The following is a 56,841-nucleotide window of genomic DNA, read 5'->3' on the forward strand; positions in this document are numbered from 1 at the left end:
GTGCCGAAGAACATCGACACCGTAGAGTGCCCAAAAATCCGCCGCGCCTCGTGGAAAAACATCACCCAGCGGGCTGCGTACAACACGCTGAACAACACGAACAGGCCGACCGTGAACAACCACAGCGCTTCGGCGATGGCGTGCAAACCTGGCAGGTTGACCGGCAACTGCGCCAACGCCAGCGCCAGCACGCCGGTGCCCATGGTGGCGGCAAACCAGTTAGGGGTGAACTGGCGAATCACTTCCCGCGGACGGGTCAGGTGACTGAAAGGTTTGTAACTGATGGTATTCGAGCAGGTCATGATGGCAATCCTCTTCCTCGCATGAGGTTAAGACCATGGTAGAACCTGATCGAATATCTATATAACGGGTAATATCTCTAACTGTTATCTACTTTGCAGATATAGTCTAAACGCTGCCTTCGCATTCGATCACCAGAATGCGCGCCGGGCCTTGGGGATGGGCGACATGCTCGGTGCCGACACTGGCATAGAAGATATCCCCTACGCCCAACTCCGCCACCTGTTCGAAGCCGTTGTCGCGGTAGTGCATCTGCACCCGGCCATCCAGCACCACGAACACTTCCTCGCCATCATTGATGTGCCAGCGATACGGCTGGTCAGTCCAGTGCAGGCGCGTGGTGATGCCGTTCATATTGGCGATATCCAACGCCTCCCAGGCGCGGCTGCCGGTGAAGTCCTTGCTGCGGATGATCTTCATGCTTGAATCTCGGTCGGGCGATACGAGAGGCGATTATTACCTATCAGCCGCCTGTCGTCGCCTTGGCGCGCGCCGAATCCTGCAACAGCAGGCCGACCAGTGCGCCGAGGGACAGCAGGATGAGTACCGCACCGTAGCCGTCGGTGGTGGCGATCAAACCAAAGCTGCGAATCAGGTTGCCCGCCAGCAAAGACGGCAGACAGAACGCCAGGTAACTCAGCACATAAAACGCCGACATCAAGCCCGCGCGCTCATGGGGCAAAGCCAGCGGCACCACACTGCGCAGGGCACCGAGGAAGCCCGCGCCAAAACCACTGCCGGCGATCAGCGTGGCGATAAAAAACAACGGCAGGCTGGCGCTGTGCACGGCCGTGAGGATCAGCGCCACACCGACTGCCAGCAAGCCGGCCCCCAGGCGCAGCACTTTGTCGGCCTGGCGATTGCGCAGTGTGAAGATCATCAATGCGCCGCTCAAGGTCAACACCGCCACCAGGCCGCCGCCGATCAGGTTGGAGGTCGAACCGGTGGCGGCCCGTACCAGTGACGGCGCCAGGGACAGGTAGAATCCGCCCATCGCCCACACCGCCACATCCACCGGCAGCGACAACCACAAGGCCCGGCGCGCTTGCGGCGGTACATGCAAAGTCGGACGCAGCGAAGCCAGTGCACCGGGAATACGGCTGACAGTTTCCGGCAGGCGCCATACGTACACGGCCTGCAACAGCATCAGCACCAACAGCGTGCAGTAGATCAACTGGGTCGGCAGCGGCGCGAATTCCACCAGCAGACTGCTGCCCATCGCACCGCACGCCATGCCCAGCAGCGGCGCCACGCTGTTGACCAGTGGCCCTTGCTGGCGATCCGTGTCGAGCAGTGCCGCGCCCAGCACGGCAGTGGCCATGCCCGTAGCAAAGCCCTGCAGCGTACGTGCGGCGATCAACCAGGCCACGCTGCCTTCATTGATAAACAGCAGCATCGCCAGCATGTTCAGGATCAATGCAGCGAAGATCACCGGCTTGCGTCCCAGGTGATCCGACAGTGAGCCGACAGTCAGCAGCGCCGCCAGGAGACTCAGCGCATAGACACCGAAGATCAGCGTGAGCATGCCTGCGGAAAAATGCAGGCCCTCCTGATACAGGTGATACAACGGCGTCGGCGCACTGGAGGCGGCAAGAAACGTCAGCAAGGTGACCGCAAGGAACACCAGGCTGGAACGCTGAGAAATAGGGCTAGACATGCGCACACTCCGCTAAAGCTAATATTTTGCTTTTATGGAGTGTGCTACCAGACTGGGCTTAAAGCAAATTCTTTGTGTTAAGGTTTTACACATGGCGATAAAAGAAGGCCTCCGCCCGGGGGGCCGTAGTGCCCGGGTACAAGAATCAGTGCATAGCGCTGTGCGCGAATTGCTGGAAGCCCACGAGCGCTCCAGCGTCACCGTGCCGATGATCGCTGCGCGTGCGGGGGTGACGCCGTCGACCATCTACCGGCGTTGGGGCGATCTTTCTGTGTTGCTGGCGGATGTGGCGTTGGCGCGGATGCGCCCGGACAGCGAGCCGGCGAATACCGGCAGCCTGCGCGGCGATTTGCAGGCCTGGGCCGAGCAGTATCTGGATGAGATGAGTTCGGAGCCTGGGCGGAACATGATGCGTGATGTGCAGTGCAGCCAGACGCCGGGCTATTGCGTGACCCTGATTGGCGGGCAGTTGCAGACGATTGTGGATCGCTACCCCGACAACACGCCACCCTGCGTAGACCGGCTGATCAACCTTCTGGCGGCGCCGACGGTGTTCAGGATTCTGTTTGCCAGCGCACCGTTGCAGGTTGAAGAGCTGCATGAGCTGATCGAATTGGCATTGCAATAATCAAAGCCCTACACGCCGATCAAAAATGTGGGAGCTGGCTTGCCAGCTCCCACATTAATCCTGTGTTACGTGCGCATCCCGCGCCCACTCACCAGCAGCTTCGCGCAACCGATATACAGCACCACGGTCGCCACCAACATGAACGTAATCGCCACGCTGATCTTGATATCCGACACACCTAAAATACCGTAGCGGAAGGCGTTGACCATGTGCAGCACCGGGTTGGCCAGCGACACGGTCTGCCAGAACGGCGGCAGCAAGGTGATCGAGTAGAACACGCCACCGAGGTAGGTCAGCGGCGTCAGCACGAAGGTCGGAATGATCGAAATATCATCGAAGTTGCGTGCAAACACGGCGTTGATGAAACCCAGCAGCGAGAAGATCGTCGCCGTCAGTACCACCACCAGAATGGTGACCCCGAGGTGATGCACTTGCAGGTGGGTGAAGAACAGCGACAACAAGGTCACGATCACGCCGACCATCAGGCCGCGCAGCACACCACCGGCGGTGTAGCCGATCAGGATGGTGTGTGGCGACACCGGCGACACCATCAATTCTTCAATCGAGCGCTGGAACTTGCTGCCGAAGAAACTGGAGACCACGTTGCCGTAGGAGTTGGTGATCACCGACATCATGATCAAACCCGGCACGATGTATTCCATGTAGGTGAAACCACCCATGTCACCGATCTGCCGGCCGATCAGATTACCGAAGATCACGAAGTACAGAACCATGGTGATCGCCGGCGGCAGCAGGGTCTGCGGCCAGATCCGGGTAAAGCGCTTCACTTCGCGATAGACGATGGTTTGCAGCGCGACGAGGTTGGGTTGCAGTTCGGAACTCATACCGCCACCTTCGCCAGATTTTTCTCCACCAGGGACACGAACAACTCCTCAAGGCGATTGGTTTTATTGCGCAGGCTCAGCACTTCGATGTTCTGGGTCGCCAACTGCGTAAACAGCGCGGTGATGCCCATGGCTTTATCCACCTGCACTTCCAGGGTATGGCTGTCCAGCAGACGACTTGGGTAGCCCATCAGCTGCGGCGCCACCGACAGGTTATTTTTCAGGTCGAGCAAAAAGGTTTCCACATGCAACTGGCCCAGCAGGTTACGCATGCTGGTGTTCTCGACGATGGTGCCATGGTCGATGATGCCGATGTTGCGGCACAGCTGCTCAGCCTCCTCCAGGTAGTGGGTGGTGAGGATGATAGTGATGCCTTTCTCGTTCAGCTCGGTGAGGAATGTCCACATCGAACGGCGCAGCTCGATATCCACGCCAGCAGTGGGCTCATCAAGGATGAGAAGGCGCGGCTCATGCACCAGCGCACGGGCGATCATTAAGCGGCGCTTCATGCCGCCGGACAGCGAGCGCGAAGGCACATCGCGCTTGTCCCACAGGCCCAGTTGGGTCAGGTATTGCTCGGCGCGTTCCTTGGCGATTTTCGCCGGAATGCCGTAGTAGCCTGCCTGGGTCACGACAATATCGAAGGTCTTTTCAAACTGGTTGAAGTTGAACTCCTGTGGCACCACGCCGATGGAACGCTTGAGCGCCGCCGGGGATTTGTCCAGGTCGTGGCCGAAGATATTTACCGAGCCGCTGGTCTTGTTGACCAGGGTCGAGAGGATGCCGATGGTGGTGGATTTGCCGGCGCCGTTGGGGCCGAGCAAGGCGAAGAAGTCACCTTCGGCAACGTCCAGATCGATACCACTCAGGGCCTGGAAACCGTTGCCGTAGGTTTTGGTTAGCTGCCGGATGGACAGAGCGGAACTCATATCGGGATACGCACCAAAGAAGGGAATAGAAAGAATAGATGAGGGCGCAGCGCAGGTAGTTCAACCTGCGATGCATGGCGGGCATGGTGCTTGCCCGCGCGGCACAAGTACAGTCACCTGTATTAATAGTCAGTATTAAGTCAACGCGGTCATGACCGCCTTGCGGTAGGCCGGTCGCTGCTGCAGGCGCTGGTACCAGGCCTCTAGATGGGGCATTGCGGGCCGTTCGATGGGCATTTCAAACCAGGCGTAGATGAAGCTGCCCAAGGGGATATCGCCCATGCCGACCTCATTGCCCGACAGATACGGCTGTGTGGCGAGCGCCTCGTCAACGGTCTTGAGCACATCGATACAGGTTTGGCGCCCGGCGTGGATGCTGTCCCAATTCTGTTTTTCGGCCGGGGTGCGCAGCACGCCCCAGAACACGATCTTGAACGGTTCGGCGAACGTGGAAGTGGTCCAGTCCATCCACTTCTCCGCGTTGGCGCGGGTTTTCAGGTCACTCGGGTACCAGCTGGACGCCTGCTTGGCGCAGAGGTAACGCACGATGGTGTTGGATTCCCACAGCACAAAGTCGCCGTCTTCGATCATCGGCACCCGACCGTTAGGGTTCAACGCTCGGTATTGCGGTGTGTCGACCACACCAAACGCCCCGCCCGCATCAATTGCCTCATAGTCCAGGCCGAGCTCCTCGGCGCACCACAGTGCTTTCCTGACGTTTGATGAATTTTTACGACCCCAGATCTTCAGCATGACCGCGCCTTTATTGTTGATGAACATGGCTGGATGAACGCAGCAGCATACGCCGGTTCAGGCGCGGCTTAAATCGCTGTGCATATCGCCAAGCAGGGGCGGCATATCCTCGGCAAACAGGTGCGGGTAACACTGCTGGATATGGGCGAAGAAAAACGCCTCGGGCACGTCAGTAAATTGCCCATGGTCGATCACGTACTCCATCGAACGCTGGCCCTGGCGGTTGAAAGCGTGGAAAACGCTGTCGTTGATACCGTCGAAATCCAGCGGCGGCACGTCGAACACATCGCACAGTTGCCTGTTGAACGCGGGCGTGGCTTTGACCCAGCGATCATTCAGGTAAAGCTCGGTATAACCGTGCATGGCAAACACGTCACTCTTGAGCAAGGCGAGCAGGCGCGGGGTCGACAAGTGATTGCGCACGTCCGCCAGGCCGATGCGCGCCGGGATGCCGCAGTGGCGGGCACAGGCCGCGAGCAACGTGGCCTTGGGCACGCAGTAGCTTTCGCCGGTGGACAGGGCGAAGCTGGCACTTAATGTGTCTGGATCGCGACTGAAGGTGTAGGGGTTGTAGCGAATCGCCTCACGCACGGCGTAGTAAAGGCTGACTGCCTGGTCACTTAAGTTCGCACGGGTTCCGCGATGTTTTTCGGCGAACTCCACCACCGCAGGGTGGTCACTATCGATGAAGCGGCTGGGACTCAGGTAGGTATCCATGAGTGTTATCTCCAAAGGAAGCCTGGAGTCTAACCACAGGCCTGCCGTGGAGTTAACGACGAATCGGCCAAATCTCGTTACACCCTGATCACCCCGCTTGCTCGGATGCCGACTAAGCTCCCTGGTGGTTTCGCCCCTGGTTTCACGGAGGATTGAATATGCTGTTGTTGTGGATACTGGTGCTGGTGGTCGGCATTGCCTACCTCGCACACCGCCGCGTCGCCCCCCTGCCCGCCTTGGGCGTGGTCGCCGTCTACTTGCTGGCGATGGGCGCCTGGAGCCACGCGCCGGGTTGGCTGCTGCTGATCTTCTGGGTGTTGATCGCGGTTGTGGCCGCGCCACTGTTGCTACCCGATCTGCGCCGCCAATACTTCACCAAGCCGCTGTTCAGCTGGTTCCAGAAAGTCCTGCCGCCGATGTCCGAAACCGAGCGCGACGCCATCGACGCTGGCACCGTTTGGTGGGACGGCGAGCTGTTCAGTGGTCGCCCTGACTGGGACAAGTTGCTGGCCTATCCCAAGGTCCAACTGACCGAAGAAGAACAGGCCTTTATCGACGGCCCGACCGAAGAACTCTGCGCCATGGTCAGCGATTGGGAAATCGGCCAGGCCATGGACCTGCCGCCGGCTGCCTGGGAACACATCAAGACCCACGGCTTTTTCGCGCTGATCATTCCCAAGGAATATGGCGGCAAGGGTTTCTCGGCGTATGCCCACTCCCAGGTCGCGATGAAACTTGCCACCCGCAGCGGTGACCTCGCGTCTACCGTGATGGTGCCCAACTCCCTCGGCCCGGCCGAACTGCTGCTGCACTACGGCACCGACGAACAACGCAACCATTACCTGCCGCGCCTGGCCCGTGGCGATGACATCCCTTGCTTTGCGTTGACCGGCCCGCTGGCGGGTTCCGACGCTGGCGCCATGCCCGACACTGGCGTGATCTGCAAAGGTGAATGGGAAGGCAAGGAAACCCTCGGCCTGCGCTTGAACTGGGAAAAACGCTACATCACCCTTGGCCCGGTCGCGACCCTGCTGGGCCTGGCCTTCAAGGCCCATGACCCGGACCACCTGCTGGGTGAAGAAGAAGACCTGGGCATCAGCCTGGCGCTGATCCCGACCGACACCCCCGGCGTGGAAATCGGCCGCCGCCACCTCCCCCTCGGCGCCGCCTTCATGAACGGCCCCAACTCCGGCAAGGATGTGTTCATTCCCTTGGAGTACCTCATCGGTGGCCAGGAAATGCTTGGCAAGGGCTGGATGATGCTGATGAACTGCCTGTCGGTAGGCCGTTCGATTTCCCTGCCCGCCGTAGGGACCGGCGCCGCCAAGTTCACCAGCTTGGTGACCGGCCAATATGCGCAGGTGCGCGAACAGTTCAACGTACCACTGTCGGCCTTCGAAGGTATCCAGGAAGCCCTGGCCCGCATCGGCGGCAACGCCTGGCTGATGGACAGCGCGCGCATGCTGACCGCCAATGCCGTGGACCTTGGGGAGAAACCTTCGGTACTGTCGGCGATCCTCAAATACCACCTCACCGAACGTGGCCGCGAGTGCATCGGCCACGCCATGGACGTGCACGGTGGCAAGGGCATCATCATGGGCCCGAACAATTACCTGGGCCGCAGCTGGCAAGGTGCGCCGATCTTCATCACCGTGGAAGGCGCGAATATCCTCTCGCGCAACCTGATGATCTTCGGCCAGGGCGCCATCCGTTGCCATCCGTTCGTGCTCAAGGAAATGGCCCTGGCCGGTCGCGAAGACCATGACCAGGCGCTGAAGGAATTCGACGGCCTGCTGATGCAACATATCGGTTTCGCCGTGAGCAACGCCGCCAGCACTCTGGTGCTGAACCTGGGCGTAGGTCGTTTCGAGAAAGCGCCGGGCAACCGTTTGAGCCAGGGGTATTTCCGCGCATTGAACCGTCAGGCTGCCGCGTTCGCGCTGCTGGCCGACCTGAGCATGATGCTGCTGGGTGGCGAGCTGAAGCGCCGCGAACGCCTGTCGGCACGCCTGGGTGATGTGCTGAGCCATATGTACCTGGCTTCGGCCGCACTCAAGCGTTATCACGACCTGGATTCACCGGATCATCTGCAACCGCTGTTCACCTGGGCCATGGAAGAGAGCCTCGGCGAGTCGGAGCGGGCGTTGGATGAACTGCTGAGCAACTTCCCGAACAAGGTCCTGGGCTGCCTGCTGCGGGTGATCGTGTTCCCGTTCGGGCGTCGCCATACCGGTCCGTCCGATGCACTGGATGCCGAAGTGGCTGCGGTAATCGGCCGTGCCAAAGGCGACCCAACCCTGGAAGAACTGCTCGCCGGCTGCTACCGCCCGCAATCGGCGGAAGACCCAGTGGGTGCCCTGCAACATGCCTACGACCTGCTCGGCGCGAGCCACCCGCTGCAGAAAAAACTGCACACCGCGTTGAAAAGCGGCCAGGTCAAACCGGCTGCCGGGGAACATGCCATCGACGCCGCGCTGCACGCCGGGGTACTGCAACCGGCTGAGGCGCAAACGTTGCGTGATGCCGAAGCGGCACGGCGCAAGGTCATCGACGTGGATGATTTCAGCAAGGAAGAGCTGACCCAGGCTGAGGGTAAAGTCCGCTGACCCCAGCGGTCATATAAATACGGGCAAAGTGCCCTGCCTCACAAATACTGATCCATTTTGACGGCGTCTGTTGTCGCCACGCTGCGTTGCCTGACAACAACAGCCACTCGTCAAAATGAATCGTATTTGTGAGGCAGGGCACCGAGGCATATACTCTCGCGCCCGTTTTTGCTTTAGAGGACTTATCTCGTGTCCAACATCGTTGCCGATCATCTCGTCTTGCTCGACCACTTGCGCAGCATCCTGGTTGCCGTCGGCGAAGCCGAGCAGGTGCCCGAGGAAAGCCATACGCTGTTTCTGGAGCGTTTTGACGAATTGCGCGCCCTGCTGCCGATCGATCCGATCGAAAGCCAATACCTGGGCCAGGACCTGATGAGCCAAGTCATCCTACGCTACCCACAAATTGCCCACTTAGTGCCGCGCGACCTGCTGTGGTTCTTTGGCGGTGACTGCCTGCACTTTATGCCCGACGAAGAACTGGACCTGTACCAGGCCCTGGAAGAACGTCGCTTCGAAGCCGAACAAAACGACGAACCATTCGACTGGAACCGGGAAAAACAGCTGCTGGCCATGCCACAAGACCAGAGCAAGCACTGATTCCTGTGGGCGCTGGCTTGCCTGCGATGGCATCACCTCGGTTTAACTGCAGACCGAGTTGCCTGCATCGCAGGCAAGCCAGCTCCCACATCTACCGTCGGCGCAGTGTCGGCTCCTTCGCCATACACTCCACCAGATAATCAATAAACACCCGCAACTTCGGTGGCAGATACCGCGTGGGTGAATGCAGCAACCATGCCTCGCCATGGTAGGACGCAATAAAGTCCCACCCCGCCAACACCTGCACCAACCGCCCCTCTTCCAAGGCATGGCGCGCCGTGAAATACGGCAAGCTGCCAATCCCTACATGCTGCAACACCGCATCCAAGCGCACACCCGTATGGTTCGCCGCATAGCGCCCGCGCACGGCAACCGTCACGGCCTTGCCGGCCTGGCGGAACTTCCAGCGAGAATCCCCCGGCGTTTCCCCCAGGTAGATGCAACTGTGCTCCAGCAAATCATGAGGATGGGCCGGCGTACCGTGCTCGGCCAAGTACTGCGGCGTCGCGCACAACAAATGCTCGATAGGCAGTAACTGCCGACCCACCAACCCCGGCGGCGGGCTGTCGGTGATGCGAATACTCAGGTCGACATTGTCATCAATCAGGTCCACCGGCCGGTCCTCAAGGATCAACTGCACATCGACCTTGGGATAACGCCGCAGGAACTCCGGCATGTGCGGGTGCACCACAAACCGCCCCACCGCCTTGGGCACGCTGACCCGCACCAGCCCTTCGGCTTCATGGGTGAACTGCCCGCTGATTTCCATCACCGAACGCGCCGCGCTGACCATTTCCTGGCAGCGCTTGAACACCTCTTCGCCACCCTCGCTCAAGCGCAATTTGCGTGTGGTGCGTTGCAGCAACCGAGTCGCCAGGGCTTTCTCCAGGCGCGAGATGCTGCGGCTCACCGAGGAGGGTGAAGCGCCCATTTGCCGGGCGGCTTCGGAGAAGCTGCCGGCCTCCACCACTTTGACGAAAATCGCCATTTCGCCCAGCAGCGGCAAAGGTAGATTGATGCTCATGGTGCACAGGTCCATTGAAGATTGGGCAGATTATCACCCAGTTGCGCACTATTTATACTGTCGGTAGAACCCCTATGCGGATGTAGATAATGACCGAGCGCCTGTTTTTCACCCACGATCACCTGACTGCCGAGCTTGAAGTGCTGAGTTGCACCCCGCATGAGGATCACTTTGCAGTCACCTTGCAGTCGACGATTTTCCATCCCCAAGGTGGCGGGCAGCCCTGCGACACTGGCTGGCTCGGTGAGAGCAACGTACTGCGAGTCAGCCAGGACGCCGACCGCGTGGTGCATTACGTCGATCACCCCCTGCCGCCCGGCCCGATCACCGCTCGGGTCAACGAGCAACGTCGGGCCCTGCATACGCGCCTGCATTCGGCAGGGCACTTGATTGGCAATGCCGGCGAAACCCTGGGATGGATGCCCATCAAGGCCCACCACTGGCCCGGCGAAGGCAAGATTACTTTTATCCGTGGCGAAGCCGCACAAGCCATGGAGGCCGAACTGATTCAAGAGCAGGTCAACCGATGGATCAGCGCCGACTATTCTCGCCATACAAACCTGGACGACGGCACCCGCGAAGTCGGCTTCGGTGAATTGCCCGCCTATGCCTGTGGCGGCACGCACGTGCAAACATTGAGTGTATTGGGCCAGATCCGCATCCTGGCGCTATCGGAGAAAAAGGGCGCGCTGTCGGTGCGCTATAGCATCGGCGAAGTCATAGCGGTGTGATCTCCCCACCCATTTGGCAGACACTTCATGGGATTGGCGCTCCCACTCTCAAGCGGGGTGATGGTAGTGTGTGGAAATGTTTCTGACAGATCGATCAGAAACCTCCTACTCACTACCTGCAAAGGAATGCTTCTAACAATGCACTTTCCACTCAAGCACCTGGTTGCCGCCACCCTGGTTGCAGCGAGCCTTTCGGCCATCTGCGCCCCCGCCTTCGCCAACATCACCCCCGCTCAAAGCACGGTGATTCTGAAAAATTTCAGCGAAACCTCAGTCACTGACTTTCGTGGTTTCCTCGCTACTCTGGCCAAGGGGGAGTTGGGCAAAACCGGCGATGTGGGGCCGGCAATCAGCGCGTTCCTGGATAACAAAACCCTGAGCGCCGAGCAGCAAAACGAAATCCACCGCCTGCTGGGCATTTATACCCGAGTGAAATACGGCAAGGCTGCGCTCGAAACCCTGCGAGAGCTGGTGGAAATTCCGACGTTCAATGTGGACGGTGTACCGCAGTATAAAAACCCGGAATTTATCAAGATCGCCGGCAAGATCCAGGACCTGGCCAAGGCCTTCAACCTGAATTTCCGCAATATCGATAATCGTGTGTACGAAATTTCCCTGGAAGGCAGCGGCGATGAAGTGGTCGGCATTCATGCCCACGCCGATGTGGTACCGGTAACGCCGGAAAACTGGGTGCTGAAAGACGGCACCAAACTTGACCCATTCAAAGTCACACGGATCGGCGACCGCATGTACGGCCGTGGCACCGAGGATGACAAAAACGGCATTGTGGTAGCCATGTATGCCATGAAGGTCATCAAGGAAGAGAAGCTGCCGCTGGCGCGTAACTTCAAGCTGCTGGTGGACACCACCGAAGAAACCTCCGGCGACGCAATTCCGTATTACTTTGAAAAGAACCCGACGCCGCAATACAACCTCGCGCTGGATGGCGGCTACCCGGTGGTGATTGCCGAAAAAGGCTACGGCACGGTGATGGCGACGTTCCCGCGTCGCAAGGGTGAAGGCAAAGGCGCGGAAATTATCTCGATGACCGGCGGCATGGCGACTAACCAGATCCCGTCGGCCTCGGTTGCAACGTTTGTCAGCGACAAACCTGCTGAATTGGCCGCCAGCCTGCAAAAGGCCGGCACTGAATATGCCAAGCGTAACGGCGGTGATTTCGAGGTCGCCGCCAAGGTCGACGGTAAAGACGTCAAGCTGACGGTCACTGGTGTTTCGGCTCACTCGTCCGAGCCGGAGTCCGGCATCAACCCGGTATCGCGCATGCTGGAGCTGATCCACAGCATCGACGGCAAAATCGCCCTCAAGCACAACCACATTACCGATGCCGCTCGTTATGCGTCTGACAACTGGGGCCTGGACTACCTCGGCGGCAAGCTGGGCCTGGGCTTCTCTGACGAACTCATGGGGCCGCTGACCACCTCGCTGACCTTTGTCGGCCTGGATGACAAAGCCTTCAAACTGGCGGTGAACCTGCGTGTGCCAAAGGGCAAATCCCCGGAGAAACTCAAGGCAGAAATCGCCGATAAATTAAGCGCCTGGGACAAGAAAACCAAGGTCAAGGTGGACTTCACCTACTCGGTGGCCGAACCGATGTTCCGCAACCCGGAAGGTGAATGGGTGAAAGCCCTCCTGGCAGTGGCCAGCGAAAACCTCGGCATGGCGCACAAGTTCGGTACCTCGGCCGGCGCAACGTCCGTGCACGAGCTGCCCAACGGCGTGCAATTCGGCCTGGCACGCCCGGAAGTGAAATACACCGGGCACACCGACAATGAGTTCAAGACGGTCGACCAGTTCTTGCTGGACTTGCAGATCGTCACGGAAATGATGGGGCGTATCGGGCAGTTGCCGAAGCTCTGACGTTACCAGGGCTCGCCGCAATGGCGAGCCCTTGATTCGAGCAAAGCGATAAATCGCAAACCTTACGCGATATCACGCCTGCCTTTTCGAGCGCGCAAACAAAAACGCCGATCATCTCTGATCGGCGTTTTCATTGAATATGGAGCGGGAAACGAGACTCGAACTCGCGACCCCGACCTTGGCAAGGTCGTGCTCTACCAACTGAGCTATTCCCGCAAATGGCGTCCCCTAGGGGACTCGAACCCCTGTTACCGCCGTGAAAGGGCGGTGTCCTAGGCCACTAGACGAAGGGGACACGCTACTGAAACACATGGTGTGTATTTCAGTGCCCAGAGATTAAATCCAAAGATCATGCCCTGGTTTCACTCAGTGTCGCCCGAGAGCAACACTGCTTAAATTTGGAGCGGGAAACGAGACTCGAACTCGCGACCCCGACCTTGGCAAGGTCGTGCTCTACCAACTGAGCTATTCCCGCATATTGGCGTCCCCTAGGGGACTCGAACCCCTGTTACCGCCGTGAAAGGGCGGTGTCCTAGGCCACTAGACGAAGGGGACACACGTACAACATTCACTCCCTACCGCGTTTCGCTGTGTGCTTTACGCTGTAAGTGGCGCGCATTCTATGGATGGATTGAAAGGTCGTCAACCCCCAAGGATAAATTTATTTAAATCAATGACTTCCCCCTGCTTTCCGGGCTTGTGCGGGCGTTATGCCCGTTCGGGCTTTGACGCCTATATTCTGGCGCCCGACAAGACGCTATAGTTCACTCCGGCAAATGATGGCAATGTGCATCCATGCAGGGAACGCCTATCTATATAGAAGCAAACTACCTGGGCAACTGGTCGATCAGTTCTATCCGCCGCAACGCCCAGTCACTACACTCCACTGTAAACCCTATAAAGAGGTCACACCGGTGACACCACTCATGATCACCCTGTTGGTAATAGCCGTTATCGCCATCCTGATTGCCATTGGCTATATGAACCACGTGGTGGAAAACAACAAGCTGGAAAAGAAACGTACCGAAATCGAACTCAATGATCGGCTACGCCGTTGCGGTGAGATCACCGAGACCTTTCCCGGCCAGTTGATGACCCCGGCGCTCAAACTGTTGCTGACCCGACTGGAGCTCAACGTTAACCAGCGGCTGTTGAACCTCAACAAGACCAGCACACCGATCAAGGCCCGCATTGCCGAGCTGAATACGCTGGTGGCCCAGGGTGAATCGATCCCGGTGAACAACCCGCCCGCGCCGATCCAGACCGAAGCCAAGGCCAAGGACGTACGTTTCCTGCTCGAAGCCCTGCACGGCCAGGTCACCCGCGCTGCCCAGGACGGTTTCCTGCCGACCAACGAGGCCAAGCACTGGATCAAGGAAATCCGCCATATTCTGGTGTTGCTGCATATCGAGTTCTTCAACAACCTCGGCCAGCATGCCTTGCAGCAAAGCCAGCCGGGCCAGGCACGCCTGGCATTCGAACGTGGCGTGCAGTACCTGCGCAAACAACCGGAGCCGGTGATCTACAGCGCACAGCTGCAACAGCTGGAAGCCCAACTGGTCCGCGCCAACTCCACGGTACTGACCAACAGCAAGCCTGCCGAAGACGAGGTCAACGAGCTGACCGAAGGCCTCAAAGTGGTCGACGCCGACGCCGAATGGAAGAAAAAAGCCATCTACGACTGATTGGCCCCTCCCCCTGTGGCGAACCCTGTTCGCCACATGCCATCACTTTGCATCTATCCCCCGCCCCTCGACTAGCGTAAAAAAGTGCCCCTCACTCCGTGAAGTCAGAGGCCTGCTATGCCTGTCGCCGTCATTGATGGAAAACCGCTGCACTACGTCGACCAGGGCTCCGGCCCCGTCGTCCTGCTGGGCTCAAGCTACCTGTGGGACCGCGACATGTGGTCACCGCAGATCGAAGCCCTGTCGCAACAGTACCGCGTGATCGTCCCCGAGCTGTGGGGCCATGGCGAATCCGGCCAGTTGCCGGCGCAAACCCATTCCCTCGACGACCTGGCACGCCAAACCCTGGCCCTGCTGGACCAGCTGGACATCGCGCACATTAACCTGGTGGGTCTCTCGGTCGGTGGCATGTGGGGCGCGCGGCTGGCGTTGCTCGCACCCGAACGCGTCAACAGCCTGGTGCTGATGGACACCTACCTCGCCGCCGAGCCCGAGGCCACGCGCCAATACTATTTCTCGCTGTTCAAGATGATCGAAGACGCCGGCGCCATCCCTGAACCTTTGCTGGATGTGATCGCGCCGATCTTCTTCCGCCCAGGCATCGATCGTGAATCAGCGTTGTACCAGGACTTCCGCAAGCAATTGCAGAGTTACTCCAGAGAGCGCCTGGTGCACAGCATCGTGCCTCTGGGCCGGTTGATTTTCAGTCGCGAGGATGTGCTGGAGCAGCTGCCACGTCTGGATGCCGACACGACCTTGGTGATGTGTGGCGAACAGGACAAACCGCGCCCTCCCGCCGAGTCCGAGGAGATGGCCGCCCTGATCGGCTGCAGCCTGATCCTGATCCCGCAGGCCGGCCATATCAGCGCCCGAGAAAATCCGGACTTCGTCAACGAAGCGCTGTTGACCTTCCTGGCCAACCACGCCTGACCGCCTTCCCCTGTGATCGCAGCCAGCAAGCGACGATCACAGGCGGAAGTGCCCCACCATACCCTTGAGCTCCGCACCCAACTGCGCCAGTTGAATACTCGACGCCGCGTTGTCCTGCATGCTCAGCGCCGACTGATCCGCACTGGCACGGATACTGGTGACGCTACGGTTGATCTCTTCGGCCACCGAGCTTTGCTCCTCGGCCGCAGCGGCAATCTGCTGGTTCATCTGCTGGATCAACGACACCGCCGCCGCGATGCTGCCCAGGGCGCTTTCGGTTTCCAGCGCATCGCTGACTGCCAGCTTCACCAGCTCGCCGCTTTGCTGGATCTGCTGCACGGACGACTGCGCCGCACTGCGCAGGGTACTGACCAGCCGCTCGATTTCTTCAGTGGATTGCTGGGTGCGCTTGGCCAACGCGCGTACCTCATCGGCAACCACCGCAAAACCCCGCCCCTGTTCGCCTGCGCGGGCGGCTTCGATGGCTGCGTTGAGGGCCAGCAGATTGGTCTGCTCCGCCACACTTTTGATGACACTCAACACGGTGCCGATATGCTGGATCTCTGCGCTCAGGCTCTCGATGCTGGTGCTGGCACTGGTGCTGGAGGTGGCCAGTAATTCGATGCGCTGCAGGCTTTGGCGCACCACCCGTTGGCCACTGTCGACTTTGTCGTCCGCCGTCTGCGCGGCTTGCGCAGCCTCTTCGGCATTGCGCGCCACGTCGTGCACGGTGGCGGTCATCTGGTTCATCGCCGTGGCAACCTGTTCGGTTTCTTCTTTTTGGCTGCTGACTTCGATATTGGTCTGCTCGGTGACGCTGGACAATGAATGCGCCGAGCTGGCCAGTTGTTCGATACCGGCTTGCAGGCCGCTGACCATTTGGCTCAAGCCACTGCCCATCTGCTGCATCGCCTGCATCAACTGGCCGATTTCATCGCGACGACTGACTTCCATGCGCCCGCTCAAGTCGCCGGCGGCAATCTGCTGGGCCACGGCGATCACACTGCGCAGCGGTGCAACGATCAATCGGGTTATCACCCACGCCGCAATCAACCCTACCAGCAGTGCCAGGGCCGAAGAACCGATGATCAGCCCTGCGCTTTTCTTTAACTGCGCCTGCATCGACTGATCTTCGGCGCTGTAAGCCTGGTTAACCCGGCTGACCACTTGCTCCGCCCGATCATGCAACTGTTTGTAGACCACTTTCTCCTGCGCCAGCAGGCCGGTGTATTCGCCGAGCTTTTCACTGAACCCGGCGATATGCCCGGAGACTTCGTTGAGCACGGTCTGGTAGCCCGAATCCTTGACCGAGGTCTTCAGTTGCTCGACCTGCACCAGGGCCTGGTCCGCCTGCTCGATCTTGCCCTGCTCGGTGTCTTCCTCGCTCACTTTGCGGCTCTGATCCAGACGCACATGGGCTTCGTTCATGGCTTGCAACATCAAGCGTGAGACTTGGCTGACCTGTCCCGCCTGCTCGATAAACTCAGCGCCCTCCTTGCCCTGGCTTTCCTTCAGGCCATAGGCACCGTCATCTGCCAGCCCGGCCTGCAAGACGTCCAGGTTGTTCGCCACGCTGGACACCGACCAACTGGCCATTTCCAAGGCCAGGTCCTTGGTCTGGGTCAATTCGACAAACTCATCGAATGCCTTGCGGTATTCCGCCAATGCTTGCTCGACATCGGTCATCACCGGCACGTTGGCGGGCGATTGAGCCTTGAGGCTGGCCGCGAGCGCTGCCAGGGTATCGACACTCTCATGCAGGGCATCGACGGCCTTGGGGTCGGCATGCAACGCGTAGTCCTGCTCGATCAGGCGCACCTTGAGCAGGCCGCTGTTGAGCGAAGACATGGCCTTGAGGCCTTCAAAACGCTGCCCAACGGATTGCAGGGACCACACGCCGATGGCCGCGACCAACGCGGTCAGCAGCAATACCAGCGTGAAGCCCAAGCCCAGTTTCTTTGCCATACCGAGGTTGGCGAAATGTCGTTGCACGGCCGAAATCATTGCACTTGAATCCTCTTGCAATGGCAGATGCCATCAAGCCCGGTTAACTCAGGCGAGATTCGCAACCACAAGGCATTGAACACAAGTCGTTGGCGCCACAATAATGGCAAAAAGCTACACGCTCGTCGTTTTCAGGATGGTTGAGGTCGATCTGGCAGGCCCCATGGCGCGGAACAATGCCAAGGCTCGTTGATCGGCCGCATAGGCCACATTGATGCGCAGCCAATCGCTGGGTTCGCCGGTTGGACTGAACAGCACCCCCGGCGACAACAAGACGCCGAGCCGCCGGGCACACCCCTGCACCCTTGACCGATCCCCCAACCCTGGCCGTGCCCACAGGAACATACCGCCAGCGGGTTTGGCGAACACCTCCCACTCCTCGTCCTCCAGTACCTGCAACGTAGCGGCCATTTGCGCACGCAGTCGCTTGCGCAGGCGCTGCACCCACTTGCGATAGGTGCCATTAGCCAGCAGCGTGGCCACCACCGCCTCGGCAAATCGCGAGGTGCCAAACCCGGTCATGGTCTTGAGGCTCGCCAGTTGCGCGATGATCACCGTGCTGGCACTGAGAAAACCCACGCGCAGGGCACTGCTCAGGGTCTTGGAAAAGCTTGCGACGTAGATCACCCGATCACCATGGGGCAACGCTGAAAGCCGCGTGCAACTGGCGGGTTGCAGGTCGCCGAACACATCCTCTTCAATGATCAGGAAGTTCTCGCGGTGCGCCAGTTCCAGCAAACGTTCAGCCACTGTGCGGTTCAGGCTGGTGCCGGTGGGGTTGTGATACAGGCTGTTGATGAACAGGCACTTGGGCCGATGCCGCTGCAGCAATGCTTCCAGCGCCGCAAGGTCCGGGCCTCCTTGGGTGCGCGGCACTTGCAGCAGTTGCACGCCGTGGAACGCCAGCTGCCGATAGAGGTTGCCGTACCCCGGCGTTTCGACCACCACGCAATCGCCAGCCTTGAGCAGCGTGCGTATCAGCAAGTCCTGTGCATGGCTGGCGCCTGCCGTGGTGAGAATGCGGTCAAGGTGGGTGGCAATGTGGATCTGGGTCAGTCGCTTAAGCAGTTGTTCGCGCAGCGCCAGCAAACCCAATGGGGTACTGTAGTTGAACAAGCCGGCGGTGTCGGTACGGGTGACTTCACGAATCGCATAGCTGATGTCATCGCTTTCGCGCCAGGCATCCGGCAACCAGCCGCAGCCCAGTTTCAGCTCACCGATTGGGTTATCGACGAACGGCCCCCATTCCCGCTCTGCGCCTTCGTACCATTGGCCCTCATGCGAGCCGGACGGCTGCGCGACCACGAACCCCGAGCCGTGTTTCGACACCAGCAAGCCCTGGGCGACCATCCGCTCGAACGCCTCGATCACGCAGGACTGGCTGAGCAGGTTATCGAGGGCCACCTGTCGAATGGACGGCAAGCGTGTACCGGGGCTCGCCCCACTGTTGCGAATCCACTGCGCCACTGCGCTGATGATTTGCTGCACCACCGGTACAAGGGCTTGTCGATCGATCCCTAAATCCATGCGCCACTCACTTCAACTGTTTGTTATTCAACCCAGAACAGTTAAGCACAGAAGCCCCTCGCAACCCGTCGCCAAATCTTATTAAAGTATTGATTTTATTAAGTTATTTACCTACTGATACACATTCTGACAGGGCCCATTGCCAGCTATGGAAACGCCCCACAGCCCTCCCAAACCTTTTCGAATAGCGGGCGACGTGAGGTCCTAGATAGCCGTAGCCCCCCCGTCCACCGCCAAGGCCTGGCCAGTGGTAAAGGCCGCGCCATCACTGCAGAGGTAGAGCACCGCGCTGGCGATCTCCTCGACCTTGCCAATGCGCCCGACCGGATGCATGGCGGCGGCAAATTCGGCTTTGCGTGGGTCGGCTTCATAGGCACGCCGGAACATATCGGTATCGATCACCGCCGGGCAGACCGCATTGACACGGATTTTCTTCTTCGCATACTCGATGGCCGCCGATTTGGTCAGGCCGATCACCGCATGCTTGGAAGCGGCGTAAATGCTCATCTTGGGCGCCGCGCCCAAACCCGCTACCGACGCCGTGTTGACGATCGCCCCGCCACCTTGGGCCAGCAGCAGCGGCAACTGGTACTTCATGCACAGCCACACACCTTTGACGTTGACGCCCATGATCGCGTCGAACTCATCCAGGCTGCCGTCGGCCAGCTTGCCTTTCTCGATCTCGATCCCGGCGTTATTGAAGGCGTAGTCCAGGCGGCCATAGGCGGTGATGGTCTGGGCCATCAATTGCTGCACATCGGCCTCCAGCGTGACGTTGCAGCGTACAAACAGCGCTTCGCCACCCGCTTGATGGATCAGGGCGACGGTGCCCTCGCCACCCGCTGCATCCAGGTCGGCAACCACGACCTTCAAGCCTTCGGCGGCGAATGCGAGGGCGGTGGCGCGGCCAATACCGGCGGCGGCACCGGTTACTAAGGCGACTTGACCGGAAAACGTCATGCTCATGGAGGATGTCCTGCAGAGTGTTTTATGGGGAATCTAACCGTGGGCCGAGTCTAGCCAACGCCACGCCGGACGCGTCAGCACTATCAAAAGGCCGGTTAAGGCTGCATGGATCGCAGTGATAACAGACCTAGGCTGACTATCAGCAATGCCTATCGACAAGCATTCGCGCATTGGGTGAACCTTGCTCCCTGGCCGTTCAGGGTCTATCACTTCAGGTTCATTTCCAGAAGAGTCCCTGCCATGACCGCCCAGACCAACCGCCAATTCCTGCTCGCCAAGCGCCCGGTCGGCGCGGCTACCCGGGAAACCTTCACCTACCAGGAAGTGCCGGTGGGCACACCCCAGGATGGGCAAGTGCTGGTGCGCAACGAATACCTGTCCCTCGACCCGGCCATGCGCGGCTGGATGAATGAAGGCAAGTCCTACATTCCGCCGGTCGGCATCGGTGAAGTGATGCGTGCGCTGGGTGTGGGGAAAGTGATTGCGTCCAACAACCCGAAATTTTCGGTCGGGGACTACGTCAACGGTGCCTTGGGTGTGCAGGATTACTTCCTGGGCGAGCCGCGTGGTTTCTACAAGGTTGATCCAAAACTCGCACCTTTGCCGCGCTACCTGTCTGCCCTGGGCATGACCGGCATGACTGCCTATTTCGCGTTGCTGGACACCGGCGCCCCCAAGGCAGGCGAAACCGTAGTGATCTCCGGCGCGGCCGGCGCCGTGGGCAGCATTGCCGGGCAGATCGCCAAGCTCAAAGGCTGCCGCGTGGTGGGCATTGCCGGCGGTGCAGACAAGTGCACGTTCCTGGTGAATGAACTGGGCTTCGACGCCGCCATCGATTACAAAAGCGAAGACGTGCCCGCCGCGCTCAAGCGCGAATGCCCCAAGGGCGTGGATGTGTATTTCGATAACGTCGGCGGCGATATTCTCGACGCCGTCCTCAGCCGCCTGGCACTGAAGGCGCGCGTGGTGATTTGCGGTGCCATCAGCCAATACAACAACAAGGAAGCCGTGAAGGGCCCGACCAACTACCTGTCATTGCTGGTCAATCGCGCGCGAATGGAAGGTTTTGTGGTGATGGATCACGCGGCGAACTTTGCCGCGGCCGGACAGGAAATGGCCGGCTGGATGGCGCAGGGCAAGCTCAAGAGCAAGGAAGATATCGTAGAGGGGCTGGAGACGTTCCCGGAGACGTTGATGAAGCTGTTCAACGGGGAGAACTTTGGCAAACTGGTACTCAAGGTCAACTGACACACCCCGAATACCACTGTAAGCACTGCTCAATGTGGGAGCTGGCTTGCCTGCGATAGCATCACCTCGGTATTACTAAAAGACCGAGTTGTCAGCATCGCAGGCAAGCCAGCTCCCACATTTTGCTCTGTGATCGATCAGGCGATTTCGGCTACCACGGCCGCCAGCGCCTTCGCCGGATCCGCCGCCTGGCTGATCGGGCGGCCAATTACCAAGTAATCCGAACCCGCATCCAGTGCCTGACGCGGGGTCAGGATACGGCGCTGGTCATCCTGGGCGCTGCCCGCCGGCCGAATGCCCGGCGTCACCAGTTGCAGCGATGGGTGCGCGGTTTTCAGCGCCTGCGCTTCCAGCGCCGAACACACCAGGCCATCGAGGCCGGCTTTCTGCGCCAGGGCGGCCAGGCGCAGGACTTGCTCCTGGGGCTCGATGTCCAGGCCAATACCGGCCAAGTCTTCACGCTCCATGCTGGTGAGCACGGTCACGCCGATCAGCAGCGGTTTGGGGCCGCTGCGCTGTTCCAGCACTTCACGGCAGGCGGCCATCATGCGCAGGCCGCCGGAGCAATGCACGTTGACCATCCACACGCCCATTTCGGCGGCAGCCTTGACCGCCATGGCGGTGGTGTTCGGGATGTCGTGGAATTTCAGGTCGAGGAACACCTCGAAGCCTTTGTCACGCAGGGTGCCGACGATTTCCGCGGCGCAGCTGGTGAACAGTTCCTTGCCGACTTTGACGCGGCAAAGCTTGGGATCCAACTGGTCAGCCAGCTTCAGTGCGGCGTCACGAGTGGGGTAATCCAGGGCGACGATGATAGGAGTCTGGCAGACGGACATTGGAATGGGCTCTCAGGCAAGTCGAAATCGGCGCGGATTGTAGCGCAAGCAGCGCCGTTGCGGGATCCGATGATCGGTAAATACTGACCAAGCGCCGTCAGGCGGGCATTTCTGGAGATTATTTCAAAGCTGATACATTCACGACATGCCCACAACACGCCCTACGGCTAGCCTCGCCTGCACGACCCACCGACCAGCACTTCCAGCCATGGGGCTGGGCGCCTATGCTGACCGCAACGACCAGGCAGATGATCGCATTATGCATACCCCTTCCGTCTTTATGAACGACGAGCAAAAAGCCGCGGTGATCGCCGATGACAAGCGCTGGAACACCCGTGCGCTGATCGTTGACGACGATGTGCCGATTCGCGAACTGCTGATCGACTACCTGGCCCGCTTCGGCATTCTCGCCACCGGCGTCACCGACGGCACCACGATGCGCCAAGCCATGCAAGCCGAAACCTTTGACGTGGTGGTGCTCGACCTGATGCTGCCAGGCGAGGACGGCCTCTCGTTGTGCCGCTGGCTGCGCGCGGAATCGGACATCCCGATCCTGATGCTCACCGCCCGCTGCGAACCCACCGACCGCATTATCGGCCTGGAACTGGGCGCCGATGACTACATGTCCAAGCCGTTCGAGCCGCGCGAACTGGTGGCGCGCATCCAGACCATCCTGCGCCGCGTGCGTGATGACCGTACTGAACAGCGCGCGAATATCCGCTTCGACAACTGGCGCCTGAACAGTGTGCTGCGCCAGCTGGTGGCCGACGATGGTTTGGTGGTGCCGCTGTCCAACGCGGAATTCCGCTTGCTGTGGGTGTTTATCGAACGCCCGCGCCGCGTGCTGAGCCGCGAGCAGTTGTTGGATGCAGCCCGTGGCCGCTCAATTGAAGCCTTTGATCGCAGCATCGACTTGCTGGTGTCGCGACTGCGGCAGAAACTCGGGGATGATCCCAAGGCACCGCAGTTGATCAAGACCGTGCGTGGCGAAGGCTACCTGTTCGACGCGCGGGATATTGGCTGATGCGTGCCCCTTTCAATACGCTGTTTGGTCGGCTGTTTGGCGTGTTGCTGGTAGCGATTGTGCTGGCCCACGCGCTGGCGTTCTTCTGGTTCCACCATTACGGCCAACCGCCGCCGCCACCGCCTGAGCGGTTTATCGAGCAACCGGACGGAACAATGGTACCGGAGGGCAAAGAGCACCACCGCCCCTGGTTTGGCGGCCCGGTGGTGCCCCTGACGTTTCAATTTGTCTCACTGATTATCGCCGCCTGGTACGGGGCCAAGCTGTTGAGCAGACCGATTCAACGCCTCAGCGAGGCGGCCGAGCGTTTAAGCCTGGACCTCGACAGCCCGCCGCTGGAAGAGTCCGGGCCGCTGGAAGCGCGGCAGGCGGCATCGACCTTCAACCTGATGCAAAAACGCATCCGCGAACAGGTCAGCCAACGCGCGCGCATGCTCGGTGCGGTCTCCCATGACCTGCGTACCCCGCTGTCACGCCTCAAGCTGCGCCTGGAACAGATCGAAGATACGCGGCTGCAGGGCCAGATGCGCCAGGACCTGGACGACATGATCGGCATGCTCGACGCCACCCTGAGCTACCTGCACGAACAACGCACCAGCGAAACCCGGCATTGGCTGGACGTGCAAGCGCTGGTGGAGTCGATGAGCGAAAACGCCCAGGACCAGGGTTCGGATGTGCAATTCGCCGGCACCTGCGCGCCGTTGCAAGTGCAGCCGATGGCCTTGCGTTCATGCCTGAACAACCTGATCGACAACGCCTTGCGTTATGCCGGCTCGACACGCATCGAGCTGACGGACAGTCACGAGGCACTGGTCATCCGCGTCATCGATCATGGCCCGGGCATCGCCGCCGACAAGCGTGAAGCGGTGTTCGAGCCGTTCTACCGGCTGGAAGGCTCACGCAACCGCAACTCCGGCGGCGTCGGCCTGGGCATGACGATTTCCAAGGAAGCGGCGGAACGCCTCGGCGGTCGCCTGAACCTGGAGGAAACTCCTGGTGGTGGACTGACGGCCGTGATGTGGTTGCCCAGGGCCTGATGCCCAGCACCGCTCCCACATTAGCCCTCATACAACCGTTACAGCGGCTTATCTTCCCGACGCCCCTGAGCCTGGGTCGCACTCCAATCCGTCAACAGGCTGTAGGCCACCGCCAGCAAGGTCGGGCCGATAAACAGGCCGATAAAACCAAAGGCAATCAAACCACCGAACACGCCGAGCAACACAATGACCAGCGGCAGATTGCCGCCCCGACTGATGAGGTAGGGCTTGAGCACGTTGTCCACGCCGCTGATGATGAATGTGCCCCATACACCGAGGAACACCGCGTAGGTGTAATCACCTTTCCAGGCCAGCCAGGCCGTGGCAGGGATCCACACCAGCGGCGGGCCCATGGGGATCAGGCTGAGCAGGAAGGTGACGACGCCCAGCACCAGCGCGCCCGGTACGCCGGCGATCAGGAAGCCGATCAGTGCCAGCACCGCCTGGGCGGCGGCGGTGCCAATCACGCCGTTGACTACCCGTTGTACGGTGCCAGCCACCAGTTCGATGTAGTAGCCCGCGCGTTCGCCGATCAAGCGTTCCAATAAACGGTGGACGAACATCGCCAAGCGCGGCCCGTCTCGATAGAAAAAGAACACGAACACCAGGCTCAACGTCAGTTCAAGAATGCCGCCGCCGATCTGCGCACTGCGCGCCAGCAACCAATTGCCAACCTGCCCCAGGTACGGCTTGATGCTGACCATCAAGGCCGCGCCTTGTTGGTCGATGCTGTCCCAGGTTGCCACCAGCCGCTCGCCGACAAAGGGAATCGAACCGAGCCAGGTAGGCGCCGCCGGCAAGCCGTCGACCTGGATATCCTTGATCAACGCCACCGCGTCGCGCACATGGTCCGCGAGGTTGAAGCCCAGCCACACCAGCGGCACTGCCACCAGCAACATCCAGCCTAGCGTCAGGATGGCGGCCGCCAGAGACTCCCGGCCGCCGAGCCAACGCGTGAGCAGGACCATCAGTGGCCAACTGGCAAACGCCAGCACTGCGCCCCAGAACAGCGCCGACCAGAACGGTGCCATCACCCATAGACTGGCACCAAACAGCACCAGCAGCAGGATTTGCACCAGCAGGCGATCGTTATTGAGCATGGGGTATCTCTAGAAGAAGACTTAGGAAGACAGCTTAGGCGAACGGCGCGGGTCCGTTCGCCTGGTCACGCCTAGCGTATCAGATGCACATGCAGGCCTTTGGCGTCACCCGTGCCGCTTTCCAGGCGCGCAGCGCGCACGCCGTTGTCGATCAGGCCCTGGCGCCAGGCTTCGGCGCTCGGCCCGGTCAAACTGACGCGCAACGTGGTGTCGAGGTTCAACCCACGGGAAATCAAGGTCAGCCAGGTGGCGTCGGGTGCGCCGGCGAGCGCGGGGAAGCCCAGCTCACCGGTGCTTTTCAGCTCGCGCAACAGGGTCGCCGAGGTAGGCAACAGATCGCCCAATGGCGCGCTGGCGTCCAATTGCTCCACATGCAGATAGGCGCGGCGATTGCCCCGGGTGATGCCATAGAGCGCCACCAGGGAGTTGGCCTGTGGCTCGGCCAGGCGCAGCAACAGGTATTCCTGCTGGCTGTCGGCGCCGACCAGCTTGGCGTTGCCGAAAATCTCATTGGCCCACAGGCTGCTTTCACCACAATCGCGGGCCTTGCACCAGAACAACAACTGCGCGCCCTTTTCCTGCAACGCTTCACGCGTCGCGGTAAACGCGGCGCTGGCGCTGTGTTCGGCGGGCAACTCATAGGTGATGGCGGTGGCTTGGCCGCGCGCGATGGCCTGGCCTTCATAGCGCAGCTGGCCGCTGATCTTGCGGATCGCGCCCATGGGGTAGATGCGTTCTTTTTCTTCGGCGGGCCGGTAATCGACGATTTGCGCGTCGACCTGGCGGGCTACGGCGGGCAGGTCCTGGCTACCCGGTAGGTCGGCGGCGAATACCAATGGGCTAAGCAGGCTTAAGCCCAGGACACGGATACATCCGTTACGCACGCTCATAAGATCAACGAGCCCTGGCCATCGTTGGTCATAGCGATGTTGAAGTTGTTCATGGTTGACTCCCTTTCAATCCGCCCAGCCTCGGCAGTTGACCGCTCCAAGTCAAGGCGCGCGGAAGAACCGATTGAAACAGTCTGCAACAAGGAGCGCCCCAGACTCATCATTCAGGTGCAAATGATGGCCACCAGGCAGGGTGGTCACGGTAAAGGGTAGCTGAGAAAGCAATTCGGGATGTTTCGCCAGCATGCCGTCGGCAGCGACCACCAACTGCGTAGGGCAACTTACGCGCCGCACGAAGGCCATGGCTTGTTCGTCGGTCAGGCGCATCGGCGAAGCCAGGGTCAGACGGCTATCGGTACGCCAGGTGTAACCACCCGGCACCGGCATCAAACCGCGCTGGGCCAGCAGTTCTGCGGCTTCGCGACTGACCGCGACCACGCCTTTCATACGCGCTTCGACGGCACGATCCAGGGTGTTATAGACCGGCTTGCGCTTGTCCTGCAGGTTCAATTGCGCTTGCAACGCCATGCCCAGCCGCTCGGCAGCGTTGTCACCGCTGGCGGTCGGCGGGATCACGCCGTCGATCAACCCCAAGTGCGTCACGCGCTCAGGCAAGGCGCCGGCGAGCACCAGGGAAACGATGGCACCGAGGGAGTGACCAAGTAATGCAAAACGTTTCCAGCCCAGTTGCTCGGCGACGTGCAGCACGTCATAGACGTAATCCCACAAGGCATAACCGGCACCTGTAGGACGATGCGCAGAATGCCCGTGCCCGGCCATATCCAGTGCAACGATGCGCAAACCCTGAAGTTTCGGGGCCAGTCGCGCAAAGCTGTTGGCGTTGTCCAGCCAGCCATGCAGCGCGATCACCGGCACACCGTCCTCGGGACCGAACAGGTGGGCCGCCAGTTCGATATGCGGCAGGCTCAGGCGGACTTCTTCGACGGGTGTGCTCATGCGCAACTACGCTCGCGCGCGTCCCAGCGGGAGAACAGGTTCTTGATCAAGGTCGCGGTGTCTTGGGGGCGCTCAAGGGGGAACATATGGCCGCCGGGCATGGTGAGCATTTCGCCCATGGGCAGGCGCCCGACGCCGCTGGCGTGGTGACGCATCACCACGCGGCTCTGTCGGCCGCGCACCACTGCCAGTGGCACCTTCAATTGGCGCACCTGGCCCGGACTGGTATGCGGCACGCCACGGTAGATACTGATTTCGGTGGCCGGGTCGAAGCGCAGGCGCAGGCGATCACCCACCTGATACAAGCCATGTTGCAGGTAAGCGTCGAAGCATTCCGGGTCAAAGCCACGGAACAACGTCTTGCCGGCGAAGTAACTGCGCGCAGCCTCCAGATCGGTAAATTCCTCGCGACGGCCCAGGGTGCGCCCAGCCGGGGTCAGGCGGTCGATGAAACCCAAGCGCTTGGCCGCGCGAATGACCCAGCGGTCGGCACGGGTCAGCACCGGAGAATCGAGCATCACCACTCCGCGATACAACTGCGGGCACCGCATGGCCGCGTGCAGGTGCAACACGCCGCCGAGGGAATGGCCCACGCCCCACACCGGTTCGGGTTGCTGCTCCAGGTGGTGGATCAACTCGTCCACCAGGTTCTGCCAGTTATCGTCCACCGGAAACCTGGGGTCGTGGCCGTGCTGCGGCACGTGAGCTACTGCGTATTCCGGGCCCAGCGCGGCAAACAACTTGCCGTAAGTGGCCGAAGGGAAGCCATTGGCGTGAGCAAAAAACACATGCTGCGACATACCGGATCCATCTACAAAAACAGAGATTGATTGTCACCATGCCTGGCCGGCACAGCAATGACTGTAACTGCCAGGAATGATGACACTCACGCCACGCCTATCGCGCCGGTGGGTTCTCGCCCAGGGGTACCACGGCCATGGTCAGGCGCGACACGCAGCTGGTTTTGCCATCGTCGCTGGTCAAGCGGATGTCCCAGACCTGGGTAGTGCGCCCAATGTGGATCGCCTTGGCCACCGCCGTCACGCGTCCGCTGCGCACACCGCGCAGGTGGTTGGCGTTGACCTCCAGCCCGACGCAATAGAACTTGCTGGCGTCGATGCACAGGTACGCCGCCATGGAGCCGACGCTCTCGGCCAACACCACCGAAGCGCCGCCGTGCAGCAGGCCGTAAGGCTGGTGGGTGCGATGATCGACCACCATGCTGGCGGTCAGGGAGTCGTCGTCGAAACTTTCAAAGCGGATATCCAACAGTTCACCGATGGTGTTTTTCTGGGCCGCATTGAGTTGGTCGATATTCGGTTGGGTACGCCAGAGGCTCATGCCATTGTCCTTGTTGGTTTTATGATGATCCTAATCCTGCCACAGAACGGATTCGGAACGCTCGCTCCATGCGTGGAATTGCGCACCGTAAGTCGATTCGATCACGTTGCGCTTGATCTTCAAGGTCGGGGTCAGGAAGCCGTTCTCCACCGCCCAGTTGTCTTTCACCACCACCAGTTGGCGCAAGCGTTCATGCTTATCCAGCGCCTGGTTGACCTGTGCCAGCCAGCGCTCAAGGCTGCTGCGCAGTGCGTGCGGGTCCTCGCTCACCGCCGATAACACGCACAACCCTATCGGCGCGGGCAGCCCATCCCCCACTACGCACACTTGCTCGATACGAGCATGTTCAGCCAAGCGGTTTTCAATCGGCGCCGGCGCTACGTATTTGCCTTTGCTGGTCTTGAAGATTTCCTTGAGCCGCCCGGTCAGGCGCAGGCGGCCATCGGCATCCTGCTCGCCTTTGTCGCCAGTACGCAGGAAACCATCAGCGGTGAGGGTCTCGCAGGTTTTCTGCGGGTCCTTGAAGTAACCGAGCATGGTCGCACCGCTGCGCACCTGCACTTCGCCCGAGGGGTCGATGCGCACTTCAACACCGGGGCACGGCAGGCCGATCCAGCCGAGGATCTGTTGGCCGGGACGGCACACATGGGAGTAGCCGCAGCTCTCGGTCATGCCATACACCTCGAGCACATCCAGGCCCAGGCGTTGGTACCAGCGCAGCAGCGCCTCAGGCACGGGCGCCGCGCCGGACAGTGCGATGCGCAACGCGTCCAGGCCCAGGCCGGCAAGTACCTTGTGACCTACGCGTTTGCCGATAAAGGGCAGGCGCAGCAAGGTGTCGAGGCGCTTTTGCGGGATCTTGGCGTAGACGCCCATCTGAAATTTGGTCCAGATCCGCGGCACGCCAAACAGTGCGGTCGGACGTGCCCTACGCAGATCGGTCAGAAAAGTATCCAGGCTTTCTGCGAAATACACCGTTTGCCCGGTGTAAATCGACGCCATCTCCACAAACATCCGCTCCGCCACATGGCACAACGGCAGGTAGGACAACAGCCGGTCGCCCTCCCCCAGCCCAAATAACTCGGTGCCGCGGGTGGCGGCAAACCCCAAGGCGCCAAAGCTGTGCATCACGCCTTTGGGGAGGCCGGTAGTGCCGGAGGTATAGATGATGGTGGCCAAGTCCGAAGCGGCAGGCTGGGGGTTGTCCTGAATCGGCGAGCAGGCTTGCAGGTCGGCCCAACTGAAATCGAACGTTCCCGACGGGCACAGTGGCAGGCTGATGGTCGGCACACCCGCCCGCACACCGGGTGCCATGGCGGGCCAATCGTCGAGTTTGCCGATAAACACCAGTGCCGCCTCGGAATGGCTGAGCACATGGGCAACGGAGTCGGCGGTGAGGTTGGGGTACAGCGGCACAGAGACGTGCCCGGCCATCCAGATCGCCAAGTCGGCAATGATCCAGTGCGCGCAGTTTTTCGAGATCAGGGCAATGTGCGAGCCCTGGGGCAACTCGCGAGCACGCAGCCAGTGCGCGGCGCAACGGGCCTGGTGACCGACATCGCCCCACGTGAGGCTTTGCACCTCGCTGCCGCCAGTGGGCTGGACCAGAAAGGTCTGGCGCGGGTGGCGCGCTTCACGTTCAAAGAAGACCTGCAACGGCAAACGAAAAGCGACGGGCATGGGACGCGCTCCTTTGTGGTCCGACGATAGCCAACCAAGCACTTGCTTGGTTGAATATATAGCACACACAAAGCAGCGATATCGCCTACGGGTGTTTCACGCCTACCAGGCTCATCAACCCCGCCAGCGGGAAATCCCCCTCCAGTTCCGCCAGGCTGGCGGTGTGCATCGGCTGCGGCTGACGCGGGTGACCATGCTGCAGAAAGCTGATCAGGCTGCCCACCAACGGCTGGTGGCTGACCAGCAGCACGTTGTCATCGGTGTCGAGCTTTTCCAGCACCTGCCCAGGATTGCCCTCCGGCGTGAGCCACGGCACCGTGCGAATATCCGGCTCGAACCCCAAGGCCTCACGCACCAGGTGCGCGGTCTGCTGTGCCCGCACATAAGGGCTGGCGATGATGGCACTGAGGGGTTGGCCGATCAGGTGCGCGGCACTGCGCAACACTTCAGCGCGCCCGTGTTCGGTGAGGTTGCGCTGGGCGTCGGAGGGGGCATGGGCTTCTGCTTCGCCGTGACGCAAAATCCACAACTTCACAGCTTTGGCTCCTCATCACGCACCGGGTGCGGCGCTGGCGGCACGCTGTGGGCGGCTTCGCCCTCGGGTGCGCGCGGGGTCGGCCAGTCGGCGAACGGCCATGGTTTCTGTTCGGAGTGGAAGCTGCCGAAACGGCCGATCTGCGCCAGGAACTGGCTGAGGCTGTCGCCGAAGTTCATCAGGCCCAGGTTCGGTGCGCCATAGATCAAGCGGTAGATCAACTGCACCACCACCAGCGCGCCGAGCAGGAACTGCGCCACTTGCCACACCAGGGCAAACACCAGCATCCACAGGATGCGCAGGCCAATGGATTCGTACGTGGGCGCTGCTTTTGGATCGTTCATGACGCGTTCCTCAGTTGAAACCACTGGTGGAAATAAAGTCGACATCGGTTTTCGGTTCGGCGCGCATCAGCAGCTCGATGACCTGGTCCAAGGTGCGCCCTTCAAACAGGATCGCGTGCAGCCCGGCGACCAGCGGCATATACACGCCGGCCTCCTGGGCCTTGGCCTTGAGCACCTTGAGGGTGTTGACGCCTTCGGCCACTTCACCCAGGCGCGTGACCGCGTCTTCCAGGCTCAAGCCCTGGCCGAGGGCGAAACCCACCTGGTAGTTGCGGCTTTTCGGCGAGGAGCAGGTGACGATCAAGTCGCCCACACCCGCCAGCCCCAGGAAGGTCATCGGGTTGGCGCCCTGGTTCACGGCAAAACGGGTCATCTCGGCCAAGGCGCGGGTGATCAGCATGCTCTTGGTGTTTTCGCCCATGCCCAGCGCCACGGCCATGCCGGCGATGATCGCATAGACGTTTTTCAGCGCACCGCCCAGTTCGACGCCAAAGCGGTCGTTGCTGGCATAGACGCGGAAGGTCCGGCCATGCAGCACGGCCTGGACGCGCTCGCAGAGTGCTTCGTCTTCACTGGCGACCACGGTGGCGGTCAGCGCGTGCTCGGCCACTTCCCGCGCCAGATTCGGCCCGGACAGCACGCCAATGCGCGCCTGAGGAGCGATTTCTTCAAGGATTTCGCTCATCAGCTTGAAGGTCTGCGCCTCGATGCCTTTAGTCAGGCTGACCAGCAGCTTGCCCGCTAGGCGTTCGGCGTGGGGCGCCAACACCGAACGCAGTGCGCTGGACGGCAACGCGACAAAGCACAGGTCGCAGGCTGTGAGGGTTTCCAGCAGGTCGGTGACAGGCTCGACCGCCGGATGAATCTTGATGCCTTTGAGGTAACGCGGATTTTCCCGGTTAACCCGAATGGCCTCGGCCTGTTCGGGATCGCGCATCCACTGGCGCACAGCGTGACCGTTTTCGGCCAGCAAATTTGCCACGGCGGTACCAAAACTTCCGCCTCCCAGGACCGCGATAGGGCGCTGTTCAGTCATATGCAATCCGTTAATCCATACCAGTGGCGATGGCGCATTATACGGGCCGACCCGCTTGCGGCCAGCCCCCGTATCAATTCGTGCGTTTGTCGGAAAATGGCAGGTTTGCATGAAGTAATTACAAGTCCGACGACTGGCAAAAGGCCCCACCTCAGTTAACATGGGCGGCTATCCGCAATTATCAAGGCCGTGCCGTGTATTTGGGCCCTCCTCCTCGTCTACCTCTGTGGCTGATGCTGCTGTGCAGCGCGCCGGTCATGGCCGATGACCTGTTCCTCGACAGCCAGCCCCTGCCCCAAGTGCTGACCGCCACGCGTCTCAAGCAATCGGCCGCCGCCGTGCCTGGCAGCATGACCGTGATCGACAGCGAGCTGATCAAGGCCAGTGGCGCGCGGGATATCAGTGAACTGCTGCGGCTGGTACCAGGGATGATGGTCGGCTACACCACCGGCAACCAGGCGGCGGTGAACTACCATGGCACCAGTGCCAGCGATGCGCGGCGCATGCAGGTGCTGATAGACGGCCGCTCGGTGTATCGCGCGGGCTTGGCCACCGTGGATTGGAGCGACATTCCGGTCGCCATGGAAGATATAGAGCGCATCGAAGTGTTCCGTGGCCCCAACACCGTCAGCTACGGCGCCAATGCCTTGATGGCGGTGGTCAACATCCTCACGCGCTCGCCGGCCAACAGTCATGGCTCGCGGGTCAAGGTGGTGCGTGGCGCACGTGGCATCAACGACTTCTATGCCAGCCAGGGCGCAGGCTGGGAAACCGGCGACTTGCGCCTGTCCCTCTCCGGGCAGCAGGACGACGGCTTCGACAGCGACGCTGCCGGTGCCGACCGCCGTGACGGCCGCCGCCTCAACCGCTTCAGCCTGGCAATCAGCCAGACGCTGAACACCCAACAGAGCATCGACGTGCAGTTGGATGCAAAGGAAGGCACCAACCAACGACCCTATACCTACACTCCAGTGTTTGCCGGGATTACCGAAGGCGGTAACAATTCTGACGTCACAGCCAAGGACTACGCGGGTTCCCTGCGTTGGAATTTTGATTTCAATCCTGACCACAGCCTGTATATCCAGGGCTCGGCCCAACAGTGGGATCGCCGGCAAATCTGGAAAGCCTGTGATGCCAAGGTCTCGTTCAGCCCGGAGCTGACCCAGTTATGGCAGCTGAACCCCAATTATGCCGAACAGCTGGCCCGGCACATGGACACTTACAGCCAAGGCAGTGCGCCACCGGGCAGCCCCGCCGAGCAAGCCCTGGCCGACCAGGTGCTGGACCAATGGCGTAACGGCGCCAACCAGAGCGTGTGCGGTGACATCGACCAAAGCACCCGCGAAAGCCGCTACGACCTGGAGATTCAGGACACCCTCAGCCTGTCCGACAGCCTGCGCTTGGTCAGCGGCATGAACTACCGCTACGACCGCGCCGACTCCGACACCTATTTCAACGGCACTCTGGACGACACCACCTGGCGCCTGTTCGGCCAGTTGGAATGGCGCGCCAGCGAGCATTGGCTGCTGCAAGGCGGCGCGATGTACGAAGACACGCACCTGAGCGGCAACTCGCTGACGCCACGGGTGGCCGTCAACTACCTGATCAACCCGCGCCACGGTCTGCGCGCGGTGTATTCCGAAGCGATCCGCTCGCCGGACATGTTCGAGAACAATGTCAACTGGAGCTATCGCGTCACCAACCTCGGCTCCCCGGCCTATGGGCAGACCACCGGGCAATACTTCGTAAAGACCCGGGGCCCGGGCAACCTCGATAAAGAGATGATGAAATCGAGGGAACTAGGGTACAACGGCTTTTTTGCCGACATCGGGCTGAACATGGACGTGAAACTGTTCTACGACGAGATCACCAACATGATCAGCTCGCCGCTGCGCAATAACCAATACATTGCCAGCAACGCCAACAGCTCACGGTTTACCGGCGCTGAATCCCAGTTCGACTGGCGCGTGAGCAACGCCGACCGTCTGCGGCTGACCTATGCTTACGTCGATGCCACCAGCAGTAACCCGCGTGATAAAGCACAAACCGCGCGTAACAGTGGATCCGCCGGCTGGTTGCGTGAATGGGGTCGCGGCTGGTCGAGCGCGCTGTTCTACTATGGCGACGACGCACTCAACGGCTACCGCTTCGAACGGGCCGACCTGCGGGTGGCCAAGCGCATTGCCCTGGGCAAAGCCAACGTGGAGCTGGCCGGCATGTTGCAACAACGCCTCGATAACCAGCCCACCACCTGGGCCGACAACAATTACGACAGTCGCCACGTGCTCTACTTCAGCGCGGAGTTAGAGTTCTGAGATGGGCGACTCGTCACGGATGACCCGTTCTTTTATCAATACGCTCTGGCGACGCGCTGCGCTGCTCGGTTGCCTGCTGTTTGCCGCTCCTGCCTGGAGCGCCGAGATCCTGCTGACCGCCGCCGAAGACGGCGCGGGCGTGCAGGCCTTTGCCCAGGCGCTGGCCCAACAACGCCCCGAAGACCAAGTCACTTTCACCGCCCTCAAGGATCTACCGGCTCCCAGCCACCTGCCGGCCAACACACGCCTGATCCTGCTCGACCTGCCCGGCCTCGACTGGCGCCTGCAAGACACCCAGGGCCCGCCGACGCTGGTGCTGCGCATCAGTCGGCTGCAGGCCCACCAGCGCCTGGGCACAACGCAGCACCCACGCATCAGCCTGTTGTGGAGCGACCCGCCGCTGGAGCGCCAATTGCGCCTGATCACCGGCATCCTTCCCCAAGCACGGCGCATCGGCGTGCTCTATGGCGCCGAAAGTGAATTTCTCCTGCCCGAACTGCGCCAGCACGCCACGCCCCTGGGCCTGGAAATCGTGCCGCAGCTCTGGGACAACATTAATGACAGTCGACCGTTGCAAACCCTGTTCAGAAACAGTGACGTGTTGCTTGGCCTCGACGACCCGCAGCTGTACAACCCGAAAACCGCGAAGAACCTGTTGCTGAGCAGCTATGCCCAGCAACTGCCGTTGGTGGGCCCGAATGCGGGCTTTGTGCGGGCCGGCAGCCTGGCCAGCACCTACAGCGACCAGGACGACTGGCTGCGCGTGCTCGACCGCCTGCTCGACCATCCGCCAGCCAATTGGCCGAGTTCGCTGTATCCGGAACACTTCAAAGTCGTGGGCAACCCGCAAGTCGCGCGCTCACTGGGGATCGAACAGGTGGACGAAGCCAGCGTTGCCACGCGATTGGCCGAAGGAGAAAAACGCCCATGACCTTGCGTCGCCGTTGGGATATCAACACCCGTACCCAGCTCATCACCCTGGGCCCGGCACTGTTGCTGACGTTGCTGTTGATCAGCTTCTTTACCTTCGTGCGTATCCAGGACCTGCGCCAGGAACTGGACCACACCGGCCAATTGATCGCCAACCAACTGGCACCCGCCACCGAATACGGGGTGATTTCCGGCAACAATGATGTGCTTGATAGCCTGTTGCGCGCCACGTTGGCCACGCCCCATGTGCGCTTCCTGGAGATCCAGGACAGCAGCGAGAACATTCTGGTGTACGTCGAGCAACCTTCAGAGAAACACGACCGTTCGCTGTCGGTAAAAGTGTTCCAGGCGCCGATTCGCCTGCAACACATCCAGTTGGGCAATGACTTTTTCCAGGACAACCTCAACGAACCCAAGGCACCGCGTGCGGACTACCTGGGCCGGGTGATCGTCGGCATGTCCAACGACGCGTTCAGTCAGCGCCAGCAGGAGATCCTGTTCAAGGCCGGCATCCTGGCGCTGTTCGCCCTGTTGTTCACCTTCCTGCTCGCACGGCGCCTGGCCGCCAGCCTGTCACAGCCAATCAGCGCCATGGGCAATGCGGTGAAGGCCATCCAGCAAGGTGACTACAAGACGCCGCTGCCGATCGTGGATGACTCAGAGCTCGGCGACCTGTCGCGGCATATCAATAACCTCGCCGAAGGGCTCAACCAGGCCAGTCGCGAACAACAGCAGGCCATGGCCCAGTTGATCCAGACCCGCGAAGAAGCCGAGCGCGCCAACAATGCCAAGTCGGATTTCCTGGCGATGATGAGTCATGAGCTGCGCACGCCCATGAACGGTGTGCTGGGCATGTTGCAGTTACTGGAAACCACCGAGATGACCGAGGAGCAGACCGAGTACGCGGCGCTGGCTTCCGAGTCCACCGAGCATTTGCTCAAGGTCATCAATGACATCCTCGACTTCTCGCGGATCGAACGCGCCGCGCTGGAGTTGGAGCACATTCCGTTCAACCTCGCGGAGCTGATCAACAGCTGCGCCCAGGCCTTCCAGCACAGCGCGCAGCAGCGTGGGTTGGCGCTGCAGCTGTCGATCCCGCAAGGGATGGACGCCTTGCGGGTGCAGGGCGACCCGACGCGGATCCGCCAAATCCTGGTGAACCTGATCGGCAACGCACTGAAGTTCACCGAGCACGGCGCGGTCAGCGTTGAACCCCAGTGGCAGGCCCTCGACCATGAACTGGTGTGGTTCACCTGTACCGTGCGTGACAGTGGCATCGGGATTTCCACCGAGCGCCTGGAATTGATGTTCGATGCATTCCAGCAAGCCGACAGTTCCATTTCAAGACGTTACGGCGGCACCGGCCTGGGACTGCCCATCGCCCGTACCCTGGCTGAACGCATGGGCGGCACCCTACGCGCACAGAGCGAAGAAGGCCGTGGCTCGGTGTTCACCCTGGAAATTCCCCTGGCCATTGATCAGCAGAGCTTGCCGGCCATCGCTACCGACGCCGACGGCAAAGGCAGCGCCGGCGATGGCCGCCATGTGTTGCTAGTGGAAGACAACCCAGTCAACCGCACCGTGGTCGAAGCCATGCTGCGCAGCCTGGGCTTCGCAGTGAGCATTGCCACCGACGGCGCCGAGGCGATCCGTAGCGCCGAAAGCCTGATTTTCACGGCGATCCTGATGGATTGCCGACTGCCGCTGATCGATGGCTACGAAGCCACCCGACAGATTCGCCAATTGCCGGGGTGCGCTGACCTGCCGATCATCGCCCTGACTGCCAACGCCTTGCAGGGTGACCGTGAAGCCTGTCTTGCAGCCGGAATGAACGATTACCTGGCCAAGCCGTTCAAACGCACGGATTTGCAGCAAATCCTGCAGCGTTGGGTGCAATAGCGCCGCGCCATCAGCCAAGTCCGACTGGCGTGAAAGGCGAAAGTGCGGCAGTCTTAGGCACCCGAACGGGCCCATAAACAGGCCCGGTTTAAAATTTCAGTGAACAAGTGTACATTCAGTACCTTGCCGCTGTGACTTTCACTACAACGCAATAGTCTATGTGTAGGCTGCCGACATGAGGCATGAACGCTTCATTCGGTTCGGGAAGATTTGCCCTACCCTGCCGCATGGGATTATTGAGGAGCTCGCATGACCAAACAAAACGCCTTTACTCGGGAAGACCTGCTGCGCTGCAGTCGCGGTGAGCTGTTCGGCCCAGGTAACGCGCAACTGCCCGCCCCGAACATGCTGATGGTGGATCGCATCACCCATATCAGCGAAGAAGGTGGCAAGTACGGCAAAGGTGAATTGGTCGCCGAGCTGGATATCACCCCGGACCTGTGGTTCTTCGCGTGCCACTTCGAAGGTGACCCGGTGATGCCAGGCTGCCTGGGCCTTGACGCCATGTGGCAACTGGTTGGCTTCTATCTGGGCTGGCAAGGCCTGCCGGGTCGCGGTCGCGCCCTGGGTTCGGGCGAAGTGAAATTCTTTGGCCAGGTCTTGCCGACCGCCAAGAAAGTCACCTACAACATTCAAATCAAGCGCGTCCTCAAGGGCAAGCTGAACCTGGCTATCGCTGACGGTTCGGTGACTGTCGACGGTCGCGAGATCTATACTGCCGAAGGCCTTCGAGTCGGCGTATTCACTTCCACTGACAACTTTTAAGGGTTATCCGCATGCGCCGCGTCGTTATCACTGGTCTGGGCATCGTTTCTTGCCTGGGCAATGACAAAGAGACCGTCACCGCTAACCTGCGTGCAAGTCGCCCTGGCATCCGCTTCAACCCGGAATATGCCGAAATGGGTCTGCGTAGCCAGGTTTCCGGCTCCATCGACCTGCCCCTCGAAGAACTGATCGATCGCAAGATCTATCGCTTCGTCGGCCACGCTGCCGCCTACGCCTACCTGGCGATGAAAGACGCGATCGCCGACTCCGGCCTGAGCGAAGACCAGGTATCCAACGTACGCACCGGCCTGATCGCCGGCTCCGGCGGCGCATCGACCCTCAACCAGATGGAAGCGCTGGACATCCTGCGCGAAAAAGGCGTGAAGCGCGTTGGCCCGTACCGTGTTACGCGGACCATGGGCAGCACCGTTTCGGCCTGCCTGGCCACGCCGTTTGCTATCAAGGGCGTGAACTACTCGATCTCCTCGGCCTGCGCCACCAGTGCTCACTGCATTGGGACTGCCGTTGAGCAGATCCAGCTGGGCAAGCAGGACATCGTGTTCGCCGGCGGCGGTGAAGAAGAGCATTGGAGCCAATCGTTCCTGTTCGACGCCATGGGCGCACTGTCCACCCAGTACAACGAAACCCCGGAAAAAGCCTCCCGCGCCTACGACGCCAAGCGTGACGGTTTCGTCATCGCCGGCGGTGGCGGCATGGTAGTGGTCGAAGAGCTGGAACACGCTCTGGCCCGTGGTGCCAAGATCTACGCGGAAATCGTTGGCTACGGCGCGACGTCCGACGGCTACGACATGGTTGCCCCGAGCGGTGAAGGCGCCATCCGTTGCATGCAGATGGCAATGTCGACCGTTGATACCCCAATCGACTACCTGAACACCCACGGCACATCGACTCCGGTCGGCGACGCCAAGGAAATGGAAGGCGTGCGTGCGGTATTCGGCGACAAGGCTCCGGCCATCAGCTCTACCAAGAGCCTGTCCGGTCACTCCCTGGGCGCCGCTGGCGTTCACGAAGCGATCTACTGCTTGCTGATGATGGAAGGCAACTTCATGGCCGGCTCGGCCAACATCGACGAGATTGATCCGGTTGTGGCTGATATGCCGATCCTGACCAAGACCGTTGAAAACGCCAAGATCGACACCGTGATGAGCAACAGCTTCGGCTTTGGTGGCACTAACGCTACCTTGGTGCTGAAACGCTGGCAGGGTAAGTAAGGCCTGTAGCTTGATCGAATAAAAAGCCCCGACTGGTTCGGGGCTTTTTATTGGGTGAAATCAATACCTCGAAGGCTTAGGCAGGATGGCCAGGAAGTTATCCCGCGCCACTTTGTGGGCCACCTGCGCAGGCAGCGCATCGAGGAACGGATCAAAGCGGCGCATTTCCTTACCCAGCTTGTTGAAGCGCCCTACCACGTCAGAACCCAGCATGAAGCGCTCCGGGAAGCGCTCCACCAGCTTTACCCACTCTGGGCGGGGCTTGCCCGCCTCATCGAGCAAGTAAGGCGTGAGCATGCTCCAGGACAGGTCGATATAAAGGTTGGGGTAAGCCTCAAGCAGGCGACTCAACGTGGGCAGTAAGAAGTCCATCTGCACCTGAGGCCGGTGGATCTCCTTGCTGGTGCCGGCATGGGCCCAGATAAAGCGGGTGTGTGGATGGTTGCGCACTGACTCCTCGACCTCGGCGAGATACAGCGGGTTACGCTCGCGCTTGGAGGTGATATTGGAGTGCAGCATCACCGGTAGGTCGTTTTCAGCGGCCAAGTGGTAGATGCGGGTCATGGCTTCGTTATTGGCGCGTGGGGTGTCGCCTGATGTCAGGGCGGTGAGGTCGTCGTGACGGGTGAACACCTCACCGATACCCTGCCACAGCCCCGGGTTCAGGTCGAGCATGCGCTGGATATGGGCCGCGGAGTTTTTGTCGTTAGGGTTAAAGCCCGACAGGAATGGATGAAAGTACTGGCGCTGCTCAGGGGCCAGTTTATTGACCGCAGCGGCGACGATCACGTCAGTGGCACTGTACCAATAGGCATCGGCGTCATCACCGGCGTAATAGCGTGGGCGTTTGGGCTCGTCTTCGTGCCATTTCTTCGCGACCGGTATGCCGGAAATCATCACATGCTCAATGCGGTTGTCGGCCATCGCCTTGAGCAGCTTGTCCATACCCGCCGTTTCCTGGAAAAAATCCACGTAATGCAGGTGCGCGTCGCTGTAGGCATAGTCACGGGCCTGCGCAGCAAGGCTACTGGCGGCGAGCAACAGGGCAAGACTCAAGCGGGTCCAAGGCACGGTGAAACCTCAATAGCAGCGAATACAGGTAGACCTTGCGCGCCCTGCCGGGGTTCATCCAGCAAAAAACGCGGAACACCGAAGTGCCAGCATGCTCTATAACTGCATGACCTTCATCCTGCCACCCTGTGAGGTTTGCCATGCCTGTTACCGTGAATACCCTGAACCAGGACAACTTTCGCCATAGCGTCAATATCAACAACCATGAGTTGTTTACTGACCTGCCCAAAAGCCTGGGCGGCGACGATTCGGCGCCCTCCCCCCATGACTACTTCGACGCGGCACTGGCGTCGTGCAAAGCCTTGACCGTCAGGCTTTATGCCCAGAAAAAAGACATCCCGTTGACCGGTGTGACCGTGGAAGTCACCCACGACGCCACCGAAGAGCAAAAGGGCAAATACACGCTCAACGTCAAGCTGACGCTAAAGGGCGTACTCACCGACGAACAACGCGATGAATTGCATCGCGTGGCTGATCGCTGCCCGGTGCACAAGTTGATGACTACCGCCGAGGTCAGCATCGAGACCCAATTGTCGGAAGGCGCCTTCAGCCAATAGCGGCAACATCCTACCGAGCGGGTTATGCTCATAAGCATCCAACCCGCTCAGACTGGGATGCACCATGACCACCCTCACCGTGATCCGCCCTCGCCCCGAAGATGTCGAAGGCCAACCCATCCTGCGCCCTTTGCCGTCGCGAGAATGCCTCAGCGTTGGGCCTTTTGTGTTTTTCGACCATATGCTGCTCACCCGCTACGCGCCCGGCGATGGCATGAACATCCGCCAGCACCCGCATATCGGGCTGTCGACCCTCACTTATCTGTTCGACGGTGCACTGCAGCACAAGGACAGCCTGGGGTCGGACCAAGTGGTGCAGGCCGGCGATGTCAGTTGGATGACTGCCGGCAGTGCGATTGCCCACGTCGAGCGCACGCCAGAGGCGCTCAAGGCCAGCGGTTTCAGCCTGCATGGGCTGCAAGTGTGGCTGGCATCACCAATGGACCACGAAACGGGGCCGGGGCATTACAGCCATCACCCGGCAGCGAGCTTGCCGGTGAGTGACAACCTCGGCGTGCAGATCCGCCTGATTGCGGGTGATGGGTTCTGCCTCAAGTCGCCGGTGCCGGTGCTATCGCCCACGCTGTATGCCGAGGTGCGCATGCCAACCGCCACGACGCTGCTGATTCCTGATGAGCATGAGGAACGCGCGGTGTATGTGCTGGAGGGTGAGGTGCAATTGGAGGGTGAGTTACTTGAGGTGCATAGCCTGGTGGTACTGCCGGCCGGACAGGAAATGACACTGTTCGCCGAGAGTGATTGCCACCTGGTGGTGTTCGGCGGCGCGCCACTGGATGGGCCACGGCGGATCAATTGGAATTTTGTGGCGAGTGATCCGGCAGCGATCGAACAGGCGCGCCAGCGCTGGGCGGCAGGGGATTGGCCGACGGTGCCGGGTGAGTCTGAAAGAATTGAGTTGCCGGTGAGATAGCATTCGCGAGCAAGCCCGCTCCCACATTCGAGCGCGTTCCTACAGGGTAAACGCGGTCGAATGTGGGAGCGGGCTTGCTCGCGAAGAGGCCGGAATAAGCGCTGGAGATTAGCCCTTGAACACTTCATCCAACAAGTTATGCATCGACTGAAAAGCCCGCGCAGCGGTCTTCGCGTCGTACATCATCTTGCCCGGCACATTCGCATGCGGGTCAGTGAAGGAATGCACCGCGCCGCCGTAGCTCAGCAACTGCCAATCCACACCCGCCGCGTTCATTTCATCTTCAAACGCCGGCAGTTGCTCTTTCGGCACCAACGGGTCGGAAGCACCGTGCAGCACCAGCACTGAACCCTTGATGTTCTTCGCATCCGCCGGATTCGGCGTGTCGAGGGTGCCGTGGAACGATACCGCAGCCTTCAACGGCGCACCGGTACGCGCCAGCTCCAAGGAGCAGCAACCGCCAAAGCAGAACCCAAAGGTCGCCAACCTGGCGGTATCAACCGCCGCTTCGGTCTGGCCTTGCAACTGCTCGAAGGCCGCCTGCATGCGCTTGATCAGCAACACGCGGTCATTCTTCAGCGGCATCATCGCTGCGCCGGCTTCATCGCCATTTGACGGGCGCACGGTTTGCCCGTACAGGTCGGCGATGAGCACCACGTAGCCCTTGCTGGCCACGCTTTTGGCGATCTCTTCGGCACCTGCACTCACACCCATCCAGTTCGGCGCCATCAGCAGGCCCGGCAACGGGCCTTTGTGGCTGGCATCGAATGCCAGGCGGCTCTCATAAGACTGGCCATCAATCTGATAGACCACGGAACGCACAGTGACTTGGCTCATCATTTTCTCCAGTTGAGGTGCAGTAGAACGAAAAAACCCGCCGAGGCGGGTTTTCTCTACAACGGTGTCAAACCGACAGTTCAACCAACAGCTTGTTCAGGCGGCGCACATAAGCGGCCGGATCTTTCAGGCTGTCGCCAGCGGCCAGGGCCGCTTGGTCGAAGAGGATGTGCGACAGGTCGCCAAAGCGCTCTTCATTCTGCTCTGCATCGAGCTTCCCGATCAGCGGGTGAGCCGGGTTGAATTCGAAGATCGGCTTGGAATCCGGAACCTTCTGGCCGCTCGCTTCGAGGATCTGGCGCATCTGCATGCCCAGGTCCGCCTCGCCGATGGCCAGGATCGCCGGGGAATCGGTCAGACGGTGGGAAACCCGCACTTCGCTGACAGCCTCGCCCAGGGACGCCTTGATCCGCTCAACCAAGCCTTCTTTAGCCTTGGCGACTTCTTCGGCTTCTTTCTTCTCTTCTTCGGAGTCCAGGTTACCCAGGTCCAGATCACCACGGGCCACATCGACGAAGGTCTTGCCGTCGAACTCGCTGAGGTAGCTCATCAGCCACTCATCGATACGGTCGGTCAGCAGCAGCACTTCGATGCCTTTCTTGCGGAAGACTTCCAGGTGCGGGCTGTTCTTGACCTGGGCGTAGGTTTCGCCGGTCAGGTAGTAGATCTTGTCCTGACCTTCCTTGGCCCGTGCCAGGTACTCGGCCAGCGACACAACTTGCTCGCCACCCTCTTCATGAGTCGAGGCAAAACGCAGCAGGCCGGCAATTTTTTCCTTGTTGGCGAAATCTTCAGCAGGGCCTTCTTTCATGACCTGGCCGAAGTTTTTCCAGAAGCCTTTGTATTGCTCAGGCTCGTTCTTCGCCAGTTTTTCCAGCATGTCGAGCACGCGTTTGGTCAGCGCCGACTTCATGGAGTCGATGATTGGGTCTTTTTGCAGGATTTCCCGCGACACGTTCAGCGACAGGTCATTGGAGTCGACCACGCCTTTGATAAAGCGCAGGTACAGCGGCAGGAAGGATTCCGCCTGGTCCATCACGAACACGCGCTGCACGTAGAGCTTGAGGCCCTTCGGCGCTTCGCGCTGGTACAGGTCGAACGGAGCACGGGCCGGCACGTAGAGCAGCGAGCTGTATTCCAGCTTGCCTTCGACCTTGTTGTGGCTCCAGCTCAGCGGGTTTTCGTAGTCGTGACCGATGTGCTTGTAGAACTCCTGGTATTCCTCGTCCTTGATCTCGGTGCGAGGACGGGTCCACAGCGCGCTGGCGCGGTTGACCACTTCCCATTCCTGGGCCGGCGCTTCTTCGCCTTCGGCGGCCGCTTGTTCTTTCGGCAGCTCGATCGGCAAAGCGATGTGGTCGGAGTACTTCTTGACGATGTTGCGCAGGCGCCAGCCATCGGCAAACTCGTCTTCACCGTCTTTGAGGTGCAGCACGATACGCGTGCCACGGTCGGCCTTATCGATGGTAGCGATTTCGAACTCGCCCTCACCTTTGGATGACCAGTGCACGCCTTCACTGGCGTCGAGGCCGGCACGACGGCTGAACACTTCAACTTTATCGGCAACGATAAAGGCCGAGTAGAAGCCCACGCCGAACTGGCCGATCAGGTGCGAATCTTTCTTCTGGTCGCCCGACAGATTCTTCATGAAATCAGCGGTACCGGATTTGGCGATGGTACCCAAGTGGGTAATCGCGTCTTCACGGCTCATGCCGATGCCGTTGTCTTCGAGGGTGACGGTCTTGGCGTCCTTGTCGAAGCTCACACGGATTTTCAGTTCGGCGCCACCTTCCAGCAACTCAGGCTTGGACAGGGCTTCGAAACGTAACTTGTCGACAGCGTCAGAGGCGTTCGAGATCAATTCGCGAAGGAAGATTTCCTTGTTGGAATACAGCGAATGGATCATGAGGTGCAGCAGTTGCTTCACCTCGGTCTGGAAGCCCAGGGTTTCCTTTTGAGTTTCCACACTCATGGTCATCAAACTCCAATTGGATGGCAGTGGCCGCGCCCTTGAGGGTTGGCGGCGGGTTGTCATCAAAGTTGGGGGCTAAGACCAGGATTTCAAGGGCGGCTCTGTTCCTCGATTTTGAAATGCGCACGAGCGGTGGCGATAGGCTCGGCCGCAGTGCTTTGCCAGGCGGTGATCGCCACGTTTGCCACTCGTCGGCCTTGGCGCCACACCTGGCATTTGGCGTAGGTGTCGCGAAATTGCCCGGCGCGCAGGTAATCCAAGGAAAAATCGATGATTTTCGGGATGCCTGGCGCACCGGTAAACACCAGCAGGTGCAGCGCCGCCGACAGCTCCATAAAGCCCGCGATCACTCCGCCGTGCAGCGCCGGCAATATTGGGTTACCAATATTGTCCTTGTTGGCCGGTAGCCGAAACAGCAATTCATCTCCAAGGCGGGTGCATTCGATGCCGATCAGTTTGGCGTAAGGGATCAGGTTGAGCAGCGCCTCGTAATCGCCGCGCGCATGGGCCTGCTCGAGGCGGGTCTTGAAACGGTGGGTCATGCCTGTTCTCCCTTGATCGTACTGCCCAGCCCTTGCGTGCCTTTGAGGCGCTTGCCCATGCGCATGAACGTACCCACCACATGGGCGATGGGTTGTTGCGGGTCATCCTGATAGGCGAAGCCACGGGTGAAGATCACGTCGGTGGTCACTCGATAGCATTGGGCGAAGCCATACACCGGTTGATGTGGCGCGGCGGGGTGCATGTAATCGACCCGCAGGTCGAGGGTCGGGCACACCTCGAATTCCGGCAATACACACAGGGTGGCCATGCCGCAGGCCGTGTCCATCAGGGAGGTCAGCGCGCCGCCGTGGATCACGCCGGTAGTGGGGTTTCCTACCAGATGCGCGGCGTAGGGCATGACAAGTGTGACGCCCTGCGCGTCGGCGTGATGAGCGGTAATGCCCAACACCTGACAATGGCGCAAGGCCGATACAAAGCGTGCCGCACGCGCTAGCAGGGGATTTTCAGTCATCGTGTCTGGACTCTTATTTGTATGGATACGCAGTATCGGTGGCGCGTGTGAAAGTTCCTGGGTGACTGTTTTTATATATCTTCGTAACAAAAGGAACTAATGCTGAACGGCCATGCTCGAAAGGCCAGTAGATATCTTCAATAAGGAGAAACACCCCATGCGCAAGACTTTAGCTATTTCCATGATGTTGGCCGCTGCCCTCGGTCTCGCTGCCTGCGACAAGAAATCCGAAGACAAAGCCCAAGACGCCGCAGCACATTCCGAGCAAGCTCAGAAAGATATGGCGAAGGCTCAGGATAAAGTGAACGACGCTGCGAAAGAAAACGCCGATGCTGCCAAAGCTCAGGCTGAATCGAACGCCGCCGCCGCAAAAGAAGCAGCACCTGCTACCCCTGCCACCGGTTCTTGAGACCGCGGCTTGAAATAGCTTTGCTGCAAGAAGAAAGCCCGCTTAGATAGCGGGCTTTCTTTTGTCTGGCATTTAGAGTTGAAGGCTTAACTAAGCCGCCTCTTTAGCCACTTCCGGCAACGGCGTATCGGTCTGCGTATACACCATCACTTGCAGTACGTCGGAATGAAACTCCCGGCGATACAGTACCAGCACCACCCCACTGCTCATCAACATGAACAACCAGGGGCTGACAAACCACGCGAGCATGGTCATGCCGAAGTAATAAGCGCGCAGGCCAAAGTTGAACTGGTTGGCGGCCATGGAGATCACCCGTGCCGCGCGCAGGGCAAATGCGTTGCGCTCCTGCTCCGACACGTGCCGCTCGCCGATCATCGGTGCCGAGCCCACCAGCACCGCTGCGAAATTGTACTGGCGCATGCACCAGCTGAACGTGAAAAACGCATAGACGAATACCAGCGCCAGGCACAGCAGCTTGATCTCTGACATGCCTTGGGAGGCCTGCTGCACCATGGGGATGTCTGCCAACAGCGACACCGCGCGCTCCGAGGCGCCGAGCACGGTGAGAATGCCGGCCAGGATAATCAAGGTGCTGGAAGCGAAGAACGAGGCGTTGCGTTCCAAGTTGCCGATCACACTGGCGTCGGCGATGCGGTTGTCGCGCAATAGCATGCGGCGCATCCAGTCTTCGCGATACAGATGCAGCACGCTGGCGAGGCATGCGGTGTCCCGGGCTTTCCAGGTAGCATAGCGGGTGTAACCACCCCAGCAGAGGACGAACCAGAGGGCAGCGAGCAGGTGGATCTGATTGGTTTCGACGAACGACATGTGGGTCCTGTTACACGGTGTGTGTGGATGTTAACGCAGTCTAAAGAGTTCCAACTTTAGAAGGTTGTTGTGTCATAAGCATAAAAAATGCCCCGTATCGATTGATACGGGGCATTTCAGTACTGCGCGAACGTGGGTTATGCGATCGCTTCGCTACGCTTGCCGAGCATACGGTCAATCACCACCGCCACGACCAACACCATCACCGAAGGCACCAGCCACGCCAGGCCCTGCTCGCTCAACGGCAAATTCGCCAACTGCGACGGCAACCAACCCACCAGGCCCGCACCCTTGAGCGCGTCGATGCAGCCAAAGATGAACGACACCAACATCACCGGGCCAACGATCCGGCCCTGCTCCTGCCAGAAGTCTTTGCAGAAGCTCAGCGCCACCAGCACGATGCACGGCGGATAGATCGCGGTAAGTACCGGGATCGAGAACGCGATCAGCTTGGTCAGGCCCAGGTTGGACACGAAGAGCGAGAACAGCGCCAGGATCACCACCAGGGTCTTGTAGGACAGCGGCAAGACGCGGCTGAAGTACTCGGCGCAGGCACAGGTGAGGCCAACAGCCGTGACCAGGCACGCCAGGGAGATCAGCACCGCCAGGAAGCCGCTGCCCAGGGAGCCAAACGTGTGTTGCACATAGGCGTGCAATACGGCGGCGCCATTGGCAGCACCGGCGGCGACTTCATGGCTGCCCGAACCCAGGCGGAACAGGCTGACATACACCAGGGCCAGGCCCACACCGGCAATCAAGCCGGCGATGATTGCGTAGCGGGTGATCAGCTTTGGCGACTCCACACCACGGGAGCGAATCGCGTTGACGATCACGATGCCGAACACCAGGGCGCCCAGGGTATCCATGGTCAGGTAGCCATTGATGAAGCCTTCAGAGAACGGCGCAGCCACGTATTTCGGCGTGGCAACCCCCAAGTCTCCCGCCGGCAAGGCAAACGCTGCGATGCCAAGGATGGCCAACGCAATGATCTTCAGCGGCGCCAGAAAGCGACCCACGGTGTCCAGCAGTCGGCCTGGGTACAGGGAGACAAAGAACACCACCAGGAAATACACCGAACTGTAGAGGAACAGCGCCAACGGGCTTTCGCCGGTCAGCGGCGCCAGGCCCACTTCGAAAGATACGGTCGCGGTACGCGGGGTGGCGAACAGCGGCCCTACCGCCAGATACGCCGCCGCCGCCAGCAGGCCACCGGCGATCTTGCCGATCGGGCTGCTCAACGCGTCCATACCGCCGCCAACCTTGGCCAGCGCGATCACGGTGACCACCGGCAAACCCACTGCGGTAATCAGAAAGCCCAGCGCTGCCATCCAGACGTGAGGCCCGGACTGCAAACCAACGATAGGCGGGAAGATGATGTTGCCGGCGCCCACGAACAGGGCAAAGGTCATAAAACCCAGCGCCAGGATGTCCTGGCTTTTCAACACTTTCATTTGAGGAAATACCACACTACTGAATCGGAATTTAGAGAGGGATTCCCTATGGATGAGGGAAATACTGCCGGCCCTTATGGGAGCCGACCGGTCTAGCGCGCGGCTTCCTTTTGGGATGCGGGCGCATAAAGAGGCGGCTAGGGTACAGAATTGGGCTGACAAACGCACTGTTGCGGGGCGTACTGTCCGATAAGCGACATTTCTATGTCGCATTCATATATCTAAATGTTGGAATACAATCGAATGTGGGAGCGGGCTTGCTCGCGAAAGCGGTGTTTCAGCACCTGACTGGCTAGCTGATACACCGCTTTCGCGAGCAAGCCCGCTCCCACATTTTGATCTGCGCCAGTCGCGAATTCAGCTGTCCCAGAACGCACAAAGGCCACCCGAAGGTGGCCTTTGTGTGGGTGAAGCGTCAGTTAAGCGCGAGGCTTACTTGACAGCCCAACCGGTCAGCTCGGACAAAGCCTTGCCGATGTCTGCCAGCGAACGCACGGTTTTAACGCCTGCGTCTTCCAGGGCAGCAAACTTCTCGTCTGCAGTGCCCTTGCCGCCAGAGATGATTGCGCCAGCATGGCCCATGCGCTTGCCAGCAGGGGCAGTCACACCAGCGATGTAGGAAACAACCGGCTTAGTCACGTGTGCCTTGATGTAGGCAGCCGCTTCTTCTTCAGCCGAACCGCCGATCTCACCGATCATGACGATCGCTTCGGTCTTCGGGTCTTCCTGGAACAGCTTCAGGATGTCGATGAAGTTGGAGCCTGGGATCGGGTCACCGCCGATGCCGACGCAAGTCGACTGACCGAAACCGGCGTCAGTGGTCTGCTTAACAGCTTCGTAGGTCAGGGTGCCGGAACGGGAAACGATACCGACTTTGCCTGGCAAGTGAATGTGACCTGGCATGATGCCGATCTTGCATTCGCCTGGGGTGATCACGCCTGGGCAGTTAGGGCCGATCAGGGTAACACCCAGCTCGTCGCACTTAACTTTAGCGTCCAGCATGTCCAGGGTAGGAATGCCTTCGGTGATGCAGACGATCAGCTTGATGCCGCCGAAGGCTGCTTCCAGGATGGAGTCCTTGCAGAAAGGAGCTGGAACGTAGATCACGCTGGCGGTAGCGCCAGTGGTTTCTACGGCTTCTTTCACGGTGTTGAACACTGGCAGACCCAGGTGCTCGGTACCGCCTTTACCAGGAGTAACGCCACCCACCATCTTGGTGCCGTATTCAATGGCTTGCTGGGTGTGGAAACTACCTTGCGAACCGGTAATACCCTGGCAGATAACTTTGGTGTCTTTATTGATCAGGACGCTCATTATTTGCCCTCCGCAGCTTTGACAACTTGTTGAGCAGCGTCGGTCAGGCTGGTAGCCGCGATGATGTTCAAACCGCTTTCTGCCAGTACTTTAGCGCCCAGTTCAGCGTTGTTACCTTCAAGGCGAACAACAACCGGGATTTTAACGCCGACTTCTTTCACTGCACCGATGATGCCTTCGGCAATCATGTCGCAACGAACGATGCCGCCGAAGATGTTGACCAGTACTGCAGCGACGTTGGCGTCGGACAGGATGATCTTGAAGGCTTCGGTCACGCGTTCTTTGGTAGCACCACCGCCCACGTCGAGGAAGTTGGCTGGTTTGCCGCCATGCAGGTTGACGATGTCCATGGTACCCATGGCCAGGCCAGCACCGTTGACCATGCAACCGATGTTACCTTCCAGGGCTACGTAGTTCAGTTCGAACTTGGCAGCGTGCGCTTCGCGCGGATCGTCTTGCGACGGATCGTGGAAAGTCTTCAGCTTAGGCTGACGGTACATGGCGTTGGCGTCGATGTTGATCTTGGCGTCCAGGCAGTGCAGATCGCCGTCAGCCTTGATCACCAGCGGGTTCACTTCCAGCAGGGCCAGATCGTGATCCTGGAACAGTTTGGCCAGACCCACGAAGATCTTGGCGAACTGGGCAACTTGCTTCCCTTCCAGGCCCAGCTGGAATGCCAACTCGCGACCCTGGAATGGCTGAGCGCCAACCAGTGGATCGATAGTGGCTTTCAGAATTTTTTCTGGGGTCTCGTGAGCGATTTTCTCGATGTCCACGCCACCTTCGGTGGAAGCCATGAACACGATGCGACGGCTCGAACGGTCAACGACAGCGCCCAGGTACAGCTCTTTAGCGATATCAGTGCACGATTCAACCAGGATCTTGGTGACTGGCTGGCCATTGGCATCAGTCTGGTAAGTCACCAGACGCTTGCCCAGCCACTGCTGTGCGAAGGCCTTGGCGTCTTCTTTGCTGCGAACCAGCTTAACGCCGCCCGCTTTACCGCGACCACCAGCGTGGACCTGGGCTTTGACAACCCACTCGGTGCCGCCGATTTTGTCGCAAGCTTCTGCTGCTGCTTCCGGGGTGTCTACTGCGTAGCCCTTGGATACTGGCAGGCCGTATTCAGCGAACAGCTGCTTACCCTGATACTCGTGAAGATTCATGCTTTTTACCGTCTTCGTTAGGTACTGCGCATTCGGCGCTGCGCTCATTATGAGTGCCGCGCCACCTGTGACTGCTGCTTGCGCAACTTGCGGGGCTCAAGGCCCGTAAAGCTGCGCAAGACTGCGTCCAGCGGATATTCCGCGGTGAGTCTTGCGCGCAAGGCTCACGACGGGCAACTCCGCCGTGGTTTCTTATTATCTCGCTTAGCGCTTCTTCTTGTTGGCGATGTGGATGGCGCCGCCATTCACTGCCAACGCTGCTTCGTGCAACGCTTCGGACAGGGTCGGATGGGAGAAGACCATCATGCCCAGGTCCTCGGCACTGGTGCCGAATTCCATACCGATCGCGCCTTGCTGAACCAGTTCTGCAGCGCTTGGGCCAATCACGTGGACGCCCAATACGCGGTCAGTCTTGGCATCAGCGATGACTTTGACAAAACCACCGGTGTCGTTGGCTGCCATGGCACGGCCAGAAGCAGCAAACGGGAAGGTGCCGACGTTAACTTCAACGCCTTCAGCTTTCAACTGCTGTTCGTTCTTGCCGACCCATGCAATTTCCGGGTGGGTGTAGATAACCGATGGGATCAGGTCGTAGTTCATCTGGGTCTTGTGACCCTTGATGCGCTCGACAACCATAATGCCTTCTTCGGAAGCCTTGTGCGCGAGCATCATGCCGCGAACCACGTCGCCGATGGCGTACACGCCAGGCACGGTGGTAGCGCAGTGATCGTCAACGTGGATGAAGCCACGCTCGTCGATGTTCACGCCGCTGTCAGCTGCCAGCAGGTCGGTGGTCACTGGACGGCGACCAACGGCTACGATCAGCTTGTCGAATGTGATGGTCTGCTCGCCTTCTTTATCGGTGTAGGTCACAACGACTTCTTCGCCGTTGACCTTGGAACCGGTAACACGGGCGCCCAGTTTGATGTCCAGACCTTGCTTGGTCAGGGTTTTCAGGGCTTCTTTGGACACCGCGGTGTCGGCAGCCAGCAGGAACGTGTCCAGGGCTTCCAGCACGGTGACTTCGGAACCCAAACGGGACCATACCGAACCCAGTTCCAGGCCGATCACGCCAGCGCCGATCACGCCCAGACGCTTAGGAACCGATTGGAACTCCAGGGCGCCGGTCGAATCAACGATCACGTTCTGGTCAACTGGAGCAGGCGGGATGTCGATTGGACGCGAACCTGGGGCCAGGATTACGTTCTCGGCTTCGATGACTTCAACCGAGCCGTCTGGCTTGGTGATTTCAACTTTCTTGCCGGCCAGCAGCTTGCCGTGGCCTTGCAGGGAAGTCACGCCGTTGGCCTTGAACAAGGTGGCAACGCCGGAGGTCAGGCCTTTAACGATGTTGGCTTTACGGCCGACCATTGCTGGCACGTCCATGGTCACGCCAGCGTGGTTAATGCCGTGGATCGCGAAACCGTCTTGGGCTTCATGGAATTTCCAGGAGCTGTCCAGCAGCGCCTTGGAAGGAATGCAACCAACGTTCAGGCAAGTACCGCCCAGCGCCAGTTTGCCTTCCTTGTCGGTGTATTTTTCGATGCAAGCAGTCGAGAGGCCCAGTTGTGCGGCCTTGATGGCGGCAACATAGCCGCCAGGACCTGCACCAATCACTACGACGTCAAATTTCTGTGTCATGAAAATAGATCCTCTATTTGCGACAAGCTTCTAGCCCCAAGCTGCAAGCCAAGCTGCTTTTTCCTACAGCTTGTAGCTCGCAACTTGAAGCTGCTTCAATCAGATATCCAGCAGCAGACGAGCTGGGTCTTCCAGCAGGTTCTTGATGGTCACCAGGAAAGTCACGGCTTCTTTACCATCGATCAGGCGGTGATCGTAAGACAGTGCCAGGTACATCATCGGGCGGATCACGACTTGGCCGTTGATGGCCATAGGACGCTGGATGATATTGTGCATGCCCAGGATCGCAGCTTGTGGCGGGTTGACGATCGGCGTCGACATCATCGAACCGAAGGTACCACCGTTAGTGATGGTGAACGTACCGCCGGTCATCTCGTCGATGGTCAGCTTGCCGTCACGGGCTTTCTTGCCGAAGCCGGCGATGCCGCCTTCGATTTCAGCCAGGCTCATCAGCTCGGCGTTACGCAGGACTGGAACCACCAGGCCACGGTCGCTGGACACGGCAACGCCGATGTCTGCATAGCCGTGGTAAACGATGTCGGTACCGTCGATCGAAGCGTTGACTGCCGGGTAGCGTTTCAGCGCTTCAGTAGCCGCTTTCACGAAGAACGACATGAAGCCCAGGCGCACGCCATTGTGGGACTTCTCGAACAGATCCTTGTACTTCGAACGCAGGGCCATGACTTCGGTCATGTCGACTTCGTTGAAGGTAGTCAGCATCGCCATGTTCGACTGTGCTTCAACCAGACGCTTGGCCACGGTGGCACGTACGCGGGTCATCGGTACGCGCTTCTCGGTGCGGTCGCCAGCGGCGAACACAGGCGCAGCGGCAGCCGGGGCAGCTGCCTTGGCAGGTGCGGCAGCTGGGGCGTTTTTCTTGGCTTCAACTGCAGCCACCACGTCTTCCTTGGTCACACGGCCGTCTTTGCCGGTGCCTTTGATGGACGCCAGGTTGATGCCGTTTTCTTCAGCCAACTGACGGGCAGCCGGTGCAGCGATTGGATCTTCGCCGCCTGCGGCCGGAGCAGCAGCGGGAGCCGAAGCAGCAGCCGGTGCAGCGGCGGCAGGAGCAGCGGCAGCAGCGCTGCCCTCTTCGATCGAGCCCAGCACCTGGTTAGACAGAACGGTAGCGCCTTCTTCGGCAACGATTGCGCCCAGTACGCCGTCAGCTTCGGCCAACACTTCCAGAACGACTTTGTCGGTCTCGATGTCGACGATCAGGTCGTCACGCTTTACAGCGTCGCCTGGTTTCTTGTGCCAGGTGGCAACGGTGCCATCGGCAACCGATTCCGGGAATGACGGGGCTTTGATTTCGATAGCCATTATCTGTGGGTCCTTAAAATTCGGTTTCAGTCAGCGCGAAGGCGTTAAACAGTGAAAGCATCTTGCAGCAGTTTTTCCTGCTGCTCGGCGTGCATCGACGCATAACCACACGCAGGTGCAGCAGAAGCGTCACGACCGGCATATTCCAGGCCCAGGGCCTGCTTATGGTTACCGATGCTGCGACGCAAATGATGCTGGCTGCTGTACCAAGCGCCCTGGTTCATCGGTTCTTCCTGGCACCACACCACGTGAGTGAGGTTGGTGTAAGGCGCAATGGCCTCCATCAGGTCGTCTTCCGGGAACGGGTAAAGCTGCTCGATACGCACGATGGCGATGTCTTCGCGGCCTTCGGCACGGCGTTTTTCCAGCAGGTCGTAGTAGACCTTGCCGCTGCACAGGACCAGGCGAGTCACTTTCGCCGCGTCCAGCGTATCGATCTCTGGAATAACGGTCTGGAACGAACCATCCGCCAGATCTTCCAGGGTCGAGATGGCCAATTTATGACGCAGCAGCGACTTCGGTGTCAGTACCACCAGCGGCTTGCGCAGCGGGCGGATCACCTGGCGACGCAGCAAGTGGTAGATCTGGGCCGGGGTAGTCGGCACGCACACCTGGATGTTGTGCTCGGCGCACAGCTGCAGGTAACGCTCCAGACGGGCCGAGGAGTGCTCCGGACCCTGACCTTCATAACCGTGTGGCAGCAGCATGGTCAGACCGCACAGACGGCCCCACTTGTGCTCGCCGCTGGTGATGAACTGGTCGATAACCACCTGGGCACCGTTGGCGAAGTCGCCGAACTGGGCTTCCCAGATCACCAGCGCTTGAGGCGTGGTGGTCGAGTAACCGTATTCGAACGCCAGTACGGCTTCTTCGGACAGGAACGAATCGTACAGGTCGAAACGTGGCTGGCCTGCGTACAGGTTCTGCAACGGGATGTAGGTGCCCGCGTCTTTCTGGTTGTGCAGCACGGCATGACGGTGCGAGAACGTACCACGGCCGATGTCCTGGCCAGTCATGCGGATCGGGTGACCTTCGAACGCCAGGGTCGCGTACGCCATGGTTTCGGCGTAACCCCAGTTGATCGGCAGGCCGCCGGCTTGCATCTTCTGACGGTCTTCGTAGATCTTCGCAACCTGGCGCTGAACCACGAAACCTTCCGGGATTTCCAGCAGCTTGGCGGACAATTCCTGCAAGGTCTTCAGATCGAACGACGTATCGTGACGCGCAGTCCAGGCGTGGCCCAGGTACGGACGCCAGTCAACGAACAACTCTTTGTTCGGCTCTTTAACCAGGCTTTTTACAACATGCAAACCATTGTCCAGCGCGTTGCGGTATTCATCGACTTTCGCCTGAACACGCGCATCGTCAACCACGCCGGCCTTGGTCAGGCTTTCGGCGTACAGCTCACGGGTAGTGCGCTGCTTGGTGATCTGCTGATACATCAACGGCTGAGTACCGCTTGGCTCGTCCGCTTCGTTGTGACCGCGACGGCGGTAGCAAACCAGGTCGATCACCACGTCACGCTTGAACTGCATGCGATAATCAATGGCCAACTGGGTCACAAACAGCACAGCTTCCGGATCATCGCCATTCACATGGAGGATCGGCGCCTGGATCATCTTGGCAACGTCGGTCGCGTACTCGGTAGAGCGCGCGTCCAGCGGGTTGCTGATGGTGAAGCCAACCTGGTTGTTGATGACGATGTGAACGGTACCGCCGGTCTTGAAGCCGCGGGTCTGCGACATCTGGAACGTTTCCAGGACCACGCCTTGACCGGCGAAAGCCGCGTCACCGTGGATGGAAATCGGCAGAACCTTTTCACCGGTGGTGTCATTACGACGATCCTGGCGAGCACGGACCGAACCCTCGACCACTGGAGAAACAATTTCCAGGTGGGATGGGTTGAAGGCCATGGCCAGGTGAACTTCACCGCCGGTGGTCATCACGTTGGACGAGAAGCCCTGGTGGTATTTAACGTCACCGGAACCCAGCTCAACCTTCTTCTTGCCTTCGAACTCGTCGAACAGCTCACGCGGGTTCTTGCCGAAGGTGTTGACCAACACGTTCAAGCGACCACGGTGAGCCATGCCGATCACGATTTCCTTGGTGCCGTAGGAACCGGAACGCTGGATCAACTCGTCGAGCATCGGGATCAGGCTTTCGCCGCCTTCCAGACCGAAACGCTTGGTGCCCGGGTACTTGGTACCCAGGTACTTTTCCAGGCCTTCGGCAGCGGTTACGCGCTCGAGCAGATGGCTGCGTACATCTTCAGACAGCACCGGACGACCACGCACACCTTCCAGACGGTGCTGGAACCAGTGGCGTTGCTCGGAATCGGTGATGTGCGTGAACTCAGCGCCAATGGTGCGGCAATATGTCTGCTGCAACGCTTCGTGAATTTCGCGTAGGCTCGCCTCCTCTTTGCCGATGAACAGGTCGCCGGCACGGAAGGTCGTATCAAGATCGGCATTGGTCAAGCCGTAATGATTGATCGACAGGTCAGCAGGTGCAGGACGCTGCCAGAGCCCCAGCGGGTCAAGCTGGGCCGCCTGGTGGCCACGCATCCGGTAGGCCTGGATCAGTCGCAATACCTCAACTTGCTTCTTCTCGTGCTCACTGCTCACGCTACCGGCGGAAACCGGTTGGGCGCGGCGCTGGTTCTTTGCCAGCAGCACAAACTGATCGCGAATCGTGGCGTGCGATACATCGGTGGCAGCGTTGCCGTCTGAAGACAACGTCTGAAATTTGGTGCGCCATTCTTCTGGCACAGCGTTAGGGTCGTGCAGGTAGAGCTCATAAAGCTCTTCCACATAGGCAGCGTTACCACCTGAAAGATAGCCGCTGTTCCACATGCGCTGCATCACGCTTTCTTGCATGCTTGGTCACCCTCGATTTGGGGACACCACCGGCGAAAACACCGAGTTTGCTTGCAAAAGGCCAAGTGCAGCGACCAAAACAAGCCACTTAGGATCACGCTGATAGTTCGGGTACCAACCCGAATGCCCCTGCTTGTCTCATTTCTTCAAAATAAGAGCCGCGGCTTTGTAAGTCGCTGCTCAAGTTAAAACTACGGCGCCGGTTGAAGCCTGCGCCGTAGCATTTACGGGCACAACGGTCCTGCTTTTACTACACGTCGCTTACACGCCGCTCTGCAGCAGCATGTTACGGATGTGACCAATGGCCTTAGTCGGGTTCAGGCCTTTGGGACATACGTTGACGCAGTTCATGATCCCGCGGCAGCGGAATACGCTGAACGGGTCATCCAGCGAAGCCAGACGCTCGGACGTCTTGGTGTCACGGCTGTCTGCCAGGAAGCGGTACGCTTGCAGCAGGGCAGCTGGACCCAGGAACTTGTCCGGGTTCCACCAGAAGGACGGGCA

Annotated in this window: 52 protein-coding genes, 4 tRNA genes and 1 pseudogene (2 of these 57 running past the window's edge); 18 read left to right on the forward strand and 39 right to left on the reverse strand. The window is 60.0% G+C overall.

The genetic code is table 11. The features are described from left to right. The 3 genes from BFP95_RS08640 to BFP95_RS08650 all read right to left on the reverse strand — a co-directional run. Window positions 1–302, reverse strand: partial view of a TDT family transporter gene (locus tag BFP95_RS08640; RefSeq protein WP_065891408.1) — the 5' end (the start) only. 847 nt of this gene lie to the left of the window's left edge; the window shows 302 of its 1,149 coding nt (coding positions 1–302); the start codon lies at window positions 300–302; the stop codon falls past the left edge of the window. 106 nt (window positions 303–408) lie between these two features. Then, window positions 409–720 (reverse strand): cupin domain-containing protein, encoded by a 312-nt coding sequence (locus tag BFP95_RS08645; protein ID WP_028615765.1) that lies wholly within the window; start codon window positions 718–720, stop codon window positions 409–411. A 43-nt stretch (window positions 721–763) separates the two neighbouring features. Next, entirely contained in the window at window positions 764–1,957 is a 1,194-nt protein-coding gene (locus BFP95_RS08650; protein WP_065891407.1) for an MFS transporter, read from the reverse strand. A 91-nt stretch (window positions 1,958–2,048) separates the two neighbouring features. Between BFP95_RS08650 and BFP95_RS08655 the strand changes: the two genes are divergently transcribed. Further along, complete coding sequence (locus BFP95_RS08655; protein ID WP_065872632.1) at window positions 2,049–2,585, forward strand: TetR/AcrR family transcriptional regulator; 537 nt, start codon at window positions 2,049–2,051, stop codon at window positions 2,583–2,585. 65 nt (window positions 2,586–2,650) lie between these two features. Here the strand turns inward: BFP95_RS08655 and BFP95_RS08660 are convergent, their stop codons facing one another. From BFP95_RS08660 to BFP95_RS08675, 4 genes are all read right to left on the reverse strand, one after another. Then, window positions 2,651–3,430 (reverse strand): ABC transporter permease, encoded by a 780-nt coding sequence (locus BFP95_RS08660; RefSeq protein ID WP_049709187.1) that lies wholly within the window; start codon window positions 3,428–3,430, stop codon window positions 2,651–2,653. Next, complete coding sequence (locus tag BFP95_RS08665) at window positions 3,427–4,359, reverse strand: ABC transporter ATP-binding protein (RefSeq protein WP_049709188.1); 933 nt, start codon at window positions 4,357–4,359, stop codon at window positions 3,427–3,429. The genes BFP95_RS08660 and BFP95_RS08665 overlap by 4 nt, the downstream gene beginning before the upstream one ends. A 135-nt stretch (window positions 4,360–4,494) precedes the next feature. After that, window positions 4,495–5,112 (reverse strand): glutathione S-transferase family protein, encoded by a 618-nt coding sequence (locus BFP95_RS08670; RefSeq protein ID WP_065872755.1) that lies wholly within the window; start codon window positions 5,110–5,112, stop codon window positions 4,495–4,497. 57 nt (window positions 5,113–5,169) lie between these two features. Then, window positions 5,170–5,829 carry a transglutaminase-like domain-containing protein gene (locus BFP95_RS08675; protein ID WP_065872633.1) on the reverse strand — a complete coding sequence of 220 codons (660 nt, stop codon included), beginning with the start codon at window positions 5,827–5,829 and terminating at the stop codon, window positions 5,170–5,172. Window positions 5,830–5,987: 158 nt separating this feature from the next. Here BFP95_RS08675 and BFP95_RS08680 point away from each other — a divergent pair, with 158 nt between their 5' ends. Together BFP95_RS08680 and BFP95_RS08685 are read left to right on the forward strand one after the other, a co-directional pair. After that, on the forward strand, window positions 5,988–8,435 hold the full coding sequence (locus BFP95_RS08680) for an acyl-CoA dehydrogenase (RefSeq protein WP_065909856.1): 2,448 nt from the start codon (window positions 5,988–5,990) through the stop codon (window positions 8,433–8,435). A gap of 189 nt (window positions 8,436–8,624) precedes the next feature. Then, a complete protein-coding gene (locus tag BFP95_RS08685) occupies window positions 8,625–9,032 on the forward strand; it encodes a PA2817 family protein (RefSeq protein WP_049709191.1) in 408 nt (135 codons plus the stop codon). 91 nt (window positions 9,033–9,123) lie between these two features. On the opposite strand, the gene BFP95_RS08690 is transcribed toward BFP95_RS08685, so the two are convergent. After that, a complete protein-coding gene (locus tag BFP95_RS08690) occupies window positions 9,124–10,056 on the reverse strand; it encodes a LysR family transcriptional regulator (protein WP_065872635.1) in 933 nt (310 codons plus the stop codon). 89 nt (window positions 10,057–10,145) lie between these two features. Between BFP95_RS08690 and BFP95_RS08695 the strand changes: the two genes are divergently transcribed. Together BFP95_RS08695 and BFP95_RS08700 are read left to right on the forward strand one after the other, a co-directional pair. After that, window positions 10,146–10,787 (forward strand): hypothetical protein, encoded by a 642-nt coding sequence (locus tag BFP95_RS08695; protein WP_065909857.1) that lies wholly within the window; start codon window positions 10,146–10,148, stop codon window positions 10,785–10,787. Window positions 10,788–10,925: 138 nt separating this feature from the next. Further along, window positions 10,926–12,665 carry a dipeptidase gene (locus tag BFP95_RS08700; protein ID WP_065909858.1) on the forward strand — a complete coding sequence of 580 codons (1,740 nt, stop codon included), beginning with the start codon at window positions 10,926–10,928 and terminating at the stop codon, window positions 12,663–12,665. 140 nt (window positions 12,666–12,805) lie between these two features. Here BFP95_RS08700 and BFP95_RS08705 read toward each other — a convergent pair. The 4 genes from BFP95_RS08705 to BFP95_RS08720 all read right to left on the reverse strand — a co-directional run bounded on the left by BFP95_RS08705 (window position 12,806) and on the right by BFP95_RS08720 (window position 13,220). Beyond that, a tRNA-Gly gene (locus BFP95_RS08705) sits at window positions 12,806–12,881 on the reverse strand. 3 nt (window positions 12,882–12,884) lie between these two features. Next, a tRNA-Glu gene (locus tag BFP95_RS08710) sits at window positions 12,885–12,960 on the reverse strand. Between the two features lie 104 nt (window positions 12,961–13,064). Further along, window positions 13,065–13,140 (reverse strand) — tRNA-Gly (locus tag BFP95_RS08715). A gap of 4 nt (window positions 13,141–13,144) precedes the next feature. Beyond that, window positions 13,145–13,220, reverse strand: a tRNA-Glu gene (locus tag BFP95_RS08720). Window positions 13,221–13,579: 359 nt separating this feature from the next. On the opposite strand from BFP95_RS08720, the gene BFP95_RS08725 reads away from it, so the two are divergent. Continuing rightward, on the forward strand, window positions 13,580–14,350 hold the full coding sequence (locus BFP95_RS08725) for a hypothetical protein (RefSeq protein ID WP_065909860.1): 771 nt from the start codon (window positions 13,580–13,582) through the stop codon (window positions 14,348–14,350). A 117-nt stretch (window positions 14,351–14,467) separates the two neighbouring features. Further along, window positions 14,468–15,280, forward strand: coding sequence for an alpha/beta fold hydrolase (locus BFP95_RS08730; RefSeq protein ID WP_065909862.1), 813 nt, complete (start codon window positions 14,468–14,470; stop codon window positions 15,278–15,280). A gap of 36 nt (window positions 15,281–15,316) precedes the next feature. Here BFP95_RS08730 and BFP95_RS30295 read toward each other — a convergent pair whose 3' ends face one another. The 4 genes and pseudogenes from BFP95_RS30295 to BFP95_RS08745 all read right to left on the reverse strand — a co-directional run bounded on the left by BFP95_RS30295 (window position 15,317) and on the right by BFP95_RS08745 (window position 19,777). Then, window positions 15,317–16,234, reverse strand: coding sequence for a methyl-accepting chemotaxis protein (locus tag BFP95_RS30295; protein ID WP_371914456.1), 918 nt, complete (start codon window positions 16,232–16,234; stop codon window positions 15,317–15,319). Beyond that, window positions 16,226–17,284: pseudogene (locus BFP95_RS30300) on the reverse strand (methyl-accepting chemotaxis protein); the annotation flags it as partial. The gene BFP95_RS30295 and the pseudogene BFP95_RS30300, both read right to left, overlap by 9 nt. Window positions 17,285–17,398: 114 nt before the next feature. Then, window positions 17,399–18,811, reverse strand: a complete 1,413-nt coding sequence (locus tag BFP95_RS08740; RefSeq protein WP_065909866.1) for an aminotransferase-like domain-containing protein — start codon at window positions 18,809–18,811, stop codon at window positions 17,399–17,401. A 204-nt stretch (window positions 18,812–19,015) separates the two neighbouring features. Then, entirely contained in the window at window positions 19,016–19,777 is a 762-nt protein-coding gene (locus tag BFP95_RS08745) for an SDR family oxidoreductase (protein ID WP_065872642.1), read from the reverse strand. A gap of 240 nt (window positions 19,778–20,017) precedes the next feature. On the opposite strand from BFP95_RS08745, the gene BFP95_RS08750 reads away from it, so the two are divergent. Beyond that, complete coding sequence (locus BFP95_RS08750) at window positions 20,018–21,025, forward strand: NADP-dependent oxidoreductase (RefSeq protein WP_065882488.1); 1,008 nt, start codon at window positions 20,018–20,020, stop codon at window positions 21,023–21,025. Window positions 21,026–21,162: 137 nt separating this feature from the next. Here BFP95_RS08750 and pyrF read toward each other — a convergent pair whose 3' ends face one another. Further along, window positions 21,163–21,861: an orotidine-5'-phosphate decarboxylase gene (gene pyrF / locus BFP95_RS08755; RefSeq protein ID WP_049709204.1), complete on the reverse strand. Its 699-nt coding sequence runs from the start codon at window positions 21,859–21,861 to the stop codon at window positions 21,163–21,165. A 259-nt stretch (window positions 21,862–22,120) separates the two neighbouring features. Here pyrF and BFP95_RS08760 point away from each other — a divergent pair, with 259 nt between their 5' ends. Both BFP95_RS08760 and BFP95_RS08765 read left to right on the forward strand, forming a co-directional pair. Then, window positions 22,121–22,885 carry a response regulator gene (locus BFP95_RS08760; RefSeq protein WP_065872756.1) on the forward strand — a complete coding sequence of 255 codons (765 nt, stop codon included), beginning with the start codon at window positions 22,121–22,123 and terminating at the stop codon, window positions 22,883–22,885. Continuing rightward, entirely contained in the window at window positions 22,885–23,922 is a 1,038-nt protein-coding gene (locus BFP95_RS08765; RefSeq protein ID WP_065909868.1) for a sensor histidine kinase, read from the forward strand. Before BFP95_RS08760 ends, BFP95_RS08765 begins: the two co-directional genes overlap by 1 nt. Window positions 23,923–23,960: 38 nt before the next feature. On the opposite strand, the gene BFP95_RS08770 is transcribed toward BFP95_RS08765, so the two are convergent. From BFP95_RS08770 to BFP95_RS08810, 9 genes are all read right to left on the reverse strand, one after another. After that, a complete protein-coding gene (locus tag BFP95_RS08770; protein WP_065872646.1) occupies window positions 23,961–25,022 on the reverse strand; it encodes an AI-2E family transporter in 1,062 nt (353 codons plus the stop codon). Window positions 25,023–25,093: 71 nt separating this feature from the next. Then, the gene (locus BFP95_RS08775) at window positions 25,094–25,912 is read right to left on the reverse strand and encodes a DUF4892 domain-containing protein (protein WP_065872647.1); all 819 of its coding nucleotides are present in this window, start codon (window positions 25,910–25,912) and stop codon (window positions 25,094–25,096) included. A gap of 102 nt (window positions 25,913–26,014) precedes the next feature. Continuing rightward, entirely contained in the window at window positions 26,015–26,869 is an 855-nt protein-coding gene (locus BFP95_RS08780) for an alpha/beta hydrolase (RefSeq protein ID WP_065891397.1), read from the reverse strand. After that, window positions 26,866–27,669 (reverse strand): alpha/beta fold hydrolase, encoded by an 804-nt coding sequence (locus BFP95_RS08785; RefSeq protein WP_065872649.1) that lies wholly within the window; start codon window positions 27,667–27,669, stop codon window positions 26,866–26,868. Before BFP95_RS08785 ends, BFP95_RS08780 begins: the two co-directional genes overlap by 4 nt. Window positions 27,670–27,766: 97 nt before the next feature. Further along, window positions 27,767–28,210 carry a hotdog fold thioesterase gene (locus tag BFP95_RS08790; protein WP_065872650.1) on the reverse strand — a complete coding sequence of 148 codons (444 nt, stop codon included), beginning with the start codon at window positions 28,208–28,210 and terminating at the stop codon, window positions 27,767–27,769. Window positions 28,211–28,240: 30 nt separating this feature from the next. After that, on the reverse strand, window positions 28,241–29,890 hold the full coding sequence (locus tag BFP95_RS08795; RefSeq protein WP_065909870.1) for an AMP-binding protein: 1,650 nt from the start codon (window positions 29,888–29,890) through the stop codon (window positions 28,241–28,243). Between the two features lie 85 nt (window positions 29,891–29,975). Further along, window positions 29,976–30,425, reverse strand: coding sequence for a phosphohistidine phosphatase SixA (sixA, locus tag BFP95_RS08800; protein WP_065872652.1), 450 nt, complete (start codon window positions 30,423–30,425; stop codon window positions 29,976–29,978). Continuing rightward, window positions 30,422–30,769, reverse strand: a complete 348-nt coding sequence (locus BFP95_RS08805; RefSeq protein WP_065872653.1) for a DUF4389 domain-containing protein — start codon at window positions 30,767–30,769, stop codon at window positions 30,422–30,424. The genes sixA and BFP95_RS08805 overlap by 4 nt, the downstream gene beginning before the upstream one ends. A 10-nt stretch (window positions 30,770–30,779) precedes the next feature. Further along, entirely contained in the window at window positions 30,780–31,805 is a 1,026-nt protein-coding gene (locus tag BFP95_RS08810) for an NAD(P)H-dependent glycerol-3-phosphate dehydrogenase (protein WP_065872654.1), read from the reverse strand. A gap of 194 nt (window positions 31,806–31,999) precedes the next feature. Between BFP95_RS08810 and BFP95_RS08815 the strand changes: the two genes are divergently transcribed. The 5 genes from BFP95_RS08815 to fabB all read left to right on the forward strand — a co-directional run bounded on the left by BFP95_RS08815 (window position 32,000) and on the right by fabB (window position 38,946). Then, window positions 32,000–34,120, forward strand: coding sequence for a TonB-dependent receptor plug domain-containing protein (locus BFP95_RS08815; RefSeq protein ID WP_371914455.1), 2,121 nt, complete (start codon window positions 32,000–32,002; stop codon window positions 34,118–34,120). 1 nt (window position 34,121) lies between these two features. Further along, window positions 34,122–35,051: an ABC transporter substrate-binding protein gene (locus BFP95_RS08820; RefSeq protein WP_065872656.1), complete on the forward strand. Its 930-nt coding sequence runs from the start codon at window positions 34,122–34,124 to the stop codon at window positions 35,049–35,051. Continuing rightward, on the forward strand, window positions 35,048–36,949 hold the full coding sequence (locus tag BFP95_RS08825; RefSeq protein WP_065872657.1) for an ATP-binding protein: 1,902 nt from the start codon (window positions 35,048–35,050) through the stop codon (window positions 36,947–36,949). Before BFP95_RS08820 ends, BFP95_RS08825 begins: the two co-directional genes overlap by 4 nt. 249 nt (window positions 36,950–37,198) lie before the next feature. After that, a complete protein-coding gene (fabA, locus tag BFP95_RS08830) occupies window positions 37,199–37,714 on the forward strand; it encodes a 3-hydroxyacyl-[acyl-carrier-protein] dehydratase FabA (protein WP_003210552.1) in 516 nt (171 codons plus the stop codon). Between the two features lie 11 nt (window positions 37,715–37,725). Further along, entirely contained in the window at window positions 37,726–38,946 is a 1,221-nt protein-coding gene (gene fabB, locus BFP95_RS08835) for a beta-ketoacyl-ACP synthase I (protein ID WP_012723103.1), read from the forward strand. Between the two features lie 60 nt (window positions 38,947–39,006). Here fabB and BFP95_RS08840 read toward each other — a convergent pair whose 3' ends face one another. After that, window positions 39,007–40,017, reverse strand: a complete 1,011-nt coding sequence (locus BFP95_RS08840) for an amidohydrolase family protein (protein ID WP_065909874.1) — start codon at window positions 40,015–40,017, stop codon at window positions 39,007–39,009. Window positions 40,018–40,157: 140 nt separating this feature from the next. On the opposite strand from BFP95_RS08840, the gene BFP95_RS08845 reads away from it, so the two are divergent. Then, window positions 40,158–40,574 carry an OsmC family protein gene (locus tag BFP95_RS08845; RefSeq protein WP_065872659.1) on the forward strand — a complete coding sequence of 139 codons (417 nt, stop codon included), beginning with the start codon at window positions 40,158–40,160 and terminating at the stop codon, window positions 40,572–40,574. A 64-nt stretch (window positions 40,575–40,638) separates the two neighbouring features. After that, a complete protein-coding gene (locus BFP95_RS08850) occupies window positions 40,639–41,505 on the forward strand; it encodes a pirin family protein (RefSeq protein WP_065909878.1) in 867 nt (288 codons plus the stop codon). A 108-nt stretch (window positions 41,506–41,613) separates the two neighbouring features. On the opposite strand, the gene BFP95_RS08855 is transcribed toward BFP95_RS08850, so the two are convergent. From BFP95_RS08855 to BFP95_RS08870, 4 genes are all read right to left on the reverse strand, one after another. After that, window positions 41,614–42,342 (reverse strand): dienelactone hydrolase family protein, encoded by a 729-nt coding sequence (locus BFP95_RS08855; RefSeq protein ID WP_065909879.1) that lies wholly within the window; start codon window positions 42,340–42,342, stop codon window positions 41,614–41,616. A 67-nt stretch (window positions 42,343–42,409) separates the two neighbouring features. Further along, window positions 42,410–44,314: a molecular chaperone HtpG gene (htpG, locus tag BFP95_RS08860; protein WP_065872757.1), complete on the reverse strand. Its 1,905-nt coding sequence runs from the start codon at window positions 44,312–44,314 to the stop codon at window positions 42,410–42,412. Between the two features lie 89 nt (window positions 44,315–44,403). After that, a complete protein-coding gene (locus BFP95_RS08865) occupies window positions 44,404–44,856 on the reverse strand; it encodes a PaaI family thioesterase (RefSeq protein WP_065882467.1) in 453 nt (150 codons plus the stop codon). Further along, window positions 44,853–45,329 carry a PaaI family thioesterase gene (locus tag BFP95_RS08870; protein WP_065872663.1) on the reverse strand — a complete coding sequence of 159 codons (477 nt, stop codon included), beginning with the start codon at window positions 45,327–45,329 and terminating at the stop codon, window positions 44,853–44,855. The genes BFP95_RS08865 and BFP95_RS08870 overlap by 4 nt, the downstream gene beginning before the upstream one ends. A 157-nt stretch (window positions 45,330–45,486) precedes the next feature. On the opposite strand from BFP95_RS08870, the gene BFP95_RS08875 reads away from it, so the two are divergent. After that, window positions 45,487–45,738 carry a hypothetical protein gene (locus tag BFP95_RS08875; protein WP_012723095.1) on the forward strand — a complete coding sequence of 84 codons (252 nt, stop codon included), beginning with the start codon at window positions 45,487–45,489 and terminating at the stop codon, window positions 45,736–45,738. Window positions 45,739–45,828: 90 nt separating this feature from the next. On the opposite strand, the gene BFP95_RS08880 is transcribed toward BFP95_RS08875, so the two are convergent. The 8 genes from BFP95_RS08880 to BFP95_RS08915 all read right to left on the reverse strand — a co-directional run. Next, the gene (locus BFP95_RS08880; RefSeq protein ID WP_065872664.1) at window positions 45,829–46,566 is read right to left on the reverse strand and encodes a DUF599 domain-containing protein; all 738 of its coding nucleotides are present in this window, start codon (window positions 46,564–46,566) and stop codon (window positions 45,829–45,831) included. Between the two features lie 137 nt (window positions 46,567–46,703). Beyond that, entirely contained in the window at window positions 46,704–48,017 is a 1,314-nt protein-coding gene (gene brnQ / locus BFP95_RS08885) for a branched-chain amino acid transport system II carrier protein (RefSeq protein ID WP_065882466.1), read from the reverse strand. 432 nt (window positions 48,018–48,449) lie between these two features. Then, window positions 48,450–49,331, reverse strand: coding sequence for a succinate--CoA ligase subunit alpha (sucD, locus tag BFP95_RS08890; RefSeq protein ID WP_065872666.1), 882 nt, complete (start codon window positions 49,329–49,331; stop codon window positions 48,450–48,452). Beyond that, window positions 49,331–50,497: an ADP-forming succinate--CoA ligase subunit beta gene (sucC, locus tag BFP95_RS08895; protein ID WP_060754516.1), complete on the reverse strand. Its 1,167-nt coding sequence runs from the start codon at window positions 50,495–50,497 to the stop codon at window positions 49,331–49,333. The genes sucD and sucC overlap by 1 nt, the downstream gene beginning before the upstream one ends. A gap of 204 nt (window positions 50,498–50,701) precedes the next feature. Then, entirely contained in the window at window positions 50,702–52,138 is a 1,437-nt protein-coding gene (lpdA, locus tag BFP95_RS08900; RefSeq protein WP_065882465.1) for a dihydrolipoyl dehydrogenase, read from the reverse strand. 99 nt (window positions 52,139–52,237) lie between these two features. Then, window positions 52,238–53,461, reverse strand: coding sequence for a 2-oxoglutarate dehydrogenase complex dihydrolipoyllysine-residue succinyltransferase (odhB, locus tag BFP95_RS08905; RefSeq protein ID WP_065872668.1), 1,224 nt, complete (start codon window positions 53,459–53,461; stop codon window positions 52,238–52,240). Window positions 53,462–53,505: 44 nt separating this feature from the next. Further along, the gene (locus BFP95_RS08910) at window positions 53,506–56,337 is read right to left on the reverse strand and encodes a 2-oxoglutarate dehydrogenase E1 component (RefSeq protein ID WP_065872669.1); all 2,832 of its coding nucleotides are present in this window, start codon (window positions 56,335–56,337) and stop codon (window positions 53,506–53,508) included. Between the two features lie 261 nt (window positions 56,338–56,598). Further along, on the reverse strand, window positions 56,599–56,841 hold the 3' end of the coding sequence (locus BFP95_RS08915) for a succinate dehydrogenase iron-sulfur subunit (protein WP_003172807.1). The gene runs 462 nt beyond the window's last position; 243 of the gene's 705 nt are visible here — the last part of the coding sequence; the start codon falls outside the window, past its right edge; the stop codon is at window positions 56,599–56,601.

Source organism: Pseudomonas sp. 58 R 12 (assembly GCF_900005865.1).
GTDB classification, from domain to species: domain Bacteria; phylum Pseudomonadota; class Gammaproteobacteria; order Pseudomonadales; family Pseudomonadaceae; genus Aquipseudomonas; species Aquipseudomonas tritici.

Excerpts from the sequence above, each read along its gene's own strand:
- BFP95_RS08645 (WP_028615765.1), bottom strand. The coding sequence starts at position 720 with ATGAAGATCATCCGCAGCAAGGACTTCACCGGCAGCCGCGCCTGGGAG.
- BFP95_RS08650 (WP_065891407.1), bottom strand. The coding sequence starts at position 1,957 with ATGTCTAGCCCTATTTCTCAGCGTTCCAGCCTGGTGTTCCTTGCGGTC.
- BFP95_RS08655 (WP_065872632.1), top strand. The coding sequence starts at position 2,049 with ATGGCGATAAAAGAAGGCCTCCGCCCGGGGGGCCGTAGTGCCCGGGTA.
- BFP95_RS08660 (WP_049709187.1), bottom strand. The coding sequence starts at position 3,430 with ATGAGTTCCGAACTGCAACCCAACCTCGTCGCGCTGCAAACCATCGTC.
- BFP95_RS08665 (WP_049709188.1), bottom strand. The coding sequence starts at position 4,359 with ATGAGTTCCGCTCTGTCCATCCGGCAGCTAACCAAAACCTACGGCAAC.
- BFP95_RS08670 (WP_065872755.1), bottom strand. The coding sequence starts at position 5,112 with ATGCTGAAGATCTGGGGTCGTAAAAATTCATCAAACGTCAGGAAAGCA.
- BFP95_RS08675 (WP_065872633.1), bottom strand. The coding sequence starts at position 5,829 with ATGGATACCTACCTGAGTCCCAGCCGCTTCATCGATAGTGACCACCCT.
- BFP95_RS08680 (WP_065909856.1), top strand. The coding sequence starts at position 5,988 with ATGCTGTTGTTGTGGATACTGGTGCTGGTGGTCGGCATTGCCTACCTC.
- BFP95_RS08690 (WP_065872635.1), bottom strand. The coding sequence starts at position 10,056 with ATGAGCATCAATCTACCTTTGCCGCTGCTGGGCGAAATGGCGATTTTC.
- BFP95_RS08695 (WP_065909857.1), top strand. The coding sequence starts at position 10,146 with ATGACCGAGCGCCTGTTTTTCACCCACGATCACCTGACTGCCGAGCTT.
- BFP95_RS08700 (WP_065909858.1), top strand. The coding sequence starts at position 10,926 with ATGCACTTTCCACTCAAGCACCTGGTTGCCGCCACCCTGGTTGCAGCG.
- BFP95_RS08730 (WP_065909862.1), top strand. The coding sequence starts at position 14,468 with ATGCCTGTCGCCGTCATTGATGGAAAACCGCTGCACTACGTCGACCAG.
- BFP95_RS30295 (WP_371914456.1), bottom strand. The coding sequence starts at position 16,234 with ATGGAAGTCAGTCGTCGCGATGAAATCGGCCAGTTGATGCAGGCGATG.
- BFP95_RS08740 (WP_065909866.1), bottom strand. The coding sequence starts at position 18,811 with ATGGATTTAGGGATCGATCGACAAGCCCTTGTACCGGTGGTGCAGCAA.
- BFP95_RS08745 (WP_065872642.1), bottom strand. The coding sequence starts at position 19,777 with ATGAGCATGACGTTTTCCGGTCAAGTCGCCTTAGTAACCGGTGCCGCC.
- BFP95_RS08750 (WP_065882488.1), top strand. The coding sequence starts at position 20,018 with ATGACCGCCCAGACCAACCGCCAATTCCTGCTCGCCAAGCGCCCGGTC.
- pyrF (WP_049709204.1), bottom strand. The coding sequence starts at position 21,861 with ATGTCCGTCTGCCAGACTCCTATCATCGTCGCCCTGGATTACCCCACT.
- BFP95_RS08760 (WP_065872756.1), top strand. The coding sequence starts at position 22,121 with ATGCATACCCCTTCCGTCTTTATGAACGACGAGCAAAAAGCCGCGGTG.
- BFP95_RS08765 (WP_065909868.1), top strand. The coding sequence starts at position 22,885 with ATGCGTGCCCCTTTCAATACGCTGTTTGGTCGGCTGTTTGGCGTGTTG.
- BFP95_RS08770 (WP_065872646.1), bottom strand. The coding sequence starts at position 25,022 with ATGCTCAATAACGATCGCCTGCTGGTGCAAATCCTGCTGCTGGTGCTG.
- BFP95_RS08775 (WP_065872647.1), bottom strand. The coding sequence starts at position 25,912 with ATGAGCGTGCGTAACGGATGTATCCGTGTCCTGGGCTTAAGCCTGCTT.
- BFP95_RS08780 (WP_065891397.1), bottom strand. The coding sequence starts at position 26,869 with ATGAGCACACCCGTCGAAGAAGTCCGCCTGAGCCTGCCGCATATCGAA.
- BFP95_RS08785 (WP_065872649.1), bottom strand. The coding sequence starts at position 27,669 with ATGTCGCAGCATGTGTTTTTTGCTCACGCCAATGGCTTCCCTTCGGCC.
- BFP95_RS08790 (WP_065872650.1), bottom strand. The coding sequence starts at position 28,210 with ATGAGCCTCTGGCGTACCCAACCGAATATCGACCAACTCAATGCGGCC.
- BFP95_RS08795 (WP_065909870.1), bottom strand. The coding sequence starts at position 29,890 with ATGCCCGTCGCTTTTCGTTTGCCGTTGCAGGTCTTCTTTGAACGTGAA.
- BFP95_RS08805 (WP_065872653.1), bottom strand. The coding sequence starts at position 30,769 with ATGAACGATCCAAAAGCAGCGCCCACGTACGAATCCATTGGCCTGCGC.
- BFP95_RS08810 (WP_065872654.1), bottom strand. The coding sequence starts at position 31,805 with ATGACTGAACAGCGCCCTATCGCGGTCCTGGGAGGCGGAAGTTTTGGT.
- BFP95_RS08820 (WP_065872656.1), top strand. The coding sequence starts at position 34,122 with ATGGGCGACTCGTCACGGATGACCCGTTCTTTTATCAATACGCTCTGG.
- BFP95_RS08825 (WP_065872657.1), top strand. The coding sequence starts at position 35,048 with ATGACCTTGCGTCGCCGTTGGGATATCAACACCCGTACCCAGCTCATC.
- fabA (WP_003210552.1), top strand. The coding sequence starts at position 37,199 with ATGACCAAACAAAACGCCTTTACTCGGGAAGACCTGCTGCGCTGCAGT.
- fabB (WP_012723103.1), top strand. The coding sequence starts at position 37,726 with ATGCGCCGCGTCGTTATCACTGGTCTGGGCATCGTTTCTTGCCTGGGC.
- BFP95_RS08845 (WP_065872659.1), top strand. The coding sequence starts at position 40,158 with ATGCCTGTTACCGTGAATACCCTGAACCAGGACAACTTTCGCCATAGC.
- BFP95_RS08850 (WP_065909878.1), top strand. The coding sequence starts at position 40,639 with ATGACCACCCTCACCGTGATCCGCCCTCGCCCCGAAGATGTCGAAGGC.
- BFP95_RS08855 (WP_065909879.1), bottom strand. The coding sequence starts at position 42,342 with ATGAGCCAAGTCACTGTGCGTTCCGTGGTCTATCAGATTGATGGCCAG.
- htpG (WP_065872757.1), bottom strand. The coding sequence starts at position 44,314 with ATGAGTGTGGAAACTCAAAAGGAAACCCTGGGCTTCCAGACCGAGGTG.
- BFP95_RS08865 (WP_065882467.1), bottom strand. The coding sequence starts at position 44,856 with ATGACCCACCGTTTCAAGACCCGCCTCGAGCAGGCCCATGCGCGCGGC.
- BFP95_RS08870 (WP_065872663.1), bottom strand. The coding sequence starts at position 45,329 with ATGACTGAAAATCCCCTGCTAGCGCGTGCGGCACGCTTTGTATCGGCC.
- BFP95_RS08875 (WP_012723095.1), top strand. The coding sequence starts at position 45,487 with ATGCGCAAGACTTTAGCTATTTCCATGATGTTGGCCGCTGCCCTCGGT.
- BFP95_RS08880 (WP_065872664.1), bottom strand. The coding sequence starts at position 46,566 with ATGTCGTTCGTCGAAACCAATCAGATCCACCTGCTCGCTGCCCTCTGG.
- brnQ (WP_065882466.1), bottom strand. The coding sequence starts at position 48,017 with ATGAAAGTGTTGAAAAGCCAGGACATCCTGGCGCTGGGTTTTATGACC.
- sucD (WP_065872666.1), bottom strand. The coding sequence starts at position 49,331 with ATGAGCGTCCTGATCAATAAAGACACCAAAGTTATCTGCCAGGGTATT.
- sucC (WP_060754516.1), bottom strand. The coding sequence starts at position 50,497 with ATGAATCTTCACGAGTATCAGGGTAAGCAGCTGTTCGCTGAATACGGC.
- lpdA (WP_065882465.1), bottom strand. The coding sequence starts at position 52,138 with ATGACACAGAAATTTGACGTCGTAGTGATTGGTGCAGGTCCTGGCGGC.
- odhB (WP_065872668.1), bottom strand. The coding sequence starts at position 53,461 with ATGGCTATCGAAATCAAAGCCCCGTCATTCCCGGAATCGGTTGCCGAT.
- BFP95_RS08910 (WP_065872669.1), bottom strand. The coding sequence starts at position 56,337 with ATGCAAGAAAGCGTGATGCAGCGCATGTGGAACAGCGGCTATCTTTCA.